Annotated in this window: 50 protein-coding genes, 2 tRNA genes and 1 pseudogene; 28 read left to right on the top strand and 25 right to left on the bottom strand. The window is 61.3% G+C overall.

The genetic code is table 11. The annotated features are described in order from the left end of the window. Nucleotides 1-473 precede the first annotated feature (473 nt). Nucleotides 474-1223: a helix-turn-helix transcriptional regulator gene (locus LC343_RS15595; protein ID WP_223478069.1), complete on the bottom strand. Its 750-nt coding sequence runs from the start codon at nucleotides 1221-1223 to the stop codon at nucleotides 474-476. 509 nt (nucleotides 1224-1732) lie between these two features. Here LC343_RS15595 and LC343_RS15590 point away from each other — a divergent pair. Next, the gene (locus LC343_RS15590) at nucleotides 1733-3517 is read left to right on the top strand and encodes a methyl-accepting chemotaxis protein (protein WP_428982567.1); all 1785 of its coding nucleotides are present in this window, start codon (nucleotides 1733-1735) and stop codon (nucleotides 3515-3517) included. A 450-nt stretch (nucleotides 3518-3967) separates the two neighbouring features. Next, nucleotides 3968-5743 carry a methyl-accepting chemotaxis protein gene (locus LC343_RS15585; RefSeq protein WP_274384801.1) on the top strand — a complete coding sequence of 592 codons (1776 nt, stop codon included), beginning with the start codon at nucleotides 3968-3970 and terminating at the stop codon, nucleotides 5741-5743. Between the two features lie 164 nt (nucleotides 5744-5907). Here the strand turns inward: LC343_RS15585 and LC343_RS15580 are convergent, their stop codons facing one another. Further along, the gene (locus LC343_RS15580) at nucleotides 5908-8139 is read right to left on the bottom strand and encodes a putative bifunctional diguanylate cyclase/phosphodiesterase (RefSeq protein ID WP_223478068.1); all 2232 of its coding nucleotides are present in this window, start codon (nucleotides 8137-8139) and stop codon (nucleotides 5908-5910) included. Nucleotides 8140-8424: 285 nt separating this feature from the next. On the opposite strand from LC343_RS15580, the gene ade reads away from it, so the two are divergent. The 3 genes from ade (at nucleotide 8425) to LC343_RS15565 (ending at nucleotide 12305) form a co-directional block, all read left to right on the top strand. Beyond that, a complete protein-coding gene (ade, locus tag LC343_RS15575) occupies nucleotides 8425-10239 on the top strand; it encodes an adenine deaminase (RefSeq protein WP_223478067.1) in 1815 nt (604 codons plus the stop codon). Between the two features lie 165 nt (nucleotides 10240-10404). After that, nucleotides 10405-10914, top strand: a complete 510-nt coding sequence (locus tag LC343_RS15570) for a hypothetical protein (RefSeq protein WP_223478066.1) — start codon at nucleotides 10405-10407, stop codon at nucleotides 10912-10914. 281 nt (nucleotides 10915-11195) lie between these two features. After that, entirely contained in the window at nucleotides 11196-12305 is a 1110-nt protein-coding gene (locus LC343_RS15565) for a cytochrome-c peroxidase (protein ID WP_223478114.1), read from the top strand. A 13-nt stretch (nucleotides 12306-12318) separates the two neighbouring features. On the opposite strand, the gene LC343_RS15560 is transcribed toward LC343_RS15565, so the two are convergent. Together LC343_RS15560 and LC343_RS15555 are read right to left on the bottom strand one after the other, a co-directional pair. Then, nucleotides 12319-12906, bottom strand: coding sequence for a YdeI/OmpD-associated family protein (locus tag LC343_RS15560; protein WP_223478065.1), 588 nt, complete (start codon nucleotides 12904-12906; stop codon nucleotides 12319-12321). 15 nt (nucleotides 12907-12921) lie between these two features. Next, nucleotides 12922-13749 (bottom strand): class I SAM-dependent methyltransferase, encoded by an 828-nt coding sequence (locus tag LC343_RS15555; RefSeq protein ID WP_223478064.1) that lies wholly within the window; start codon nucleotides 13747-13749, stop codon nucleotides 12922-12924. A gap of 793 nt (nucleotides 13750-14542) precedes the next feature. Here LC343_RS15555 and LC343_RS15550 point away from each other — a divergent pair. Further along, nucleotides 14543-17968 (top strand): autotransporter outer membrane beta-barrel domain-containing protein, encoded by a 3426-nt coding sequence (locus tag LC343_RS15550; RefSeq protein WP_223478063.1) that lies wholly within the window; start codon nucleotides 14543-14545, stop codon nucleotides 17966-17968. Nucleotides 17969-18055: 87 nt separating this feature from the next. On the opposite strand, the gene LC343_RS15545 is transcribed toward LC343_RS15550, so the two are convergent. Beyond that, the gene (locus LC343_RS15545) at nucleotides 18056-18436 is read right to left on the bottom strand and encodes a winged helix-turn-helix transcriptional regulator (protein ID WP_223478062.1); all 381 of its coding nucleotides are present in this window, start codon (nucleotides 18434-18436) and stop codon (nucleotides 18056-18058) included. Between the two features lie 275 nt (nucleotides 18437-18711). On the opposite strand from LC343_RS15545, the gene LC343_RS15540 reads away from it, so the two are divergent. From LC343_RS15540 to LC343_RS15530, 3 genes are all read left to right on the top strand, one after another. Beyond that, on the top strand, nucleotides 18712-19299 hold the full coding sequence (locus LC343_RS15540) for an NADPH-dependent FMN reductase (RefSeq protein ID WP_223478061.1): 588 nt from the start codon (nucleotides 18712-18714) through the stop codon (nucleotides 19297-19299). A 537-nt stretch (nucleotides 19300-19836) separates the two neighbouring features. Then, nucleotides 19837-20253 carry a hypothetical protein gene (locus LC343_RS15535; RefSeq protein WP_223478060.1) on the top strand — a complete coding sequence of 139 codons (417 nt, stop codon included), beginning with the start codon at nucleotides 19837-19839 and terminating at the stop codon, nucleotides 20251-20253. A 43-nt stretch (nucleotides 20254-20296) separates the two neighbouring features. Further along, nucleotides 20297-20701, top strand: a complete 405-nt coding sequence (locus LC343_RS15530) for a hypothetical protein (RefSeq protein WP_223478059.1) — start codon at nucleotides 20297-20299, stop codon at nucleotides 20699-20701. A gap of 101 nt (nucleotides 20702-20802) precedes the next feature. Here the strand turns inward: LC343_RS15530 and LC343_RS15525 are convergent, their stop codons facing one another. After that, nucleotides 20803-21060, bottom strand: coding sequence for a hypothetical protein (locus LC343_RS15525; protein WP_223478058.1), 258 nt, complete (start codon nucleotides 21058-21060; stop codon nucleotides 20803-20805). 167 nt (nucleotides 21061-21227) lie between these two features. Here LC343_RS15525 and LC343_RS15520 point away from each other — a divergent pair, with 167 nt between their 5' ends. Further along, complete coding sequence (locus tag LC343_RS15520; protein WP_223478057.1) at nucleotides 21228-21569, top strand: hypothetical protein; 342 nt, start codon at nucleotides 21228-21230, stop codon at nucleotides 21567-21569. 142 nt (nucleotides 21570-21711) lie between these two features. Here the strand turns inward: LC343_RS15520 and LC343_RS15515 are convergent, their stop codons facing one another. Beyond that, nucleotides 21712-23166: a TrkH family potassium uptake protein gene (locus LC343_RS15515; RefSeq protein ID WP_223478056.1), complete on the bottom strand. Its 1455-nt coding sequence runs from the start codon at nucleotides 23164-23166 to the stop codon at nucleotides 21712-21714. Between the two features lie 121 nt (nucleotides 23167-23287). On the opposite strand from LC343_RS15515, the gene ilvA reads away from it, so the two are divergent. Then, nucleotides 23288-24541: a threonine ammonia-lyase IlvA gene (ilvA, locus tag LC343_RS15510; RefSeq protein WP_223478055.1), complete on the top strand. Its 1254-nt coding sequence runs from the start codon at nucleotides 23288-23290 to the stop codon at nucleotides 24539-24541. A 3-nt stretch (nucleotides 24542-24544) separates the two neighbouring features. Here ilvA and LC343_RS15505 read toward each other — a convergent pair whose 3' ends face one another. From LC343_RS15505 to LC343_RS15495, 3 genes are all read right to left on the bottom strand, one after another. Further along, the gene (locus LC343_RS15505) at nucleotides 24545-25714 is read right to left on the bottom strand and encodes an AI-2E family transporter (protein ID WP_223478054.1); all 1170 of its coding nucleotides are present in this window, start codon (nucleotides 25712-25714) and stop codon (nucleotides 24545-24547) included. A gap of 95 nt (nucleotides 25715-25809) precedes the next feature. Beyond that, nucleotides 25810-26811: an alpha/beta hydrolase gene (locus LC343_RS15500; protein WP_223478053.1), complete on the bottom strand. Its 1002-nt coding sequence runs from the start codon at nucleotides 26809-26811 to the stop codon at nucleotides 25810-25812. Between the two features lie 157 nt (nucleotides 26812-26968). Next, a complete protein-coding gene (locus LC343_RS15495; RefSeq protein ID WP_223478113.1) occupies nucleotides 26969-28942 on the bottom strand; it encodes a bifunctional 2',3'-cyclic-nucleotide 2'-phosphodiesterase/3'-nucleotidase in 1974 nt (657 codons plus the stop codon). Between the two features lie 167 nt (nucleotides 28943-29109). Here LC343_RS15495 and LC343_RS15490 point away from each other — a divergent pair, with 167 nt between their 5' ends. After that, complete coding sequence (locus LC343_RS15490; RefSeq protein ID WP_223478052.1) at nucleotides 29110-29415, top strand: HlyU family transcriptional regulator; 306 nt, start codon at nucleotides 29110-29112, stop codon at nucleotides 29413-29415. Between the two features lie 88 nt (nucleotides 29416-29503). Further along, nucleotides 29504-30778 (top strand): annotated as a pseudogene (locus LC343_RS15485) (3-phosphoshikimate 1-carboxyvinyltransferase); the annotation flags it as partial. Here the strand turns inward: LC343_RS15485 and LC343_RS15480 are convergent. Further along, a complete protein-coding gene (locus LC343_RS15480) occupies nucleotides 30779-31252 on the bottom strand; it encodes an Lrp/AsnC family transcriptional regulator (RefSeq protein ID WP_223478050.1) in 474 nt (157 codons plus the stop codon). Between the two features lie 146 nt (nucleotides 31253-31398). Between LC343_RS15480 and ald the strand changes: the two genes are divergently transcribed. Continuing rightward, nucleotides 31399-32517 carry an alanine dehydrogenase gene (ald, locus tag LC343_RS15475; RefSeq protein WP_223478049.1) on the top strand — a complete coding sequence of 373 codons (1119 nt, stop codon included), beginning with the start codon at nucleotides 31399-31401 and terminating at the stop codon, nucleotides 32515-32517. A gap of 91 nt (nucleotides 32518-32608) precedes the next feature. On the opposite strand, the gene LC343_RS15470 is transcribed toward ald, so the two are convergent. The 4 genes from LC343_RS15470 to sseA all read right to left on the bottom strand — a co-directional run bounded on the left by LC343_RS15470 (nucleotide 32609) and on the right by sseA (nucleotide 35258). After that, entirely contained in the window at nucleotides 32609-33082 is a 474-nt protein-coding gene (locus LC343_RS15470; RefSeq protein WP_223478048.1) for a DUF1203 domain-containing protein, read from the bottom strand. A 90-nt stretch (nucleotides 33083-33172) separates the two neighbouring features. Further along, nucleotides 33173-33745: an OmpA family protein gene (locus tag LC343_RS15465; protein WP_223478047.1), complete on the bottom strand. Its 573-nt coding sequence runs from the start codon at nucleotides 33743-33745 to the stop codon at nucleotides 33173-33175. Between the two features lie 74 nt (nucleotides 33746-33819). Next, a complete protein-coding gene (locus LC343_RS15460; RefSeq protein WP_223478046.1) occupies nucleotides 33820-34392 on the bottom strand; it encodes a GNAT family N-acetyltransferase in 573 nt (190 codons plus the stop codon). An 8-nt stretch (nucleotides 34393-34400) separates the two neighbouring features. Then, nucleotides 34401-35258 carry a 3-mercaptopyruvate sulfurtransferase gene (gene sseA / locus LC343_RS15455; protein WP_223478045.1) on the bottom strand — a complete coding sequence of 286 codons (858 nt, stop codon included), beginning with the start codon at nucleotides 35256-35258 and terminating at the stop codon, nucleotides 34401-34403. 238 nt (nucleotides 35259-35496) lie between these two features. Between sseA and LC343_RS15450 the strand changes: the two genes are divergently transcribed. Beyond that, complete coding sequence (locus LC343_RS15450) at nucleotides 35497-35991, top strand: histidine phosphatase family protein (RefSeq protein WP_223478044.1); 495 nt, start codon at nucleotides 35497-35499, stop codon at nucleotides 35989-35991. A 19-nt stretch (nucleotides 35992-36010) separates the two neighbouring features. Here the strand turns inward: LC343_RS15450 and LC343_RS15445 are convergent, their stop codons facing one another. After that, nucleotides 36011-36754, bottom strand: coding sequence for an alanyl-tRNA editing protein (locus LC343_RS15445; protein ID WP_223478043.1), 744 nt, complete (start codon nucleotides 36752-36754; stop codon nucleotides 36011-36013). After that, nucleotides 36754-37788, bottom strand: a complete 1035-nt coding sequence (locus LC343_RS15440; RefSeq protein WP_223478042.1) for a cysteine synthase A — start codon at nucleotides 37786-37788, stop codon at nucleotides 36754-36756. Before LC343_RS15440 ends, LC343_RS15445 begins: the two co-directional genes overlap by 1 nt. A 207-nt stretch (nucleotides 37789-37995) precedes the next feature. Here LC343_RS15440 and LC343_RS15435 point away from each other — a divergent pair, with 207 nt between their 5' ends. Together LC343_RS15435 and LC343_RS15430 are read left to right on the top strand one after the other, a co-directional pair. Further along, nucleotides 37996-38649, top strand: a complete 654-nt coding sequence (locus tag LC343_RS15435) for a ChrR family anti-sigma-E factor (protein WP_223478041.1) — start codon at nucleotides 37996-37998, stop codon at nucleotides 38647-38649. Nucleotides 38650-38723: 74 nt separating this feature from the next. After that, entirely contained in the window at nucleotides 38724-39557 is an 834-nt protein-coding gene (locus tag LC343_RS15430) for an SDR family NAD(P)-dependent oxidoreductase (RefSeq protein ID WP_223478040.1), read from the top strand. Between the two features lie 3 nt (nucleotides 39558-39560). Here LC343_RS15430 and LC343_RS15425 read toward each other — a convergent pair whose 3' ends face one another. Both LC343_RS15425 and LC343_RS15420 read right to left on the bottom strand, forming a co-directional pair. Then, entirely contained in the window at nucleotides 39561-40832 is a 1272-nt protein-coding gene (locus LC343_RS15425; RefSeq protein ID WP_428982565.1) for a class I SAM-dependent methyltransferase, read from the bottom strand. A gap of 36 nt (nucleotides 40833-40868) precedes the next feature. Then, the gene (locus LC343_RS15420; RefSeq protein WP_223478039.1) at nucleotides 40869-41717 is read right to left on the bottom strand and encodes a DUF1365 domain-containing protein; all 849 of its coding nucleotides are present in this window, start codon (nucleotides 41715-41717) and stop codon (nucleotides 40869-40871) included. 327 nt (nucleotides 41718-42044) lie between these two features. On the opposite strand from LC343_RS15420, the gene LC343_RS15415 reads away from it, so the two are divergent. Then, nucleotides 42045-42632 carry a hypothetical protein gene (locus LC343_RS15415; protein WP_223478038.1) on the top strand — a complete coding sequence of 196 codons (588 nt, stop codon included), beginning with the start codon at nucleotides 42045-42047 and terminating at the stop codon, nucleotides 42630-42632. 42 nt (nucleotides 42633-42674) lie between these two features. On the opposite strand, the gene LC343_RS15410 is transcribed toward LC343_RS15415, so the two are convergent. After that, complete coding sequence (locus LC343_RS15410) at nucleotides 42675-44042, bottom strand: NAD(P)/FAD-dependent oxidoreductase (protein WP_428982575.1); 1368 nt, start codon at nucleotides 44040-44042, stop codon at nucleotides 42675-42677. A 2-nt stretch (nucleotides 44043-44044) separates the two neighbouring features. Continuing rightward, entirely contained in the window at nucleotides 44045-45508 is a 1464-nt protein-coding gene (locus tag LC343_RS15405) for a cryptochrome/photolyase family protein (RefSeq protein ID WP_223478036.1), read from the bottom strand. 144 nt (nucleotides 45509-45652) lie between these two features. Between LC343_RS15405 and LC343_RS15400 the strand changes: the two genes are divergently transcribed. Further along, nucleotides 45653-45871, top strand: a complete 219-nt coding sequence (locus tag LC343_RS15400; protein WP_223478035.1) for a hypothetical protein — start codon at nucleotides 45653-45655, stop codon at nucleotides 45869-45871. Nucleotides 45872-45886: 15 nt separating this feature from the next. On the opposite strand, the gene LC343_RS15395 is transcribed toward LC343_RS15400, so the two are convergent. Then, nucleotides 45887-46102, bottom strand: coding sequence for a hypothetical protein (locus LC343_RS15395; RefSeq protein ID WP_223478034.1), 216 nt, complete (start codon nucleotides 46100-46102; stop codon nucleotides 45887-45889). A gap of 248 nt (nucleotides 46103-46350) precedes the next feature. On the opposite strand from LC343_RS15395, the gene LC343_RS15390 reads away from it, so the two are divergent. Then, the gene (locus LC343_RS15390) at nucleotides 46351-46638 is read left to right on the top strand and encodes a hypothetical protein (RefSeq protein WP_223478033.1); all 288 of its coding nucleotides are present in this window, start codon (nucleotides 46351-46353) and stop codon (nucleotides 46636-46638) included. 88 nt (nucleotides 46639-46726) lie between these two features. Here the strand turns inward: LC343_RS15390 and LC343_RS15385 are convergent. Then, nucleotides 46727-46801: transfer RNA gene (locus LC343_RS15385), tRNA-Asn, on the bottom strand. 165 nt (nucleotides 46802-46966) lie between these two features. On the opposite strand from LC343_RS15385, the gene LC343_RS15380 reads away from it, so the two are divergent. From LC343_RS15380 to LC343_RS15345, 8 genes are all read left to right on the top strand, one after another. After that, nucleotides 46967-47275, top strand: a complete 309-nt coding sequence (locus tag LC343_RS15380; RefSeq protein WP_223478032.1) for a hypothetical protein — start codon at nucleotides 46967-46969, stop codon at nucleotides 47273-47275. A gap of 140 nt (nucleotides 47276-47415) precedes the next feature. Beyond that, a tRNA-Cys gene (locus LC343_RS15375) sits at nucleotides 47416-47489 on the top strand. A 55-nt stretch (nucleotides 47490-47544) separates the two neighbouring features. After that, nucleotides 47545-48216 carry a protein-L-isoaspartate O-methyltransferase family protein gene (locus LC343_RS15370; protein ID WP_223478031.1) on the top strand — a complete coding sequence of 224 codons (672 nt, stop codon included), beginning with the start codon at nucleotides 47545-47547 and terminating at the stop codon, nucleotides 48214-48216. Between the two features lie 133 nt (nucleotides 48217-48349). Then, nucleotides 48350-49717, top strand: a complete 1368-nt coding sequence (locus LC343_RS15365; protein ID WP_223478030.1) for a TolC family outer membrane protein — start codon at nucleotides 48350-48352, stop codon at nucleotides 49715-49717. A gap of 134 nt (nucleotides 49718-49851) precedes the next feature. Then, nucleotides 49852-50805, top strand: a complete 954-nt coding sequence (locus tag LC343_RS15360) for a DUF2497 domain-containing protein (RefSeq protein ID WP_223478029.1) — start codon at nucleotides 49852-49854, stop codon at nucleotides 50803-50805. 84 nt (nucleotides 50806-50889) lie between these two features. Further along, a complete protein-coding gene (locus tag LC343_RS15355; protein ID WP_223478028.1) occupies nucleotides 50890-53703 on the top strand; it encodes a valine--tRNA ligase in 2814 nt (937 codons plus the stop codon). Nucleotides 53704-54016: 313 nt separating this feature from the next. Further along, nucleotides 54017-55273 (top strand): OmpP1/FadL family transporter, encoded by a 1257-nt coding sequence (locus LC343_RS15350; protein ID WP_223478027.1) that lies wholly within the window; start codon nucleotides 54017-54019, stop codon nucleotides 55271-55273. A gap of 421 nt (nucleotides 55274-55694) precedes the next feature. Then, nucleotides 55695-56444, top strand: coding sequence for a tetratricopeptide repeat protein (locus LC343_RS15345; RefSeq protein WP_425420038.1), 750 nt, complete (start codon nucleotides 55695-55697; stop codon nucleotides 56442-56444). A gap of 36 nt (nucleotides 56445-56480) precedes the next feature. Here LC343_RS15345 and LC343_RS15340 read toward each other — a convergent pair whose 3' ends face one another. Both LC343_RS15340 and xth read right to left on the bottom strand, forming a co-directional pair. Then, the gene (locus LC343_RS15340) at nucleotides 56481-56750 is read right to left on the bottom strand and encodes a hypothetical protein (protein ID WP_223478026.1); all 270 of its coding nucleotides are present in this window, start codon (nucleotides 56748-56750) and stop codon (nucleotides 56481-56483) included. Nucleotides 56751-56810: 60 nt separating this feature from the next. Next, nucleotides 56811-57593, bottom strand: a complete 783-nt coding sequence (xth, locus tag LC343_RS15335) for an exodeoxyribonuclease III (protein ID WP_223478025.1) — start codon at nucleotides 57591-57593, stop codon at nucleotides 56811-56813. Between the last annotated feature and the right edge of the window lie 78 nt (nucleotides 57594-57671).

Genomic DNA, 57671 nt, shown 5'->3' with positions numbered 1-57671 from the left:
CGGCCTTGACGCCGACCGCGCGGCCCGCTCTTGGCTTTGGAAGGGCAAATGGACCAGTGGCGGCGCAAGCGCCGCCGGGCGCTGCCCGATTTGGAGGCGATTTTCTGCTTTCGGGCGGTTTGGCCGGGATTTGGGGCGATTTAGGCGCGAAATGTGTTGCACAGAATCGTACACAGCAGAGAAGGATAAGCAAGAAGTATTATATATATCAATTATTTAGCATGTTATCGTGCTGACTTAAAATCCCTCGGCCTTTGGCCGTGCCGGTTCGAGTCCGGCAGGGGGGCACCATCAATCCGGACGAGTCGATACTTGCCTGGAGGCTTATAAGTCCGAGTTTGCGGGCGATGGCGACTGCTTGACCGCGCTGTTCGGCGTTGAGTTTCCGGAAGATGTTCCCGAGACGGAATTTGACAGCGCGTTCGGTCGCGGAGACAGGCCAGCAACTCGCAGGCAGCGGCCAGGAGACCGGATCAGTCAAGACTGCGCTGAAGCCAGCCATTCTGCAGGGCCACCACGATTGCTTGGGTCTTGTTCCTGACGCCCAGTTTGTTGATCGCGTTGGTGGTGTGATAGCTGATCGTGTGGCTGGTGATGCCCAGTTTCCTGCCGATTTCCTCCGCGGTAAGGCCTTCGGCGACAAGGTTGAAAATCTCGATCTCCCGCGCGGTCAGCGGACAGTCGGCGGTTCTGTGTTCCATCACTTCGTTGAGTTGAACGAGCGCGTGTTTGGCGACGAAGCTCATCTGCGCCATTTCCTCGATCGGGACCGGCTCGCGCATGCCGGTGAAGGAAACTGCGCCCTTTATATTCGATTGCAGGCGTATCGGGAAATAGACGATCCTGTCGTAGCCATAATCGACCATCTGGCGCATCTCATCGCGGATTTCGGGCGTCTCGTCGTCGAGATGGTCGGAAAAACGAAGATCGATCGGCAGTTCACGTTCACGCAAAAGCCTCGTGATCCGGGCGCGGTCCAGTGTTCCCGCATCGATCATCCCGGCCAGAAGCTCCGCGTCCCAGTTCGTGATGACAACGCGTTGCGCGAATTTGTTGACTTCATTGGTGGGCTGTCTGGTAACCGCAAAATGAGGCAGCCCGAACGCAGTGCCGGTGGCTTTCAACGGCTTGAAAACATCGAAGCCGGACTTGGCTTCACCTAGACTCTTTATCGTATGCGACAGATCGAACGGTCCGGAAACAGTCGAGTTAACCTGCGACATGTGCGCTCCGGGTCTTTCAAAATATACAAGCTTTTATATGCGGTTTCGACTATGCGCATTCCCTATGTTTTTGAAGTAAATGGGGGCTCATTATTACCCTGTAGGCCTGGATGCGAAGGTGCCAAAGACGTGTAATTCCCCCGGATTTTTTCCCGAATCCGTATTTTTTGTAAATATATGATTTTGTGTTGGAATATTGAGTTCTCGTCAGTCTTTTCTTGGCTGCGTGGCGCGTCATCGCGGCTCATGTTTCGCGGTAAGCTGCCTTTTCCGTCCAGACAACTCGATCCGGAAATAACGCCGCATGTTGTACGACATTCGCTAGTAATAATACTAGGCGCAATCTTATCGGTTTTTCATCATGATGTTTCACCCTGAATGGACCGGGGCCGACGCACCACGTTCGCGCCGTGGCATGATGCCGTACCGGGCCCAAGCGGCATGCTTTTGATTTCGCACCGGATCAAGCGTCGGTGGGGCGCGCGGGGCAATCTTCGGGAAAAACTCTCATGTTCATGAAAAGGAAGCGGTCGGGAAGCGACGCCGCAGCCATTATCGCCGCTCTGGACAACTCTCTGGCCATCATCGAATTCGACGTGACCGGGACAATCCTCGACGTGAACGACAACTTCTGTGCCGCCATGGGATATGACCGTACGGAGATCGTCGGCAATCACCACCGCATGTTCGTTGATCCCGCTTACGCCAAATCCGACGATTACAGGGAATTCTGGGCGCGGCTCGGACGCGGTGAATTCGAATCCCGGGAATATCTTCGCTATGCCAAGGGTGGTCGTGAAATCTGGATCCAGGCGACTTACAATCCGGTGAAGGACGGGGTGGGCCGGGTGCGCAAGGTTGTGAAACTTGCCACCGACATCACCGAAGCCAAGACGAAGGCGATCGAGGATGACGGTAAGCTCAACGCCGTATCGCGGTCGCAGGCGGTCATTGAGTTCGATCTAAAGGGAAACATCCTGACGGCCAACGAGAACTTCTGCCGCGCCATGGGCTTCGACCTTTCCGAGATCAGGGGAAAGCACCATTCCATGTTCGTCGATCCGGCCTATGCGCGGAGCGCCGAGTACGAAGCGTTTTGGGACTGCCTCAGACGAGGCGAATTCATCGCCGATGAGTTCAAGCGTATTGGCAAGGGCGGACGGGAGGTGTGGATACTGGCGTCCTACAACCCGATCCTCGACCATGCCGGACGACCTATGAAATTCGTGAAGATCGCGACAGAACTCACCGACCGCATGACCGATGTCGCGACGCTGGGCGAAGCGCTGTCGGCGTTGGCACATGGCGATCTCGAACAGCGTATCGAGCGCGCCTTCATTTCATCGCTGGATCGCCTGCGGGTCGATTTCAACGACTCGATGGACAAGTTGCAGCAATCGATGCAGCGCGTCGGCGAAAATGCTTCGGCGATCCGCTCGGCCTCTGATGAAATCCGATCGGCGTCCAACGACCTGTCGCGGCGCACCGAGCAGCAGGCCGCCTCTGTCGAGGAAACCGCTGCGGCTGTTGAGGAAGTCACGGCATCGGTGAAAGAGTCCGCCGGCCGCGCGGACGAGGCCGGTGTGCTGGTGAACCGGACGAAGGTGTCCGCCGAGAAATCGGGCGAGGTTGTACGCGAAGCCATCGCTGCAATGGAGGCGATCGAAGCGTCGTCTCGCCAGATCGGAAACATCATCGGCATGATCGACGAGATCGCTTTCCAGACCAACCTGCTGGCGTTGAACGCCGGCGTCGAGGCCGCGCGGGCGGGTGAGGCGGGCAAGGGATTCGCCGTCGTGGCGCAGGAAGTTCGCGAATTGGCGCAGCGTTCGGCGAATGCTGCCAAGGAAATCAAGATGCTGATCGAAACCTCGGCGCAACAGGTGAAGTCGGGCTCCGACCTCGTAAACGAGACCGGCAAGACGCTCGAGACCATTGTCAGGGAAGTGCACGAGGTCAATATCAACGTTGCCGCGATCATCGAGTCGGTGAAGGAACAATGCACCACGCTGCAGGAGATCAACCAGGCGGTCGTCGATATCGACAAGGGCACACAGCAGAACGCTGCCATGGTCGAGGAATCCACGGCGGCTACTCATGGCCTTGCCGGTGAGGCTGCGTCGCTGGCCGAATTGCTGGCGCAGTTCAAGCTGGGCGGAGCCAAGACGGCGGCACCGAAGAGACCGGCGTCCGCGGCCATCGCGAAGCCCGCCGAATTTCAGGCGCGCATTGCGAGGAGCTTCGCGACCGACGGTAACGCCGCCGTCAAGCAGGATGACTGGGAAGAGTTCTGATCGGCGGCATGTGGCACGAAGTCTCACCGGGCCGGCGCAAGCCGGCCTTTTTTGTTTCAGCGGGCGCGAGGCGCCCCGGATCTGTTTTGGCGAATGCGATCTTTCCGGCATGATGCCGTCCGAAAGGACTGATATCTCAAGGAAGTAGAGGCTGGTCCCCGAGCCCGCCGACGCCGGCTCGAACCGCTCTGGATTTTAAGCCTGCCGTGAGCGCCACTCTCCAATAGTCCCTGTCGCGACCGGCAATGCTCTTCACGGTCCATTAATGATCGACTGCAATAAATTGTAGTGCCCTGACGGAAGCTGGTGAGTCCGTTTCGCATGATGCGCGCGTCACGGGTGGCCGGTACCTCGGCATGTCCTTCCACATGAAATCTTGGTTGAGTTCGACCCGCATGTCTTTCGTGCGTGAGCGATACTCGAAGCTGACGACGGGAGCGAAGCCAGCATATGAAACTCTTTGATACCGGTAAGGAAAAGCATCGCTTGGAAGCGCTCGAAATGGTGGGCGCCAACATAATGATCGCCGATGCATCCTTGAACATCACCTATATGAACGCCGCGCTTCGAGCGCTTCTCAGTGAAGCCGAGGATGATCTGCGCAAGGAGCTTCCGGGCTTTTCTGCCGACAAGCTTGTGGGCCGCAACATCGACAGCTTTCACAAGAACCCGGATCATCAACGCAAGATGCTGGCGGAACTGAAAAAACCGCACAAGGCCAACATCCGTATCGGGAGCCGAACGTTCGATCTTGCGGTCACGCCGTTGGAATCGGCCGGCAAGCTCAACGGCTTTGTCGTTGAATGGGCCGATGCCGCGGAACGGCTGGCCAATCTCGATTATCGGGCGCTGTTGGATGCCGTCGGGAAAGTGCAGGCGACGATCGAGTTCCAGCCGGATGGCACGATCATCACGGCGAATGACAACTTCCTCAACGCACTCGGCTACCGGCATGACGAGATCGTCGGCAAACATCACAGAATGTTCGTCGATGCCGCGTATGCGGGAAGCGGTGAATACGTTCAGTTCTGGCGTGAACTCAACGAGGGAAAAGCTCAGGTCGCCGAGTTCTGCCGGATAGGGAAGGGCGGAAAAGAGGTTCACATCAACGCGTCCTACAATCCGATCTTCGACGAGAATGGCCGGGTCAGCAAAGTGGTCAAGTTCGCGACCGACGTCACCGGGCGCGTCGTGGCTGTCAACGAGATCGGCGCCGGCCTTCAGCGGCTCGCCGAGGGAGACCTCGAACAGCGCATCAGGGAGCCTTTCATCCCATCGCTCGACTCGTTGCGGCTCGACTTCAACCACTCGATCGAGAGGCTCGAGGAAGCGATGCGCAATGTCGGCGAGAACGCGGCGACGATCAAAGGCGCATCCGACGAGATCCGTTCCGCCGCCGACGACCTCTCCCGGCGCACCGAGCAGCAGGCTGCCTCGGTCGAGGAAACAGCTGCCGCCGTCGAGGAGGTGACCGCCTCCGTGAAGGAATCCGCCGGACGGGCCGACGAGGCGGGCTCGCTGGTCACGCGCACCAAGGCTTCCGCCGAGAAATCGGGCACGGTGGTCAAGCAGGCCATCGTAGCGATGGAAGCGATCGAGCAGTCCTCGCAGAAGATCGGCAACATCATCGGCATGATCGACGAGATTGCCTTCCAGACCAACCTGCTGGCACTCAATGCGGGCGTCGAGGCGGCGCGCGCAGGCGATGCCGGCAAGGGCTTCGCGGTCGTCGCGCAGGAAGTGCGCGAGCTGGCGCAGCGTTCCGCCAACGCGGCAAAGGAGATCAAGGGCCTGATCGACGCGTCCGCGCAGCAGGTGAAAACCGGCTCCGACCTGGTCGGCGAAACCGGCAAGGCGCTGGAGACCATCGTGGTCGAGGTCCAGGACGTCAACGCCAATGTGATGGCGATCGTCGAGGCGGTGAAGGAACAGTCCATCACGCTGCAGGAGATCAACCAGGCGATCGGCGAAGTCGACAAGGGCACGCAACAGAATGCGGCCATGGTCGAGGAATCCACGGCCGCCAGCCACAGCCTCGCCAGCGAAGCGACGTCGCTGGCGGACCTGCTGCGCCAGTTCAAGCTGAGCGGCGCGAATACCGCGGCATCGAAAAGGCCCGCGTCCGTGTCCGGTGCGAAGCCTGCCGAATTGCAGAGGCGCGTCGCCAAGAGCTTCGCGACCCAGGGTAACGCCGCCGTCAAGCAGGATGACTGGGAAGAGTTCTGATCGCCGATCTTTCGTCCGGCAATCCTGACCGGAGACCAAACAATGAAGGCCGCGGGATAACCGCGGCCTTTTCTTTTTGGAGTTTCGCCAAGCATTGTCGGCATTGCCCGCAAGGGGCGGATTTCGCGGTCTCACCGCTTTCGTGACACAACGTTGGAAGGCGCTCAGGAGCGGCTTGCGACACTCTTCCCGGAGAGCGGGGGCGTGGGCGCATTGTACCTGTCGATAAATCCGGCCACGTCCGCTTTATCCATGGGGGCGGCGAAGTAGAAGCCCTGGAATTCCCGACAGCCGAGCCCGGTCAACCAGGCAAGTTCCGCCGCGGTTTCGACGCCTTCGACCGTTGTTTTCAGGTCAAGTGTGCGCGCCATGCCGACGACCGCGGAGATGATGGCGTTGCGTTCCCTGAAGGCGAGGTCGCCGGACACGAAGGACCTGTCGATCTTGATTTTCTGCACCGAGAAACGCGTGAGGTAGGAAAGCGAACAATAGCCGGTGCCGAAATCGTCGAGCGCGACGGCGACACCCATCCGGTTCATCTCCCCGATGAAGCGATCGGCCATCATTTCGCGGCGCATGAACACCGTCTCGGTCATTTCCAGTTCCAGGCGGCTCGCGGGAAGCCCGGATTTCTCCAGGGCCGCCCTGACCGACGCAGCGAAGTCGCTCTCGCCAAGTTGAACAGGGGAGATATTGACCGCGACACGGATATCTTCAGGCCAGGTCATGGCGTCATGACAGGCGCGATCCAGCGTCCATTCCCCGATCGCCCCGATAAGGCCCGCCGTTTCCGCGAGGCCGATGAAACGGTCCGGGGCGAGCGTGCCCATCTCGGGATGGTCCCAGCGCAGCAAGGCTTCAAACCCGACGACGCGGTTTGCGGCGGCATCGATAACGGGCTGGTATTCGAGGCGCAATTGTTCTTCGCTGATGGCCTTTCGGAGGTCTTCGCGCAACACGCGCTGCTGGTCGGCGTCTTTGTACATGTCGCGGTTGTAAAAGCAGGCCCTGCCGCGCCCCGTCGTCTTGCAGAAGTAGAGCGCGAGGTCAGAGTTGCGGATCAGATCGCCGACGTCCTGGACCTTGTCGTCGGACATGGCGATTCCGATCGTGCCGCCGACCCTGATCTCGTTGCCGTCAATATGTATCGGTTCGCAAACCGCGGCGATGATCTCGTTCACCTGCGTGTTGACGGCGTCACTGTCTCCGGCGTCATGGAGAATGATGCCGAATTCATCGCCGCCGATTCTGCCAATCGTCAGCTCTTTATCCGAAAGGTCCAGCAGGCGTTCGGCCAGAACCTTCAGCAGTGCGTCCCCGACCGCATGGCCGAGCGTGTCGTTGACTTCCTTGAAGTAGTCGAGGTCAAGCGTGCCTATCGCGAGCGACCGGCCGGTGACCTGCGCGTCGGCGAGTGCGCTTTCGGCCACTTCGCGAAAGCGGGAACGGTTGTACAGTCCGGTCAGCGCATCGGTCTGTGCCAGGCGGACAATGCGATCCTCGGCCAGCTTGCGCTCCGTTATGTCGGAGCCGACGCCTCGCCATCCATTGAGCCGTCCACGCTTGTCGAGGATGGGGCTGGCGGTCAAGGACCACCAAGCCTCGACGTCGCCGAACGTGATCCGGCAGACGAAGTCATGAAATGCCGATTGCCCCTCGATCCGCTTCAGCAAGGCATCCCGATCCTCAGGACAAAGGAGGTCCGTGAACTTCAGTTCCAGCAGCCTGGATTTCGACATGCGTGTGACCGCGCTCATGCGCGGCGAACAACTGACGATTTTCAGGCTCTCGTCCAGTTCGTATAGCCAGTCTGATCCGTTTTCCTGGAATTCGCGAAGCAGCAGCTCGATGACTTCTCCGCGTTCCCGGGTCGCTTCCTCGGCGACGGTTCTTTCGATGAAGAATTGCGCCAGTCGGTGAACGGTGTAGAGGATGATTATCGAGTACAGTCCCAGCAAGAAGGCAACGGGCCACAAATGCGCGATATCCGTGCGGAATACTCCGATATACGCACCCGTTGCCATCGGGACGACATACGTGAAGGAAGCCAGCGGGAGACTGGAGAGGGAGAACGCGCCGGCTCCGATCATCCCCGTTATGACCGTCGCGATCAGGAGTTCCTGCTCATGTCCCGCCGTTGGAAACCAGATCGCAGGCATGAGCCCCCAGATGGTTCCCAGAAACAGCGAATTGGCGATCGCGGAAACGATCGTGCCCTTCCGGGTCGAATCGGCCTGCCAGTGTCTGCGGATCTTCGGCACCTTCCAGAGAACGCGCAGGGCATATGCGGTCACCAGTCCGCCCCAGACAAGCAGAGCCGGATCATGTGTATTCCGCCAAAGCGCTGCCACGACAATGATCACATTGATAATATTGACGAGCATGTTGCCGATCATGAATCGCAGCGCCGATTGGATCTGGCTCGCGCGGATTCGGCCGTCTATTCGGGGGTGACCTGTCGGTTCAAGTTGGCTGTCGAACCAACTGTGCAGGTAAATCGTCCAGCTCGGCGCGTACATGGCTTTCATTCGGCTTGACCGAACTCAGATTCCTTCATCGATGAAGAGCTATCTCACGGCGGTGAAAATTCCCTGAATCGTGCCGGCGTTTCTATTCGTTGCGCGGGGCTGGCAATTGGGCCATTTCATGGGCAATGTCGTCATGCTCGCCCGGAGACAGCCATGCCCTCGACCAAACCGATCTTCGCCCCGCCCAAGCCGTGGACCGAATGCGCCCGCGACCTCGTCAATGTCGCGATGGGGCGCAAGATGGCCGACCTTGTCGTGCGCAACGGCAAATGGGTTAATGTCCATTCCGGCGAGGTGATCCCGGCCACCGATCTTGCCATTGTCGACGGACGATTCGCCTATTGCGGGCCCGATGCCTCGCACTGCATCGGCGAGGGCACCAAGGTGGTCGACGCGCGCGGCCGCTATCTCGTTCCGGGTCTTTGCGACGCGCATATGCATATCGAAAGCGGCATGGTGACGGTGACGGAGTTCACGCGCGCCGTCGTGCCGCACGGTACGACCTCCATGTTCGTCGATCCGCACGAGATCGCGAATGTCCTGGGCCTGCCGGGTGTCAGGATGATGCATGACGAGGCCGAAGCGATGCCGGTCAATGTCTTCGTCCAGATGCCGTCCTGCGTGCCCTCCGCGCCGGGTCTGGAGCATGCCGGCGCGTCGCTGGGACCGCACGAGATCGGCGAGGCGATGGCGTGGCCGAATATCATCGGCCTTGGCGAGGTGATGAACTTCCCGGGCGTCGCCGCGAACGAGCAGACCATGGTCGGGGCCATCGAGGCGACGGTGAAGGCGGGCAAGACCGTCGGCGGGCACTATGCGTCGCCCGACCTCGGCCTGCCATTCCACGGCTATGTCGCGGGCGGGCCGGAAGACGACCATGAAGGCACGCGCGCTGAAGATGCCATCGCACGGGTGCGGCAGGGCATGAAGGCGATGCTGCGCCTCGGCTCCGCTTGGTACGACGTCGCCGAGCAGATCAAGGCGGTCACCGAACAGGGGATCGACCCGCGCAATTTCATCCTGTGCACCGACGACAGCCATTCCGGCACGCTGGTGCGGGACGGGCATATGGACCGCGTCGTGCGCCATGCCATCGCGCAAGGGCTCGCGCCGGTCACTGCCATCCAGATGGCGACCGTTAATACTGCCCAGCATTTCAAGCTTGAGCGCGAACTTGGATCGATCGCGCCTGGCCGGCGCGCTGATTTCCTGATCGTCTCCAACCTCGCCGAGCTGTCGATAGACGAGGTCTACGGGCGTGGCGCGCAGCTCGCCAAGGACGGCAAGCTGACCGTCGAGATTCCGCCCTATGATTATCCGGCGGAGGCAAAGGGCACGGTGAAGCTCGGCAAGACGCTCGCGGCGGATGACTTCCTGATCCGTGCGCCGAAGCCGTCCGGCGAGGTTGATGTGCGCGTGATCGGCGTGATCGAGAACCAGGCGCCGACACGGGCGCTGGAGGCAAGGCTTTCCGTCGAGGACGGTATCGTCCAGATGGACCGCCCGAACGATGTCTGCCAGATCGCGCTTGTCGAGCGTCATCGCGCCACCGGCACGGTCGCCAATGCCTTCGTTTCGGGTTTTGGCTACACGCAGGATTGCGCCATGGCCTCGACCGTGGCGCATGACTCGCATCACATGATCGTCGTCGGCACCAATCGCGAGGACATGGCGATCGCCGCCAATCGCCTCGGCGAAGTCGGCGGCGGAGTGGTGATGATCTCGAAGGGCGAGGAACTGGCGCTTGTCGAAATGCCGATCGCGGGCCTGATGTCCAACGAGCGCGCCGAGATCGTCGCCGCCAAGACCGACATCCTCGGCGCCGCGATGCGCGAAATGGGCTGCACCCTCAACAACGCCTATATGCAGCACTCGCTGCTGGCGCTGGTGGTGATACCGGAACTGCGCATTTCCGATGTCGGGCTGGTGGATGTGCGGACCTTCGAGCAGGTGGACGTGTTCGTGTAGCGACGGATTGGATTGTTGCTCGAACTTGTTTGCGTACTAAAGCCGTCGCGTTTCATGCGCGCTTACGCTTGTCCGGGCGAAACGCGGAGGGCGATTGGTGCGGAGATTCGCGCCATGCGTTTTGCAGTCGAGCAGGGGCCGTGTCGGGCTCAGTAAATTCTAGGCTTGGACATTATCGACAATCGCCTGAAGAATGCGGCTATGACCCCGAAACCTTCCGTTGGTGACGCCGAAGGTTGGACCAGGCGTTTTCTGAAGTATCAGGCTCTTCAAGTCGCGGCGCAGCGCCGAGGCGATATTCCTGCTGCCAATCGGCATGTTGAGAAAGTGACCGAAGCGCTGGATGTTCTGGCGAAGACCGGCTTGGACGGAAGAATGGCCCTCGAAAGGCTGATGAATGATACCGATCCGTCCACGCGGGGCAGAGCTGCGCGCCGTGTGATGGAATGGGATCCGGATCGAGCGATTCCGGTGCTCGCTCGTCTCCTTTACGAGCAGTCAGATCCACAGAGTGTTTCAGTCGAGGCTGTTCTCATTGTCAGAGAGGCCAGATACGCGCTTCAGAAGTATTTCGGACTGGACTTATTCGATCCCACGGAATTGCCCGATCGCCTTGCCGCGATGGGGATCACGCTTCCGGAAAAGACATCCCGCGGATTGCGCCGCGAGAATTAGCCCGGGGTTGGTCCGGGATGCCCGTAACTTCGAACAGGTGGACGTGTTCGTGTAGCGGCGTATTCGGTCGTTTGACGAAGCTGTTGTTTCGCCTGTGACGTTCGCGTTTCTTGAGTAGCCGTGACTTCTCCGACCCTCGGTTCATTTTTACCGCCGATGCCTCGAAACTTGATCGAGATCAATTGCGTCTCCGAGCGCGCACTCTTAATATGACAAAAATAGTCAAGATAGGAGGCGCGGCCATGCGGCGTGCGGCAGCAGCGATCGGTATTACAGCGGCGATGGCGACGGTTTTCGCCGTCGCGGTATCGGGCCAGTCGCGGGCGACGCCTCCGGTCACGCTGGAGGCGTTAGGCGAGGCGCTGTTCTTCGACACCAATCTCTCGGCCAACCGCACCCAGGCCTGCGCGTCGTGCCACGATCCGAATTTCGGCTTCGCCGATCCGCGCGGTATGGCATCGCCCGGCGATGACGGCGTGTCGCTCGGCGACCGCAACGCGCCGACGGCCGCCTATGCGTCCTTCTCGCCGGAATTTCACAAGAACGCCGATGGCGAATGGATCGGTGGGCAGTTCCTCGACGGGCGCGCCGCGACGCTGGAGGAACAGGCCGGCGGGCCGCCGCTCAATCCGATGGAGATGGGCATGCCCGACGAGGCCTCGGTGGTCGAAAGGCTGCGCGAGAACCCCGATTATGACGCCGCATTTTCCGCGCTGTTCGGCGAGGGCACGCTGGCGGATACCGACAAGGCCTATAACGCGATGACCCGCGCCATCGCGGCCTTCGAACGGACCGATACCTTCGCGCCCTTCGATTCAAGATATGACCGCTTCCTGCGCGGCGAGGAAAAGCTGACCGACAAGGAAGAGCTGGGCCGGTTGCTGTTCTTCTCGCAGCAATTCACCAACTGCAACCAGTGCCACCAGCTGGCGAAAAGCGCCATCGATCCGCGCGAGACCTTTTCCGACTACAAGTTCCACAATATCGGCACGCCCGAGAACACCGCCTTGCGTGCGATGAACGGTTCGGAGCCGGGCACGATCGATGAAGGCCTGCTCGCCAATCCGGGGGTCGACGACCCGGCCATGCGCGGCCGGTTCCGCACGCCGACATTGCGCAATGTCGCCGTCACCGGGCCCTACATGCACAATGGCGTGTTCGAGGATCTGCGCTCGGTCGTCGTGTTCTACAACAAGTACAACACCAAGAACCCGGAGCGGCTGATCAACCCGGAAACGGGCGAACCCTTCGCCGCGCCGGAGGTACCGGAAAACCTGTCGGAGAAGGAACTGACGCACGGCCCGGCGCTCGACGACCAGCGTATCGATGCGCTGGTGGCCTTCCTCAAGACGCTGACCGACAAGCGCTACGAGCACCTTCTGGAGGAATGATCCGCAGAGGCCGTCAGCGGTCGTGCATGCCCTTGCCGGCGAGGATCTTCGCCGCGGCCTTGTCGATGCGCGAGACGCGGGTCTTCGATTGCTTCGGCTGCGAGAAATGCAGCACCCAGCCGCGCTGGCGGCCGGGCGTCAGCGCTTCGAAAGCCGCGCGGAACTCCGGGTCGCCGTCGAGCCGGTCGACCAGTTCTTCGGGATAGTCGAGATCGTCCTTCGGCAGATCGACCTTCAGCCCTGCCTTCTCGTTGGCGATCGCCTCGGCGACATAGGCGCGGATGACAGCTTCCTGTTCGGCGATTTCATCGACGCCATGAAACTTCATAACGCGGGCTGAGCGCGAATTCTCGCCCTGCTGGACGAGGATGCCTTCGGGGTCCTTCGTGAGCGCGCCCTTGAAGAAGCCGAGGCCGCAATAGTCCTTGAATCCCCAGACGATGGCGACATTGCCGCCATGGGCGGTGTAGACCGGCGAGTACCACTTGAATTCCTCGCTCAGCGGCATCTCGCGCAGGATCGCCCTTAGCGCCAGCAATTCCTCGCGCCACGCGCCGTCCTTCGCGTAAAAGGCCTCCACCTTCGCGCTGTCGTTGCTCACAGTCTCCTCCGTCCGTCAGTTCGCCACGCGGGCTGAAACGATCGCGGCCGGGATGGCGACGCGCCAGGGCGACGTCTCTCCACAGGCCTCGATGACCTGTTTGCCGACGAACTCCCGGATCGCCGTCTTGTTCGTCTCCGGCTGCGGCCGCAACAGGGCCGAGCCGCGAACCGTTCCCTCGATGAAATAGTCGTAGGGCGCGCAGGGGTCGTCCACCATCCAGTGGCTGTCGACCGTTTCCAGCTTCACATCGCCAAACCCCGCCTCGCGGAGCGCCGGGCCGGCGACGTCGGGATCGGCATAGTCATGAGCGCCGGGTGCGGGTGGCAGGGACACAGACGGGTCGCCATGCGCCGCGACGGCGGCGAAGACGAAGCCGAAGGCCTGCGATGCGGGCGGTGCCTGCCACACAGAAAACGCGATGCGGCCGCCGGGGCGCAGCACGCGGCGCGCCTCGGCGAAACAATGCGGCGGATGCGGCAGGTGCGGCACGCCGAAGCCGATGGTGATCACGTCGAAGGAGTCGTCGTCGAAGGGCAGGGCAGTGGCGTCGGCCTTCCGGAACGTGCCTTCGGGCACGGATTTGCGCGCCAGCGCCAGCATGGCGGGGGAGAAGTCTATGCCGGTGACGGCGGCGCCCGCATCGGCGAGGCCGCGCGCCACGATGCCGTGTCCGCAGCACAGATCTAGCGCTTGGTCGCCGGGGCTGGCGCGGACCGCGGCCACCATGGCGGGCACGCATTGAAGCGCCGCGTCGGCGAAGGCGCTCGCATAGGCCGAGGCGGTGGCGTCGTCAGACCAGCCCTGCTGCTCGAGTGCGCTGAATGCGCCGAAATCGTCCATGAGCCGCCTCCGACTATCTTCCCTTGCGGAATGATAGATCGGAAGCCGGTGCGCGACAATCGCGGTGCGGACGTTCGAGAAGGTGGACGTTTTCGTGTGAGGTGGTGGCTGTTGGTCCGCCGCAGCTCCAAGGCACTTATGGGGCCTGACTTGCCGAGGGAAACAGCTCGCGGGTCGCGGTGGGAAGTCTCAAGTCGCTGAAGTCGGATGTCCTGGCGGTCGTTCCAGCCCGTGGCGCAGAGTACCCGGGGCGGCTCTGACTTTGCGCGGGACATTTGCGGCGGAGACGTGCTGGTTCGGCAATCGGTCCTGCGGATACGCGGTCTTCTAGCTAACCAATCCGAAGTGACAATTCCGTGACATTTATATTTCCGTTTTGTGAAGACTTACTTTGCTGTTTCTTAACTGCAACAGATTGATTTGGCTTTGTCCAGCGACGCAAAAATCCGTTGATAGACGCCGCGCCGCCTCCTACGAAACTGCCGGGTACTTGAGTGCGAAATATCGCTTTATATCAATTACCTAAGGGAACCTCCTCAACTATCCGAGTGAGGCATCATCAGTGAAAGGGGCAGTCGCTGAGAACCATGAGAGTCACTGACAAGCATTAGCGGTGCGGGTTTTTCCCGTCCCATCCAGCGCCCTGACGCACCGTTCGGGCGGACGGGAGCGGCTTGTCTGAAAGTAAAAATACGGCATCGGCATGAATTCATATGAATTTCTTGCCGTCGAATGCGCGAAACGGGTTCGTTTTGCGCAAACAGATCTGTTTTCTTTTGAGAAGGGCAAATACATGTCAATAAGACTGAAAAAGAACGGACTTTCACTTTCCGTTTCGAGTCTCGCGCTGCTGACTGTCATGTCAGCGTCGGAGGCGATGGCCGATTGCGTCGGCACGCCGGCGGATAACGCCACGATCGCTTGCACGAGCGACGACGCTGACGGGCTGGACGCCACCGGCTTCACCAACCAGACGATCACCACGGCAGGCGGCACATCCGGCGACCGGCTGTCGATCAACGGCATGGTTGTCGATAATGGCAACACGCTGCTGATCGACCGCTACACGGAGCTCGACGCGGACGGAACCGGCGCTTCGGCGAACGGTCTCAACATTGGCGACGGTAACACCGTCGACGCCAATACCGACTCCAATAGCAGCAACTTTTACGTCAAGATCAATTCGGACACGGCAACGGGCTTCGTTCTCGGAAACAACAACCAGGTCGACATCGATAACTATTCGTCGATCTCCGGCTCGGACTACGGGATCGATGCCGGCAACGGCAACACCTTCGCCTTCGGGTCCTATGTCGATCTCGCCGGCGGCGACGCAGGCGCGCGCTTTGGCGACAGCAACGACATCACGTTTTCAAATGTCGCCATCGACGCCGATACGGGCGTGATCATCGGCGACGGCAACACCGCGTTCCTCGCCACGTATCAAGGCACCGCGATCGACTCGCTCTTCCTCGATGCGGGCGACAACAACGATATCGAGATACAGGCGTACAATACGCTGGTGGTGAATGATGGCGACATCGTCCATGCCGGCAACGGCAACACCATCCGGCTCGGTCGCAGTTACCAGGCCCTGAACGGCAGCCTTGTCGTCGCCGGCGATGACACGACCATCGAAGCGAGCGGCCCGAGCGGGTCTTTCGGCGACGTCATTTTCAAGCTGGGCGATAGAGCCACGATAAATGGCGGTTTCATCATAAGCGACGAAGTCGTTGGCGGTGTTTTGGCGAAAGACGATCTCAAGTTCAACGCGACCGCCCGTTTCACCGCGTCTGGCAAGGGCATCGAGGCGGGCGACCGCGCCACGATCGCGATGACTTCCGATACGGACATCGAAGCGGACGATTCGGCTGTTTTCGTCGGGGACGATCTCGAACTGGTTCTCGCCGGCAGACTCCGGTCGAACAACGAACCGACCATCGAGGCCAACGACCGCGCGAAAATCTCCAACTACGGATCGATCTACGGCGGCGACGTTGCCGTCAGCGCGCATGACTATCTCGAATATCACAATTACGGCCTGACGGCCTCGACCATCCAAGCCAACAGCTTCGCCGACATCACGGTCCACGAAGGTTCTCTCGTCTACTCGACGCACGGCTATGCCGGAATCGAGGTCGAGGACGACTCCGTGATCACGGTGAATGGCGTCATCGACGATGGGTACGACCCGGACAATGTCGCCATCAACCCGGTCACCGGCGAAGAAATGACGCTCAACGGGTCGGACGCGAAAGGCGTCGAGGGTGACGACCGGAACACCGTGCGTGTCTCCGGGACGATCAGAACCGGCGACGCTGCGATCGATCTGGACGACGAAAACACGGTCGAGATCCTCGAGACCGGCATGATCTTCTCGAGCAGCACCGCGGTCGATACCGGCGACGACATGATGGTCACCAATTACGGCACGATCGAAGCCGACAACCACGGCATCAAGGCGAAGAAGAACAGCACGGTCTACAACTACGGCGACATTCGCACTGCGGTCGGCGATGGGTTGAAACTCGATAGCACCGGAACGACGGCCTACAACTACGGAACCATCAATTCCGGCGACGAAGGCATCGAGGGCAAGTCCGACTTCGTGCTGGAAAACTACGGCACCGTCATCGCGATCGATGACGCCGTGCAGGCCGACGACAACATGTATGTCCTCAACTACGGCACGCTGGAATCGACCGGCGTGAACACGGAGGAGGATCCGGACATCGCTGGCGACGGCATCGATATCGACTACGGCATTGTCGACAACTACGGCATCATCCGCGCGGCCGGTATCGACCAGGGCGGCATCGACTTCGACGAGCACAAGAATGCCGAGGAATCCACCACGATCTACAACCGCCAGGGCGCGCTCATCCAGGGTGGCTATGGCATCTTTCTCGACCCCGAGGATCGCCGCGACGACGTCAGCCCGAAGACGATCCACAACTGGGGCACGATTGTCGGCACCAGCGGTTCGGCGATCGAACTCGGCGCTGGCGATGACACGCTGATCGTCTATCAGGGCTCGCGCATCTCCGGCACGATCGATCTCGGCGAGACGGCTGTCTATGACTCCGACCTCGGCGCATGGACGGTGATCGAGAGCGAGACGGACAACGACACGTTCAGCTATCAGGCCAGCGGTCCCGCGATCTACGTGTTCGAGAACGCGCTTCCCGAGACGATCATCTCAGCATCGACGCCTTATGTCGTGTCCGGCTATTCCGTGATCTTCATGGACGCGGGGGAAACTATTGTCGCGGACCAGGCCATGGTCAACGTGATCGGCGATATCGGCTCGACCCTGTCGAGCCGCATGGAAGAACGCTTCGGCAATCGCGCGCAGGGCGACGCCGAGGCCAGCATGCCGCCCATGTGGCTGGCAGCGCTGGGCGGATACTCGCATGCCGACCGCTCCAGCGGGACGGCCGCTCACAACCATGCCTATGGCGGCGTTATCGGCGGTGTCGACGGCTTTGAAGTCGGCGGGTTCCAGGGGGGCGTCACCTTCGGCGCGACCCATGGCGCGCTCGATTTCGGGTCCTCGATGCGTGTCAATGCCACCACCGTATTCGGTGGATTGTACGGTGCGAACCAGCTCGGCGAAATCGGGCGGCTCGAACTGTCGATGCTCGGCGGTGTCGGTTTCAACAACAGCACACGCGACTTCGCGACCAACCTGGCGGAAAACGGCGCGACGCGGCTGACAGCCGACTACACGACCGGCTTTGTCAGCCCGGAGGCGGCGATCACCGTCGATCTGGCGGAGATGGACGATACGATCGTCACGGCGCGTCCGTCGGTGCGCTATATCGGGCTGTTCTCGAGCGCCATCGAGGAAGCCGGGCAGGGCGCGGTCTGGTCGACCGGTGCACGGTCCACGCATATCGTCGAAGGGCGCCTGGCGCTGAGCGGCGAGAGGACTTTCGCCGCGGATGACGGAGCGATCATGAAGATCGGCGCATCGGGCGGCGTCGTCGCGCAGTCTGCGAGCGGCGACGACACAGACCTGTCCTTCTCGATGTTCAACCAGAGCGGATCAACGACGCTTGCCAATGCGGGCGAAACGCGCGTCGGTGGCTTCGGGGGCGTCAAGATGAGCCGCGAGCTTGCCGGCGGCGGCCGGATGTTCGGCGAAGTCGAGGGAACGATGTTTGACGGAAGCGACTACAGCGTCTCCGGCAAGGTCGGCCTGGAAATGGGCTTCTAACGGTCCCGACAAAAAACGGGTCCCGGCGCCGAGCCGGGACCCACCTTTTCCTACGGGCTGTTGCAGCATTTGCCCTTGAATATCTTCTCAGACAGTCTCCGCCTTCATCTCGTAACGCGCCTGCGCCTCGGCCACCTTGTCCTCGTTTTCCACCGCCCAGACGCCCAGCGCATGGATCGGTTCGAGCAGCGATTCGCCGAGTTCGGTCAGCTGGTAGTCGACGCGCGGCGGGATCGAGGGCGTCACGGTGCGGTTGACGATTCCGTTGCGTTCAAGATCCCGCAACACACTGGTCAACACTTTCTGGCTTATCGTGCCGATTTCGCGCTTCAGTTCGGAGAAGCGCTTGGGGCGTTCCGACAGGCGGATAAGTACCAAAACCACCCATTTCGAGCCAATTGAGGCCAATAACTCGCCCACCGGCCGGCAGACAGAGCCGATTTCATTTATGTGACTTGGTTTCTTCATGGTGACCCGGTTGCGAAAAGGTGCCGTCTTGTGCGGCGCGGTATGGGGTTTACATAAGGCCTCGGTATCAAAAAGCCACTGCGGTATCAAATCAATACCCGGTATCTTTTTCCTACCGTTACGTCATCTACGGATGCAGCACCGCGACGGAACCGGGCCCGCAAGTGCCCGTTGCCGAAATGGGAGCGCTTCGTCCGGCGGTGGCCGAACAGAGATTCACCGATGGCGCCACGTCAGGATGCGACGCCAGTAAAGCAATATTCAGGAGACAGAAAATGTCACTCAAGCTCAACGTGATCGTCACCTCCATCCGCCCCGGCCGCATCGGGCCCAAGATCGGCAAGTGGATGGCTGATTTCGCCAAGGAAAATTCCGATTTCGAGGTCGAGCTGGTCGATCTCGCCGATTTCGAACTGCCGCTGTTCGACGAGCCGAAGCATCCGATGATGCAGGACTACGCCCATGAGCACACCAAGCGCTGGAGCGAAGTGAACGCCAAGGCCGATGCCTTCGTCTTCGTCTCGCCGGAATACGACTATTTCCCGGCCGCCTCGACCGTCAACGCGATCCAGACGCTGCACAAGGAATGGAACAAGAAGCCGGCCGGCCTCGTCGGTTACGGCGGCGTTTCGGGTGGCACGCGCGCCATGCAGTCCACCAAGATCCTGATGAACACCGTGCAGCTGATGCCGCTGCCGCAGGAAGTGCCGATCCCGTTCGTCTTCAACTTCATCGGCGAAGACGGCACCTTCGCCCCGGCGCCGGAAGTGGTGCAGGGCGCGACCGGCATGCTCGCCGAGCTGAAGGTCTGGGCCGAAACGCTGAAGCCGGCCCGCGCCGAACAGGTGAAGAAGGCGGCCTGATTTCAGGGCTGGTTGATTTGGTCAGAGCGCTCCGCTCCCGAAAGGGGGCGGGGCGTTTTTGTGTTTTGGTTGGATAGATTTTTGCCAGGGTATCTCGTGCCGATCTTTAGTACCTAGCTGATTTGCTCAAACAATTACTTTTCGGCGAATCCATTTCGGCAATCCTACTTAGTGAACTTATCCGCCGATCGCCATTCGCACGTACGCTGAGTCCGATGAGCCATCGGAGCGGCAAAAGTGCAGGACCATCATCAAACCAAGCCTCTGAAATCCATAAGGCAGAAGCTAGTTGGGCTAGGGCTTGAAGCTGCGGCAATTCGGTTGGCGCTAGCGCTGAAATACAATCCTTACTGGTAGAAACAGCCGCGCGTACCTAGAGGCCATCCGGATGGCGGCCAATGGACAGATGGCGGTGCCACGCAGGTGGCGAGCTTAGGGCCAGTTATCCTGCCTGTACTTAAGGAAGGCGGGAAAATCGCGTTGCGAGTCGCCTCCCAAAGAGCGCGGCCTTATCTCATGCGGTTGCCGAAATATTGGATGTCTGAGGAGCTCTTTCCGTCCAAGGAGGAGTTTGATTTTGAAACAGGAAGAATTGGTTTCCCAAGTAATCGTCGACCTGATCTCGATTTAGTTTGGTACGAGAATTTTGCGGAAGCAAAGCGGTTTCTAGGTCCCGCAGGTGACGGAATGGAGTGGCGTCATACCGTCGAGCAAAGGACTGCGAAATATGGTCTCTTCCCGATTGAATTCGTAAACTCCACCGATAACTTGATCGCTTTGCCGGTCGAAGTCCATCGATGCGTTACCACGCGGATGCAAAGCAGATTTCTTAGGGTTGGTCCGAGGCTCAGATATGTTGTCGAGCCTGAATCTTTTTCATTTCAATACAATTTTGGGGTTGATCTAATAAAGATATGTTTGAGGGAATTTGGATATGATCCAGCGGCCTACTGAAAAAGATACTCGAAAAAACATAGATCGACTGATCGATGCGCAAATGCGCTGGGACACCGCAACGCGTCACGACGACGAGACCGCAATCGAGCGGTACGCGGAAACAGGCGTCGCGCTGATTGGAGAGTTGACGCAATCGGCCGCGGGCAAGACCGCCCTCGAAGGATTGTTGTTCGACGCTTCGCCGGGACTGCGGTTGGCCGCGGCGACCGCGGTCATCCAATGGGACCCTGATCGCGCCGTTCCGGTGCTTGCGCGTCTCATGTACGAAGATTTCATGTCGAATGCGGCGCCCTGGGCGGATGCCGGCTTCAGAATGCACGCGCGCATCGGGCTCCTGCAACACTTCGGATTGAGCGATTTCCCGGCCTTGCCGGGCCGTCTCGCCGACATGGGCATCGAAATACCGGACTGGCTGGCGCGTGAGCTGAGGCGCGAGACGGAATAGCGGGCATTTCGCGACCGTTTAGGGCAACGTCGCAGATTGCCGCTGATATATCCGGGTTGTTTCGGTCCGGATCGCGATGGAGGTCTGCGGCACAACGTTCGCTACCGCAACCGCATCGGCCGCCACACCACGATGTCCGGTCGCCGGTCCCGGTCATATTCGCTGGCCTTTACCGAACAGTCCTTCACCCCACATTCGCCGCAGCGAAAGGGCAGGGCCTCGATCTCCCGCACGGGATTGACGAACTGCACCACGTCGCTCGCCATGAAGCGCGCGACATGGCCGCAGCCCCGGCAAGTGACGGCCAGGATCATCCCGTGACGGGCGGCTTGTCTGATCGTGCGAATGGGGCCTGCCATGGCCTTGTTTATCGAACATAACGTGAACAATCGCAATGGGCCGTAGCGCCCGAAACCGGCATCGAACCGAAACCTGGCGGCTCCCGATTTTGCTGGAACCCTCCGTCGCCTTGCGCATTTACGTTGGGTAAGCTTGTATTTACGCAAGGTAATCATGGGGGTGCTTAGTGGAACTGATTGAGATCGCAGCGCTGTCCGCCGCGAAAATGAAACCGTTCGGGTTGAGCCCGGACGCGTATCTGGAATTTCCGCCCAAGATCGTCACGGCAGAAGAATTGCCGCAGGCCTATATCGAGACGCCCGTGCGCCATGTCGAGGTTCTGGCGGAGTGCGCCGGATGCTCGCGACCCGTCATCTGCATCGCGATGGTGATCGACAACACGATCCGGCTGCATGACGAGGGCGAACACCTGCCGCCGTACAAAGTGGATTGCGTCAGGTCGGCGCCGCTCAAGATGTCCGTCTTTCGCAAGCTCGTTTTCCGTGGGGTGGAAACGCGCGCGAATTAGCGCAATTCAGGTCTAAGTTGAAACAGCTGCATCGCAAAGCACGATCGAGCCAAAGGCGAGAGGCAGCGCATATCGGTTCCGTTGCAGGCTGAAATGCATTGAAGGGGACAGCCCGGTCCCATGCGGCGGCGATGGCGCGCAGTTACTCGCGCCAGAATGCCGGCGCGGCGAGCACCAGAACGGTGAAGATTTCCAGGCGGCCGAGCAGCATTGCAAAGGACAGGATCCATTTCGCCGGCTCGGAGAGCGGAGCGAAATTGCCCGCGGGGCCGATCACCTCGCCGAGGCCCGGACCGACATTGGCGAGCGCGGTCAGGATGCCCGACAGCGCGGTCAGGAAATCCGTGCCGGTCAGCGTCAGCGCGACGGTCAACAGGCTCCACATCAGGATGAAGGCGGTGAAATAGAGCAGCACGACTTCCAGCGTGTCCTCGCCGACGACGTCCTTGCCGGAATGGACGCTCTGGACGGCGTGCGGATAGATGAAGCGGTCGAGGGCGCGGCGCATGATCCCGTAGAGGGCGATCCAGCGATAGGTCTTCACGCCGCCCGCCGTCGAGCCGGAACAGCCGCCCAGAAAGGTCGCCATGAAGACCAGCGCGATGGCGAAAGGCCCCCATTGCAGGTAGTCGGCATTGGCATAGCCGGTCGTCGTCACCAGCGAGACGATGTTGAAGATCGCATGCTCGATGCCGAGGCCCAGTTCCTCGGTGTGGGTGACGTCGAGATAGATGGCGAGCACGATGCCGAGGCCGAGCGTGTAGCACAGCATGACGATGACCTGATTGTCGCGGAACATGTCGATGCGTCCGCGCAGCATCAGCACCACCAGCGCGGTGAACGGCGTCGCGCCGATCAGCATGAAGACGATCGCCACCCATTGGGTGGACAGGTTCTCGAAATAACCGAACGAGGCGTCGTGGGTGGAGTAGCCGCCGGTGGAGACTGTGGTCATGGCGTGGTTGATCGCGTCGAAACCGGTCATGCCGGTCATCGCGTAAAGCGTCGCGCAAATGAACGTCGAGGCCATGTAGATGCCGATGATCGAGACCGCGAAGGTCGTCATGCGCGAGAATGGCCGGTCGTAGCGGTCGGAGCTTTCCAGCTTGAAGACGGAGCTTCCGCCGATCTTCAGATAGGGCAGGATGAACAGGCCCAGGCCGATCACGCCGAGCCCGCCGACCCATTGCAGCATCGAGCGCCACAGCAAAAGTCCGGGCGGCAGGCCGTCGAGCCCGGTAATGACGGTGGAGCCGGTCGTCGTGATGCCCGACATCGATTCGAAGAAGGCGTCGGCCAGCGAGAGTTGCAGCGACGATTCCACGAAGGGCACCGCGCCGGCCACCGCGAAGGTCAGCCACAGAAGGTTGACCAGCAGGAAGGCGAAGCGGGTCGAATAGGTCGGACGGATGCCGCGCGTCGCCGCCGCGACGATGGTCGCCAGCGCCGCGATCACCGCGCAGGAGATCGCGAAGACGATCCAGTCGGGATTGCCGTAATAGAGATCGACCAGCGCCGGAATCAGCATCAGCGCGGCGAGCCAGGTCGCGAATACGGCGCTGACATGCATTGCCGCGCGCAGATTTCTGCCTTTCATGGCGTCTCCCGCCGTCTTGCCCGTCACGGACGCACTGGCCAAACCGGCAGCGGGCCTATAGACCGGCTGTCGATCGAGCGCCACCTGAATATCGCAGGACGTGCAAGTTGGAATAGCCCCCATGAGCGAGTTTACTGCCGCCGTCGCCGAGGCCGCACGGGCCATGCGCGACCTCTTTCCCGAAACGCCGCTGCAGGAAAATGTCTTCCTGTCGCAGAAATATGGCTGCCGGGTGTTCCTCAAGCGCGAGGACCTGTCGCCGGTTCGGTCCTACAAGATCCGCGGCGCATTCAACTTCATCCGCAAGCGTCTCGCCGAAGGGGCGGAGGGGCCGTTCGTCTGCGCGTCGGCCGGCAATCACGCGCAGGGGCTGGCCTTCGTCTGCCGCCACTTCGGCAAGCAGGGCGTGATCTTCATGCCGGTCACCACGCCGCAGCAGAAGATCGCCAAGACGCGGGCCTTCGGCGGCGACAATATCGAGATCAGGCTCATCGGCGACTATTTCGACGACTGCAACCGCGCGGCGCTGGACTATGCGCAGGCCGAGGGCGCGGTGATGGTGCCGCCTTTCGACGATGACGACATCATCGAGGGACAGGCCTCGGTCGCTCTCGAGGCGCTGGAGCAGGCGCCGGAAGGCGTTGTCTTCGACCGCGTGATGGCCGCGGTCGGCGGCGGCGGACTGTCGAGCGGGCTGACGCGCTATTTCGACGATATGGGCGAAAAGGCGGAATTCACGCTGGTCGAGCCGGCCGGCGCACCGAGCCTGCGCAAGAGCCTGGAAAAGGGCGAGCGCGTGAAGCTGCAGGGCTTCGACAATTTCGTCGATGGCGCGGCGGTGGGGCAGGTCGGCGCGCGACCCTTCGAGGTCCTCAAGCGTTACCGTGCGAACCAGGTGACGCTGGTTCCCGAGGACCGGCTTTGTACGACCATCATCGAGATGCTGAATGTCGAGGGCGTCGTGCTGGAACCGGCCGGCGCGCTGACCGTCGATGCGCTCAAGGATATTCCGGAACGCGAGCGGGCCGGCAAGACGATCCTGTGCATCGCGTCGGGCGGCAATTTCGATTTCGAGCGGCTCGCCGAGGTCAAGGAGCGGGCGCTGCGCGCCGAGGGGCTGAAGAAATATTTCGTCGTGCGCATGCCGCAGCGACCCGGCGCGCTGAAGGATTTTCTTGACCTGCTTGGCCCGGACGACGACATCACCCGGTTCGAGTATCTGAAGAAATCCGCGCGCAATTTCGGCTCGGTGCTGATCGGCATCGAGACGCGCAATCCCGCCAATTTCGCGGGGCTGATGGCGCGCATGACCGATTCCGGCATGACCTGGCAGGATATTGGCGAGAGCGACCTGATGGGCGGATTGCTGGTCTGACGGTCAGGCCGCGTCGTCGGCTGTTTCCGCCGCATCCGCGGCTTCGGCTTCATCGAGTGACGGAATGAGCTGCGCCCGTCGTCGCCCGCCGGAATTGACCGACATGTGGCGTTGAGGCGGTATCTTGCCGGAGCGCGACAGCAGGATGGCGACCGGGCGCGTGCCCTCGAATTCGGAGAAGATGATGACGAGGATGGCCGTGACCGGGACCGCGAGCAGCGCGCCGGAGATGCCCCAGACCGAACCCCAGGCCGTGACGGAAATCAGGATGACGAAGGGGCTGAGATTGAGCGAGCGGCCCATCAGGGTCGGCTCCAGGAAACTGCCGACGAAGATCTGGCAGACGGTCAGGCCGAGGAAACAGGTCGCGATCATCGACCAGTCGCCTTCGAACTGAACGATGGCGATCGCCGTCGGGGCCAGCACGCCGGCCATGGAGCCGATATAGGGGATATAGTTCAGGAGCGCGATCAGCACGCCCCAGAAGGCCGCGAAGTCCAGCCCGATCAGGATCATCACGAGATAGGAGATCAGGCCGAGTACGAGGTTCACGAATGTCTTGGCGGCGAGATAGTCGCCGATGCGGTCGTTTATCGTGTCGACGATCTGGCCGATCAGGGCGCTGTCGTCGGGATCGGAGGCCAGGCGCGAGAGTTTGCGCGCAAAGATGCGGCGCTCGGCCAGCGCGAAGCCGGTATAGACCGTGATGACGAAGACCGATCCGAGTAGCACGGAGATGGAGGTCACCGTCGAGCCGATCAGCGATTGCAGGCGGATTTCGCCGAAGACGTCGCGACGGATCGTGGCCCATGTCGGCTCGGTCTCGAAGCCGAACTGCACCGCAAGCCCCTGGATGATGCGCAGCAGTGACGCCTGGTATTGCGGCACCAGCGCGATGACCTGGTTGATGTTCTGGATGATCAGAAGGACGAAGCCGGTAATGATGAAGCCGATCGCCACGAGCGAGATGATGAACCGGACAGGGCCGGGCATCAATTTGCCGATGACCGGGAGAAATTCCATCCGGCGTGCGAGCGCGACGACGATATAGGTCAGTATCACGCTGGCGATGACGGGAACGAAAACGTTCTGGCCAATATACAGGATCCAGCCGATCATGATCGCCAGCGCCATGCCGTAGACGAGGTTCCGGAAGCGATCGTGGGCCTGCATAGTGCTCCGCTTTTCGATTAGCCGATTGCCATTGTGGTGATTGCGGCGAACTTTTCAACCGCATTGCACGCGATCATGTTGCGGTGCACCGCGCTTCAAAGCGACCGCGCGAACTCCACGATCGCCGTGGCGACGGTCTCATTGTTGGATGGCGAGAGAATATCGCCGGCGACCACATGATTGTAGGGGTCGTCGGTCGCTTCCAGTTCCAGGACCGTCACGGGGCCGCCCCAGCGATCGGCGATTTCGGCGGTTACCGTCTCGTCGACCACGCCGTCATCCGGATGGTAGACGAAGAGCGCCGGGATCGTGAATTGCTCGAAGGGCAGGGCGCCGGCGCGGTTGACCATCGCTGCCATCGGCATCAGCGCGCTCGTTGGATAGCGCGTCGTCCAGTTTCGGCCATGCTCTTCGTTTTGGGCGTCGAAGCCGCGCTCCGCGCCGATAACGATGCGGGCGATCGTGTCGCCGAAGGGCCATGTGAGCAGTCCGGAGCCGGCGGCGCGGATCTTGAAATTGGGCGAGACCAGCACGAATCCGGCGATGCGGTTTTTGAATTCCGGCAGGTTCGCCGCCAGGACGGCGAGCGACGCGCCTGTCGATGTGGCGACGATGACGACCTTTTCGCCGATCCTCTCGCCGATGGCGACGGCCTCGGCCATATCCTGGATCCAGTCATTGACGGAGGGCTCGGCCATCGCGTCGCCGTCGCGACCGTGGCCGGCGAGGCGGGCGTAATAGAGGTTCGCGCCGAGTTCCGCTGCGGCCATGTCCGGGACAGGCCGCAACTCGCCCTTCGCGGCGGAGAAGCCATGCAGATAGACGATCGATACGGGCGTCTTGGCACGCGATTCAGGATAGGCCCAGATGATTTCCTTTGTCGCATTTTCCCGCAGGTCGGGGACATTGCCTTCCTGTTCGGCAAGCCATGTATCTACGTCGCTTCCGATCGTCGCCGGATCGAAACGAACGGAAAGGTCGACCGGCGTGCGTGGCCCGAAAACCCATGCCATCGCTAACGCGACGAGGATGAGAAGGAGGATGATGAGCACGGTTCTGATCCGCGAGCGGCCCTTCCGGGGTTTGTCTTCGGCCATGTGTTTCCGCCCATGATACGGGCGCGTTCGAACTTGCCCGTCGATTTTTGACGTATTCGTAAAGGTCAACCGAGGCGTTGGCAATTGGCGAAAAGAACGGGCCGCCGGTTGAAACCGGCGGCCCGAAGACCGTTCGAACCGTGATGGGGGGCGGACGTCAGAGCGTGATGCGGAATTTCGCGAAGCCGCCTTCGCCATCGCCGGCGGGCTCGATTTTCACGCCCTTCACGTCTCCGGCATATTGCGCGCCTTTCGGCCCGGTTTCGAAAATCACCGTGGCGCCTTCGACCGGGGCAAAGGTCCAGTTGGCGTCCGCCGATGGATTGATGGTGCCCTGATCGACGATGTAGCGGACGATGACGTCGCGGTTGGTGTCCGGTGCGGACAGGATGACCACGTCATTGTTGATGCCCGGGAAATTGCCGCCACCACCGGCGCGGTAGTTGTTGGTCGCAACGACGAATTTCTGCGCCGGATCGATCGGCTTGCCGTCGAACATCAGGTCGACGATACGGCTGGATTCGGCATTGGCGATCTCGCCCTTGGAGGTGTATTTCGCCGGTTTCGACAGGTCGATCTTGTAGGTGACGCCGTCGATCACGTCGAAATTGTAGGACGGGAAGTCCGGGTTCATCAGCGGCTGGTCGGCCTTGCCCGGCTCGACCTGATTGAAGATGCCGGCCGACATTTCCAGCCATTCCTTCACAGTGGCGCCGTCGATGGCGACTGCACGCACGGTGTTCGGATAGAGGTAGAGGTCGGCGACATTCTTGATGGCAACGGAACCGGCCGGGACGTCTGTGTAGTATTCCGGTCCGCCGCGTCCGCCGGCCTTGAAGGGCGCAGCTGCTGAGAGCACCGGCAGATCGCCATATTCGCCGTCCTTGAGCAGGTCCGAAACGTACCAGATCTGCGCCTGACTGACGATCTGGACCGACGGGTCATCGGCAACGAGCGCGAAATAGGAATAGAGCGGCGCGGAGGTCTCGCCGACCGGTGTGCGTACGTAGGCGAGCGTGCTTTCATGCTCGTCGATGACCGCTTCCTCGACCGCCGGCAGGTTTTGGACCAGCGCGGTGACGGACCGATCCTCGTTGCGTTTGGAGATCGGCCGCGTCTCGACGGTGGAGTCGATCACCTTCCAAGAGTTGCCGTCGCGCTCGATCATCAGGTCGATCAGGCCCATATGGGAGCCCCAGAAGCCGCCTTGCACGGCGGGCTTGCCCATCAGCGTGCCCTTGACGTTGTCAACGCCCTTTATGCCGTCGAAATCGCCCGGGAAGACGCGGTGCTGGTGACCGGTGAACACGGCGTCGATACCATCGACACCCGCAAGAAAGAGCGAGGCGTTTTCCATCATCTCGGTCTGAACGCCGTCGATGCCGGAGTGGGAGAGGGCGATCACGATATCGGCGCCGTCCTCCTTCATTTGCGGAACCCATGCTTTCGCCGTCTCGACGATATCGCGGGTCATGACATTGCCGACGAGATGGCGCGAATCCCACGTCATGATCTGCGGCGGGACGAAACCTATGAAGCCGACGCGCACAGTCTGCTCCTCGCCGGCGCCGTCGGTCACGGTCTTGTCGAGGATGACATAGGGTTTCAGGTAGAGCTTGTCGTCGCGCGGATTGGCGGCGAGTTCGGTTCCGTTGACCAGATTGGCGCAGACGATCGGGTAGTTGGCGCCGGAATTGACCTTGTCCATGAAGGACAGGCCGTAATTGAATTCGTGGTTGCCGAGCGTGCCGCAATCATAGCCGAGAACGTTCATCGCCTCGATGACCGGGTGGACCACGTCGCCATCCATGCCGCGTTCGTAGGCGATCCAGTCGCCCATCGGGTTGCCCTGCAGATAGTCGCCATTGTCGATGAGCATCGTGTTGGTCGCTTCCTTGCGGAAACCGTCGATGATCGAGGCAGTGCGGGCGAGGCCCATCGTGTCGTTGGGGCGATCGGCATAGTAGTCGTAGGGCAGGACCGCGACGTGGATATCCGTCGTTTCCATGATGCGCAGATGCGCCTGGTTGGCCTGGGCACGCGCCGCAAACGGATGGAGGGCGATCAGCGCGCCGGTTGCCGCCGTTCCGGCGAGCAGCGACCTTCGCGTAATCGGATGCAGTGCAGACATGGGATTAATATGGGACATCATCGTTCTCCACCTGTAGGAACAAACCGCGGGCACCCAACCCGTATTTGATTGCAGTCTCATTGCAGATCGGTGTCAAGCGCGTGACATGGGCGACAATTGACAGGTCGGACGGGGCGACCCATGGTTAAGTCATCAGGAGGTACGAAATGGCGGGATTTCTGAAACGGTTGTTCGGCGCGCCGGCCAATGAGAACTCGCCGCCATCCGGCGATCCGGACGAGGTCTACAAGGACGTCGAACTCTTCGCGCAGCCGGTCAAGGAAGGCGGCCAGTGGCGTGTTGCAGGCGCTCTGCGCAAGCAGGTCGGCGAGCAGAAGGTCGAACGGAAGTTCGTGCGGGCCGACCTGTTGCCCGACGAGGATTCAGCGAAGACCGCCGCGCTCGGCAAGGCGAAGCTGATCGTCGACCAGAACGGCGACAGCCTTTGGAGTGGCGAAGACCGAATGGTCTAGGCCCACAGGGCACTCCGCCGACTTGACGGGGTGCGGGCGGAGCCGTAGTCAGATTTTCACATTGAAAACCATCCGGATACAGTAAGCCATGCCGGTAAACCGATATCTCGCGGCCCCGGCGCTGACGATCGTTCCTCCCGAGCGCGCGCTCGCAGGGGCGGTGACGCCGCCCGGTTCGAAATCGATCACGAACCGCGCCTTGTTGCTTGCTGCCCTCGCCAAGGGGCAGAGCCGGATCACCGGTGCGCTGAAAAGCGACGACACGATTTTGATGGCGAAGGCACTGCGCGCCATGGGCGTTTCGGTCGAGGAGCCGGACGCGACGAGTTTCGTGATCGACAGCAAGGCCAGCCTGAGCGCGCCGGACGCGCCGCTGTTCCTCGGCAATGCCGGGACGGCCACGCGGTTCCTGACGGCCGCGGCCGCCGCCGTCGAGGGAACCGTTGTCGTCGATGGCGACAAGCATATGCGCAAGCGTCCGATCGGTCCGCTTGTCGTGGCGCTGCGGTCCATGGGCATCGATGCGGAATCCATCGGGGGATACCCGCCGGTAACGGTGCGTGGCCATGGCGGTTTTGCCGGTGGACGCGTTGAAATCGATGGCGGGCTTTCGAGCCAGTACGTGTCGGCGGTGCTGATGGTCGCCCCGTTGGCGGAAGGTCCGGTCGAGATCGCGCTGACCGGACCGCAGATCGGGGCGCGGGGTTATGTCGACCTGACGCTCGCGACGATGCGGGCATTCGGCGCTTCGGTCACGCAGCGCGGCGCCGCCGAGTGGCTGGTCGAACCAGGCGCCTACCGGCCGATCGACTACCGCATCGAGCCGGACGCCTCTGCAGCCACCTATTTGTGGGCGATCGAAGTTCTCACCGATGGCGAGATCGATCTCGGTGTCGCCGCCGGAGATTTCACCCAGCCCGACGCCCATGCGCGCGAGATCATCGCCCGGTTTCCGAAAATGCCTGCCGTGATCGAAGGATCGCAGATGCAGGACGCCGTGCCGACGCTGGCCGTGTTGGCCGCTTTCAACGATGGTCCCGTCCGGTTCACTGGTATCGCAAATCTCCGGGTCAAGGAATGCGACCGGATCGCGGCGCTTCGCCAGGGGCTCAACCGGATCCGCCCGGGGTTGGCGTCGGAAGAGGAAGACGATCTGATCGTCTACGGCAATCCGAAGCTCGCCGGGATGACCGTTGATGCGCGGATCGACAGCCATGCCGATCACCGGATCGCCATGAGCTTCGCGCTGGCAGGGCTGAAAACGAGCGGCATAACCATTCTCGATCCCGGCTGTGTGGCCAAGACCTTTCCGGCTTATTGGGATACGCTGGAAGCGCTCGGTGTGGAGATGCGGGAAGTTGATCTAAACAATGGCCGGGTCGATGCCGACATTCGGCCGGTCGATGATCTCCCTCAGGGCGAATGACGAGTTGATCTTGACCACATGCGGCAGGGCGGACAGCCAGTCGCGGTGGATGCGCTCGTAGTCGGCGAGATCCTTTGCCGCGACGCGCAGGACATAGTCGTATTCGCCACTCATCAGGTAGCAGACGAGGACGTTCGGGCAGCGCTTGATTGCCTCCTCGAACTCGCGCAGCGTCTTCTGGAACTGACCGGACAGCGATATATGCACGATCACGGTCAGGCTGTAGCCGAGCGCGCGGTTGGAAACGCGGGCATGATAGCCGCGGATCGTTCCGGATTTTTCCAGATTGTCGAGCCGGCGCGAGCATGCGGAAGGCGACAGGCCGACCCTCTCGGCAAGCGCGGCGTTGGACATGCGTCCATCGGCCTGCAGGGCCGACAAGATCGCGAGATCAATCGAATCGTGTTCCATGTGTGCAATGTTTCATCGTTTTTTGGGTCTTGTGCGCAAGAATACACGAAAATCAGGCCTGGGACACCTGCAGATTGCAAGGACATTCGAGACCTTTTCGGTAATTCTTTTCCCTGAGGAATTCTCGAACCATCAGGGAGATTGCAATGCGCGTGGGATGCCCGAAAGAAATCAAAAACCATGAGTACCGCGTCGGCCTCACTCCGGGGTCGGCGCGCGAATACGTCGCCAACGGCCACGACGTTATCGTCGAAAGCGGTGCGGGCCTTGGTATCGACGCGGATGATGCGTCCTATGTTGCCGCCGGAGCCAAGGTCGTAAAGACCGCCAAGGAAGTCTTCGACCAGTCCGACATGATCGTGAAGGTCAAGGAACCGCAGCCCTCGGAATGGGCGATGCTCCGCGAAGACCAGATTCTCTATACATATCTCCATCTCGCACCCGATCCCGAGCAGACCAAGGGCCTCCTCGCGAGCGGCTGCACCGCGATCGCCTACGAGACCGTCACAGACAAGCGCGGCGGTCTGCCGCTGCTTGCGCCGATGTCGGAAGTGGCGGGCCGGTTGGCGATCCAGGCGTCGGCCACCGCGCTCCAGAAGGCGCATGGCGGTCACGGTATCCTGCTCGGCGGCGTGCCGGGCGTGCTGCCGGCCAAGGTTGTCGTGATCGGCGGTGGAGTCGTCGGGCTGAACTCTGCCAAGATGGCAGTCGGCCTCGGCGCGGATGTCACGATCATCGACCGTTCCATCCCGCGGCTGCGCGAACTCGACAACATTTTCAACGGCCGCGTCCACACCCGATACTCGACGGTCGAAGCGATGGAGGAAGAAGTCTTTTCCGCCGACGCGGTGATCGGTGCGGTGCTGATCCCCGGCGCGGCAGCACCGAAACTGGTCAGCCGCGAAATGCTCGGCGGCATGAAGCAGGGTGCTGTGCTCTGCGATGTCGCGATCGACCAGGGCGGCTGCTTCGAGACCTCCAGGGCGACCACGCATTCCGATCCGACCTACGAGATCGACGGGGTCATCCACTATTGCGTCGCCAACATGCCGGGCGCGGTGCCGGTGACCTCGGCGAAGGCGCTCAACAATGCGACGCTCCAATACGGTCTCATGTTGGCGAACAAGGGGCTGAAGGCGCTGATCGACGAACCGCATCTGCGCAATGGCCTGAACGTGCATCGCGGCCGTATCACAAACAAGGCGGTCGCCGACGCTCTGGGCTACGAGATGGCGCCCCCGCAGGAAGCGCTAAAGGTCGCCTGACAAACCGGAAGCGCTATACGGCCGGTCGTTACTTTAACGACCGGCCGTATTCTTTTCAGGCAACCCATTGCCTGGCAGCACTCCCGCAATCTCAGCCGCGCTCTATGCGCGCCTGATAGCAATTGTTCGTCGCCGAGCGGACATGGACATAGGCTATCGCGGGATCCTGAAAAAGATCGTGCGCATAGGCCTCGATGTCCGGCTGCGGCACGACCTTTCCCGAACCGTATACGATCCGGTCGTCGCTGCCATAGCCGCGGAGCAGATAGCGCGGCGACTGGTGCAGGATCTCGGGGACTTGCTGTCCGGGTTCCATGGCCTCGCATTCGCGGGCATGGAGGAAGATCGGCCCCGTTTCCGCGAAAGGCTGATGGCTCGCGAAGGGGCGCCAGGCGAGAATGAGATAGTCCTCGCCGGCTTCGATATTTTTCATGCAATGCCGGCAGGGCATGCCGTCACCATCGGAAATGGCTCTGTCCGGTAGTTGACCGTAGGCGTCCGGCCCGCCGCGCTGAATGGCGCGCGTGGCATCGGTGTCGATTGCAAAAAAGGTGAGGCGGTCCATCCTGGGCTCCATCGTTCGTGTCGATGGGCGGATGGAATATCGGGCGGCGGTTGTCCGCCACCCGATTCATGCGGGATCGTTGCGGCGCGATCAGCGGGCCACGAAGTCGGTGACGCGGCGCAGGGTGACGCGGCGATTGCGCCATTCCGCGTTGGGCGTGGGCACGAGCAGATAGTCTTCGCCGTAGCCGGCGGGCTCCAGCGCCCGGCGCGCGATGCCGAAACGGCGGTTGAGCAGTCTGGCGACTTCATAAGCGCGCGCCTGGGACAATGCATAGTTGCTTGAACGCGAGCCGACCGCATCCGTGTGGCCCTCGATCATGAAGACCTCATTCGGGTTGCGGCGCATGATGCGGCGCATCGCGATGGCGATCTGTTCGACCTTCCAGCGTTCCCCGGTGGGGATATGCGACGAACCGAAGGCGAAGTTGATCGACTGGATGTCGATCGACGGCGCCATGTTGCGCAGACGCGGATTGCGCTTGATCTGGTCGATGGTAACCCGCGCCGAGCGTTCAATCTTGTGGCGCGGCTGGCGATCCAGCATGCGCTCGATCGTGGCGGCTGCGGGCGACGAGGCTTCCGCCGCGAAGGCGGGGACGGTTGGGACGAGAGCTGCCGCGCCGGCGGCGGCGAGCGATTTGATGAAGTTACGGCGGTTCATGGCACACTCCCTGGTGCAGGTTGATGTGCCTCCGGTGTAGCGATCGGTGCCTGAACCGCTTCTGAACGGGCCGTTCAGCCTTGCACGATGCCCTGTTCGGCCAGGCGGTGAAGATCCGTCTTGGACAGCGGCCGCAGCGTGCTGTCCTCGCGCCTTACTGGCTGAAAGCCAAGCTTCTGGTAGAGGGGCAGGGCTGCCGGATGATCCAATGTGCAGGTGTTGACGGTGATCCGCTCCGGCTCGCTGGCCCAGCAGGCCTCGATGGCGCGAGACAGGAGCCAGCGTCCAAGGCCGCGACCCGCTGCATGCGGCATCATGCCGAAATAGGCGAGGTCGATCGAAGCCGGGTCGGCGCGGTTGATCTCGTAGAAGCCGGCGGGCGCGCCATCGAGATAAAGGACATAGATTTCCGTCGTGTCGGCGTGGATGACCGAGGCCAGCGTCTCGTCGTCCATGCGCAGCCTGTATTCCCATTTCCAGGGGTATCCGACCTGGAACTGAAGGAAACGGTAGAAGGCGAGTTGCGGCTTTTCGGCGTGCAGAATGGCCGCATTGACGCCGAGCGGAAGCGGATAACGCTTCACCGGCGGCACGGTCATTTCCAGAAAAGTGATCGTGGTATCAAGCGTTTGGGGTTCGGCGCTCATAATCCGATTCAACCCTTTGCCGGTCCGGTCTCGACCGGGGTGTCGTCTTGTGATCCCCATTCCGACCATGAGCCGTCATAAAGCTTGTGATCGTCGCTGCCGAGCGATTCCAGCGCGAGCGAGATCACGGCCGCCGTGACGCCCGATCCGCAGGTGGTGACAACCGGTCGCGACGGATCGATGCCGCTATCGGTGAAGGTCTGGCGGAGCCCGTCAATATCTTTCAGGTAGCCGTTTTCCGAGAGCGACAGCGCCGGGACGCTGCGCGCGCCGGGCATATGGCCGGAGCGCATGCCCGCACGCGGCTCTGGCTCCTCACCGGTGAAGCGGCCCGCGGGACGTGCATCCGCGATCTGCGACGACCGTTCCGAGACGATTTGCCGGAGGTCTTCGAGCGACGCGATTTTCGACGCGTCGAATTTCGGCAGGAATGCGTTCGACGCGATCTTGGTCGGTGTCGAAGTGACGATGTGGCCGTCCTTTTTCCAGTTGTCGAATCCGCCGTCGAGCAGGAAGACCTTCTCCGCGCCCATGATCCGGAACAGCCACCAGACGCGCGGCGCGGTGAACATGCCGAGCCCATCATAGACGACAATGGTGTCGTCGCGCGAAATGCCCATGGCGCTGGCGTGGCGTTCGAAAACGGATGGCGAGGGGATGGTGTGCGGCAAATCGCTGTCCGGATCGACCACCGCGTCCTGGTCGAAGAAGACCGCGCCAGGAATGTGGGCCGCGTCATATTCGGCGCGCGCGTCGCGGTTTTGCGCGGGCAGGTACCAGGAACCGTCGACGATCGACAGGCCGGGATCCTTGAGGTGCTTGACGAGCCACTGGGGCGAAACGACGAAGGGACTTTTCTCGCTCACGGTCGGTTCTCTCACTTTCGAGGGCGTTTTGCGGGCTCAGCTATACAGGACGACGGCGAGTCGTCGCTAGGGTCAATGACCGCACGACGTGTCGAGACAAGCGGGAACGGCGGCAGGACCATCATTGGCGGTCATTGCATCGTCCGCCGTGCTGGAGCCTGCGCTTGCGAATAGGGGGCCGGATGGAAATTGCGTGGGGAGGCGGCTACCATAGGAGGCGAGGATCGGGGGGCCCGGAATGAACAGTCGAATGCTCGCTATCGGCATCATGGCGGCATTGCTGTCCACGATGCCTGCCAGGGCCCAGGAAAAGGTCTTTGTCATCCGGCATGCGGACAAGGAAACCGGGAAACCCGATCCGGCACTGACCGATGCGGGGCGGGAACGGGCGTCGAATTGGGCCGGACTTCTGATCAACGCGGGAATCGACGTCGTGATCAACACTGACGCCAGGCGTTCCCGGGAAACCGGAGAGATCATTGCGCGGTCGCTTGATGCCGACCGCGACGAAGTCCCGGTTGCCGATCTGGCCGCCCTGATGGATCTGATGACTTTCGACTATTCCGAACAGACAGTTCTCGTCGTGGCGCACACGGAGACTATCCCCGGCATCCTCGGGAACATGGGCGTATCCGAGACGATTGAGTTAGCCGAAGACGACTACGCCAACCTGTTCCTTGTGGCGAAACCCGGCGGAAACGATGTCACCTTCGTGCATCTTCGCATGCCATGAAGACCGGTCTTATGCCTGTTCACTGAGCCGGAGCAGGCCCGAAACGGATGCGGAAACGTCGATTTTCGCGGCCCTTCTTCTCGATCTTGCCGATGTGGATTTCACCGACTTCCCCGGTTTCGGTGACATGGGTGCCGCCGCAGGGCTGGCTATCGACGGAGGCGTCCTTGCCGATGCAGACGAGGCGGATCGAGCCTGATCCCGTCGGCGGACGGACATTCTTGGATTTCACCAGTCCGGGATTGGCCGCAAGATCCGCGTCGCTGATTGTTTCGGTATAGATCGGGTGGTTTCCCTCGACCAATTGCATGAGTCCCGCGCTGATCGACGCCTTGTCGCCATCGAGTTCCGGGATATCGAAATCGACGCGACTTTCCTCCTCGCCGACGGAAGCGCCGGTGATCGGGTAGGGGCAAACGACCGTGAGCAGGTGGCAGGCTGTGTGCATGCGCATCAGCTTGTAACGGCGATCCCAGTCTATATGCAGGGTCAATGCCTCGCCGATTTCGGGAACCGGCTGGTCCGGGGCGGGCACGTGGATGATCTCGTCCTTCGTCTCGCCGCAGACGGTCGCGGCAATTTCAATACGCGAGCCGTCGGCGCGTTCCAGAAACCCGGTGTCTCCCGGTTGGCCGCCGGAGGTGGCGTAGAAACAGGTCTGGTCGAGAATGATCCCGCCGCGGTCGTTGATGGCGACGACCTTGCCTTCGGCGACCGAGAGATAGGCGTCGTCGCGAAAGAGCGCCTTGACGGTATGGGGCATCAGTCCACGTCCTCGAAAGGTATCTCGATCTCCGACTTCTGCTCCATCCATGCGGGCACAGGCAAGTCCTTGCCGCGCAGGAATTCCGGGTTGAAGAGCTTGGACTGATAGCGGCTGCCATAGTCGCACAGAATGGTCACGATGGTGTGGCCGGGGCCCATCTCCTTCGCCATGCGGATCGCGCCGGCGACATTGATGCCGGTGGAGCCGCCCATCACGAGGCCTTCTTCCTCGGCGAGCGCGAAAACGACGTTCAGCGCCTCCTCGTCGGGGATCTGGTAGCAAAGATCGGGGGTGAAGCCTTCGAGGTTCGCGGTGACGCGGCCCTGGCCGATGCCTTCGGTGATCGAGGATCCCTCCGACTTGAACTCGCCGGTCGTGTAATAGGAATAAAGCGCGGCGCCCATCGGGTCGGCGAGGCCGATCTTGATCTCCGGGCGTTTTTCGCGAAGGCCTTCGGCGACACCGGCGAGCGTACCGCCGGACCCCACGGCGCAAATGAAGCCGTCGACCATGCCGCCGGTATCGCGCCAGATCTCGGGCGCGGTGGTTGCCACGTGAGCCTGCCGGTTGACGACATTGTCGAACTGGTTCGCCCAGATGGCGCCGTTCGGTTCGCTTTGCGCCATCTGTTCGGCCAGTCTGCCGGAGACGCGGACATAGTTGTTTGGATTGCGATACGGCGCGGCCGGCACTTCCACGAGTTCGGCGCCGAAGAGGCGCAGCGCGTCCTTCTTTTCCTGCGACTGGGTTTCCGGGATAACGATGACCGACCGGTAGCCAAGCGCGCGGGCAACCATCGAAAGACCGATGCCGGTGTTGCCGGCAGTGCCTTCCACGATGACGCCGCCGGGCTTCAGGAGACCTTTTTCCTCGGCGTCGCGAATGATGAACAGCGCCGCCCGATCCTTGACCGACTGGCCGGGATTGAGAAACTCGGCCTTGCCTAGAATTGTGCATCCGGTTTCGTTCGATGCACGCTGAAGCTTGATGAGCGGCGTATTGCCGATGGCGTCGAGCACCGAGTTGTACATGGCTGGTCCCTTTTTTCGTTTTCGGGACAGTATGTTCTCGAAATCGGAGCTTCAAGACACAAGTCGTGCCGAGCGGGACGTACTGCCGAAATGCGTTTCCAGAAAAAACCTTCCGCGTGGCATAATCGGGGGTGATCCGGATTGCGGCATGTTGCGTAACAATGGCATTCAGACACACAGGTGACTTCCGAACCGCAGAAAACCGGGATGATCGAAAACAAGATTGAAAGCATGGATGTCTTGCTGGCGCGCTTCGTCGCCGGAACGCTACCGAAACCGGTTGCGGTCCTGGTGGCTGCGCATCTTGAACTTTCCCCTGACAGCCGGATGCTGGTGCGTGCGCTCGAAGCGAGCGCAGGGGACCTTCTGGAAGCCGAAGAGCCGCTGCCGCTGACGGCACACAAGGCGATGCTCGATGCCGTCCTGGCGTCGTCCAGCGTCGGGGCGGGGCCGGATGAGGTTGAAAAACAGCCTTGCGCGGTGATGCCGCGCGTTCTCCGGGATTTCGTCGGATACACGGCCGACACGATACCCTGGAAGACGAAGATGCCCGGATATCGCGAATATGATATCGGCGACGTCGATGGATGCCATGTCTCGATGATGTGGATCAAGCCGGGCCGCAAGATGCCGGCGCACACCCATGACGGAATGGAGCTGACGCTGGTACTCGACGGCGCATTCAGCGACACGAAGGGACGGTTCGGTCGTGGTGACATCTCCATTGCCGACGACGGCGTCGATCACAGGCCGATGGCCGAAAACGACCGCGCGTGCATCGCTTTCGCCGTCACCGACGCGCCCTTGCGGATGACCGGGCCGTTGCACCAGCGCATCGCGGATATTCTCGGCGCGACCTGAATTTGCCCGTCGCTGAAACCGATCTGGGTTTCCAAGCGTAGTACTCGCAGAAGCACTTCTCGAGAGAAGGAACCATGTCACTTTTTCGCACGACCGCCGGTGACGGCGTTGCCTGGATTACCGGCGCCAGCACCGGGATCGGACGCGAACTCGCGCTTCGGTTGGCGGCCCTCGGCCATGTCGTGGTTGCGACGGCGCGCAATGCTGACGATCTGGATGACCTGGCACGCGAGAGCGAGGGAATGCGAGGCACTATCCGTGCCTTTCCCGGCGACGTGACAGACCGGGCCGCGATGGCGTCGATGGTCAAGACGATCAGCGAATCAGCCGGGCCGATCCGGCTGGCGGTGTTCAATGCGGGTGTCTATATCCCGACGCCGGGCGAGGCGCTTTCGCTCGACGACTTCGACACGATGATCGGCGTCAATCTGCTTGGTGTCCTCAATGGCCTTGTGCCGGTTGTGGAGACAATGAAGGCGGCCGGGTGCGGTCAGGTGGTTCTGGTCGGTTCCGTGAGCGGTTATTCCGGCTTGCCGTCCGCATCGGCCTATGGCGCGACCAAGGCGGCGTTGAACAACATGGCGGAATCGCTCTCCTTCGACTTCGAGAAGATGAATATCCGCATCCAGGTGGCCAATCCGGGTTTCGTCGATACGCCCGCGACGCGCGAAAACGATTTCGAGATGCCGGCCCTGATGCCCGTGGACAAAGCGGCTCAGGCCTTGGTCGAAGGCATCGCCGAGGGCGGTTTCGAGATAACCTTTCCGCGGCGCTTCACCTATGTGCTGAAGCTGCTGCGGATGCTGCCGCACCCGCTCTATTTCGCCATCATGCGGCGAGCGACCGGTTGGGGGACGCGCGAACTGGATTTCCGCGACACGACGCCATCAACCTACTCCCAGGGGTGAAGGTCAGGCGCGCTCGTAGACGAGTTGACGCACGTCGATGAATTCTTCCTGGAATCCTGCCTCGCAGTAATGGAGGTAGAACTCCCACATGCGCTTGAAGCGGTCGTCAAAGCCCATCGGGCGGATGTCGTCCCATGCCTCGCGGAACCGTTCGCGCCAGATGGCCAGCGTTCGCGCGTAGTCCTTTGCGAACATGCGGTCCCCGACCTTGGAAAGGTCGTGCCGTTCAGCGAGTTCATCGAGGATGGGCGGTGTCGGCAGCATGCCGCCGGGGAAAATGTAGCGTTGAATGAAGTCGGGATTGGCCCTGTACTCCGGATAGGCACGTTCGTTGATCGTGATGATCTGCAGTCCGGCGCGGCCTCCGGGTCTGAGAACGTCGCGCAGTTTTGAGAAATAGACGGGCCAGTATTGCTCCCCGACCGCCTCGAACATCTCGATCGAGACCACCTGGTCATAGACCGACTGTTCGTCGCGGTAATCCTGAAACTTCAGCGTGACGCGATCGTCCAGCCCGGCACGGCTGATACGCTCGCGGGCGAATTCGAGCTGTTCGCGGCTGATCGTCAGGCCCGTGACACGACAGCCGATCTCGCGGGCGGCGAATTCCGCAAAACCGCCCCAGCCGCATCCGATCTCGAGCACGTGGTCGCCAGGACCGATGCCGGCGGCACTTGCGAGCGCGCGATATTTCGCGGCTTGAGCGGATTCGAGGTCGTTGGCGCCGTCGGCGAACAATGCCGAAGAATAGGTCATGCTCGGGTCGAGCCAGCGTTTGTAGAATGAATTCCCGAGATCGTAATGAGCCGAGATGTTGCGCTTCGCGCGGAGCCGTGTGTTGCGGTTCAGCCAGTGGCGGAACGCGTTGAAAGCCCGGAACAGGTGGTTGGCCTTGACGATCTGGTATCCGAGCGTCTCGTTCACAACGAACAGTTCGAGGAAGGCTGTGACGTCTGGGCTGTCCCAGTCGCCGTCCATATAGCTTTCGCCGACGCCGATGGTTGCCTCGGAAATCGCGCGCCGCGGCAAGTTCCAGTTGTGCAACACCAATACGGCGTCCGGGCCGGGATTGTTGCCGCCGACCTTGATCACACGCTTGTCAGGCAGGTGGATCGTCAGCGATCCATACGGCAATTGTGTCGCCGCGCGAAGGGTGAGCTTCGCCTTCAGCGGGATGCCCTGGAGGGTGCGCCGGAGGTTTTGCGGCGTCAGGTGAATCGCTTCCCGATTCGAGATGTCCGACATCCCACCGGACGAGCCAGTGCCACCCGTCATATCGTAGTTCGCGTCCATACCGGCAAGTTAGCGGTATTATTCGGCGGGTTCCAGACCGTTTCGTGCATCGCGGTAACTCACTGGTTCGGGCGGGGTGGGGCGTTTGTGGAATTTCGCGCCCTTGAGCCAAAGCTTGAGGGCCTCCCAGTGAATTCCGGCAACGACTTTCGCCGTCATGAAAGGGTGCCGGAACGACAACGACAGGATCGAGGCGGAGGTCAACGGCCTCGCGTCGCCGGAGAAGCTCGCGGACAGGAGCGGTTCGCCGGATTCGGTCTCCAGGATTCGCATGCGCACCGTGTCGGCCGGCGGGAGCATGCGAAAGTGATAGCGTGCGCCGAGATCGATAAAGGGCGAGACATAGAAAATCTTGGTGCGCTCCTGACGCAGTCCGGCCGCTGAGAGCTGGCCGTCTTCGACCGGGCAGACATAGCTGTGTCGCTCGCCGAAGGTGTTGCGGACCTCGTAGATCATGGCCGACAGGCCGCCATCGGCACCATGGCAGTAATAAACCGCCAGCGGATTGAAGACGAAGCCGAGGATGCGTGGATAGGCGAGGAGCTGAATGCGCGCCGGTCGTGGCAGGCCGGCGTTTTTAACGAGCTCGTCCGCCCGTGCCCGCAGATCACCCTTGTTGGTCGATGAAGGGAGATGGTCCCTCTCGTGAAAGGAGACGAGATTCGCGCGGTTGACCGAGAAGAAGGGCGACAGGCGGTCGGCCTCGTCCAGCCGGTCGAGATCGACCAGCAGCGTGAAGACGCGATAGACGAAGCGATGCCCGAACGGCTTCAGCCGCGCATGCATCACCTTTCCATCGTATAGCCGCGCGGCCTCATCGACGGGGCCGAACGGGGCCTGGCCCGGCTGCTGTCTCGTTTTGGGCATCATGATCTGCCTTTCGAATCGGATACGCCGCTCGCGGCCGCATGGATCACGCAATCGCTGATTCCGACGCAAGGGAAGGTCGTAAGGCCTTGCTTCTCAAGAAATTTTTCTGCGCTACGAAAATTACCAGTCGCACGCGAAAAAATACGCGAAAAACAATCATTTGAGATGCGCCTTTTCTCGAACAATTTTAATATATCCAATTTTATTAGAATCCAACGAAGGTTGATGACGAACGCTTAATAGGGGTGAGCGAGCCTTTTTACATTGCGGATACTTCGCAAAATGAGTGCCAGTTCCCTGTTCGTCCAACTTCGGAGTAAGAGAATGCATAATACTATCCTGCGCAAGTTCATTTCGCTTCCCGCCGCGGCCGTGCTGTGCCTCGCGGCCGTGCCGGCTTCCGCAATCGATCTCGGCGTATCGCTCGGCGGCACGAGCGTCGGCGCTTCTGTCGGCGGAAACGACAGCGGGGGTGTGGGCGCGAGCGTCAGCGTCGGTGGCGGAAGCGGCGGCGGCGCGGGCGTCTCGGTCGGTACCAGTGGCAGCGATACAACCGCCAGCGTCTCTCTTGGCGGAACCAGCACCGACGCGAATGTCTCGCTTGGCGGTGGCAGCGGAACGACCGCAAGCGTATCGCTTGGCGGAAGCGGTGGCGGCGGCGCGGGTGTCGATCTGTCGCTCGGCGGCGGTGGCGGTGTCGATCTTGGCCTCGGTCTCGGCGGTGGTGGCAGCGCCGGTGGGGGTGGCGGCGGCGGTGCGGGTGTCGTTCAAACGGTCCGCGCTTTCAACTCCATGTCCGGTGGCGGCCAGGCCCGCGTCATCAGAACGTGTCGTCAGGCTCTTGGTGCCGGTGGGCGCGGCTATGATCGGGAACTCGTCTCCTTCTGCAAGTTCCTGAGCAAATACTGGTAGGATGTTCCTCCTCGGGGCGACCGGCGGTCGCCCTGAACAGTCTCATTCCGCCGCTTGCAGGATCGGCGGAAACTCTTCTCCGCCGATCGGCTCGGCGACGGGCGCTCGCCACGGAACATAGCCCCCCAAATCCGTGGCGACGTCCAGTCCCGATCGCAGGCCGTCCTCGTGAAAGCCGTATCCTGTCCAGGCTCCTGCATACCAGATACCGTGACGCCCCTGGATGCGGCCAAGACGAGACTGCGCGTCGAAGGCTGCGGCATCGTATTGGGGATGGTCGAAGGTCCATTCGCCGAAAACCGATCCTTTTGCCGGTTCGCGCATGGGGTTGAGGGTGACGAACAAAGGATGATGCGGATCGAGGTTTTGCAGCCGGTTCATCCAATATGTGACACAGATGCCCCCTTCCTCCGATCCCGCGGTTTCCCGCAGGTAGTTCCAGGCCGCCCAAGCGGCTTTTCGTTTCGGCATGAAGCTCTCGTCGCTGTGCAGGACGACCCGATTCGGCATATAGGGAATCGCTTCCAGAACGGATCGTTCGTCGCTGTCCGCGTCGTCTCCGCGCATCGCAAGGCTCTGGTCTGTATGCGCCGCGAGTACGACATCGTCATAGAGTTCGGTGCGGCCTTTCGCGTCGGTCACGGCCACACCGCCCGGCACTCTGGTCACGGCACGAACCGGTGTGTCGGTCAGGAGTCGACCGTCGAATTCTGCAAGGATCCGGTCGAGATAATTGCGCGATCCGCCAGAAACCGTCTGCCAGACCGGCGGCACGACCTCCAACAGGCGGTGATTTTCGAAGAAGTTGACGAAAGAGCGGGCGGGGAAGTCGAGCATCCGCACGCGCGGCGTCGACCAGATCGCCGCGGCCATCGGAATCAGGTAATCGTCGCGGAACCGCGCTGAAAACCCTTTCCGGATGAGGTAGTCGCCGATCGTGACCCGGTCCAGGAGGCCGGACTGGCGATCCGCGAGGCATTGGCGGTTGAAGCGCAGTATTTCCTTGAGCATCCACCAGAAGGATGGTGACAGCAGATTGCGCTTCTGCGCGAACAGCGTGAGCAGGTTCTGTCCGCACCATTCGCGCCAGCCGCCGTCGAGCGAGAGCGCGAAGCTCATGTTGGACTGCTCGCTTTTCACGTCGAGATGGCGGAAGAGGGCGGTCAGGTTCGGATAGTTGCGTTCGTTGAACACGATGAAGCCGACATCGACCGACATCGGCTTGCCGTCGTGATCGATGTCCACGGTGCAGGTATGGCCGCCCGGACGGCGCTCCGCCTCGTACAGCGTGACGTCATGGCGCTTCGACAGCGCCCACGCGGCGGAAACGCCCGATACGCCGCTGCCGATAACGGCTATTCTTTTGGCGACATGCGCCCTTGGGTTTATGGCAGGCGGGACGACATTCACGGTCACGCGGCTTTTCCTTTCATTTCCTTGTAGGCGGCCATGGCGCGGTCGCGCGCACCTTGGTGTTCAACCATGGGACGGGGATAAGTGTCTCCGAGTTTCACCCCGGCTCGATCAAGGGCGGATTTCGACGCTTCCCACGGCTTGTGTATGTGGCTGTCGGGCATATCGGCGAGTTCCGGCACGAATCGACGCACATAGCTGCCGTCGGCATCGAACTTTTCGCCCTGAAGGATCGGGTTGAAGATGCGGAAATAGGGCGCCGCGTCCGCCCCGGAACCGGCGATCCATTGCCAATTGGCCGTGTTGGAAGCGGGGTCGGCATCGACCAGCGTATCGCGGAACCATGCTTCCCCGTGCCGCCAGTGAATGAGCAGATGCTTGACGAGGAACGAACCGACGATCATGCGCACGCGATTGTGCATCCAGCCGGTCTGCCAAAGCTGGCGCATGCCCGCATCGACGATGGGGTAGCCAGTCATGCCTTGCTGCCAACGTGTCAGATCTTCGCTCGAATCGCGCCAGGGGAAGGCGTCGAAGTCGCCATTGAAATTTTCCGTCCCGAGATCGGGAAACGCGACCAGCAGGTGCCAGCAGAACTCCCGCCAGACGAGTTCCTTTCGAAAGGTGGTGAAATCGCGCGAAGGCACCTCGTCGCAATGAGGCTCCATCGCGTGCCAGATCTGGAAGGGTGAAATCTCACCGAAAGCCAGGTGGGGCGACAACCGCGATGTCAGGCTCTTGGCCGGAAAGTCGCGTCCCTCGCCATAGTCGGCGAGCGCCTCTGACAGGAATTGGTCGAGACGGTCATGCGCGCCGTCTTCGCCCGGTGTCCATTCTTCGCCGAACGCCTTTGCCCAGTTCGGCTTGCCTGGCAGGAGGTCCCAGTCGGAGAGATTGTCGGAGGCAATCGACTGGTCGCAGGCCTTGATCTTTTTCGGCGCGGGGGCCGGTGCCCGGGGGGCGATCGACTGGGAGAGGGCCTTCCAGAACGGCGTATAGACGCGGTAGGCACCACCCGAACCCGTCTTCAGGCGCGTGGGTTCGTGTAGAAGCTGACCGTCGAAGCTCTCGACGGTCAGGTCGCGCGCGCGCAGTTCTTCCTTTATCGCGCTGTCGCGTTCGATCTGCGCCGGAGCGTAGCGGCGGTTCCACAGGACGGAGCATGCGCCGGTTTCTTCAATCAAGTCCAGCAGGATGTCCGACGCCGCGCCACGGCGCATGACGAGTGGCACGTCGAGCGTCTTCAGCTTGTCGGCAAGGGAAGCGAGAGAGTGGTGCAGCCACCATCGCTGCGCGCCGCCGAGCGGAAGCGTGTCGTCCGCTTCTTCCAGGATATAAACCGGAATGACCGGTTGTCCCGAGTTGGCGGCCGCCGTCAGGGCAAGGTTGTCGTGCAACCTGAGGTCATTGCGAAACCATACGATGACGGGCGCGGTCGGGAGGTCTGGACTGGACGTGTTCATAAACAAATAGAAATATCAATTGGTCAGTGTGTCGTTACGCACTGCGCGCGCAATCGGATCATCTACGAATGAGCGTGTGCGGTTTTTAACAGGGCACACTCGATGCCAGGCGCATTTGCTGCCGATTTGGGAGGAGATTTCGCGATGACCGGAAAACAGCGTTCGGCGATGGATCGCGACCTTGCCTGCGAAGAATTTCTCGAGGCCGGCTATGACGGACTTGTCGCCTCGGCGCGCGCGCAAGGCTGGTCGGATGACGAGATCGCCAATGCGATGCTGAGCCTCGCACAGCAGCGCGTGCAGGCGGCGCGCGCCGATGCGTGGATCGGCGGAGAGCCGCGTCAGGGCGGCCCGCGTAACTAGCAGGAAATCAGGCTATCAGTGCCGGGTTGTTCCAGCGGGCGGGATCAGCTCGATAAATGCGTCGGCCCGCGAGTCGGCGACGAGATTCTGGGTCAGGCTCAGCAGAGCGTTTGCGATTTCATCGGCGCTCCAGCCGTCTCTACGCGCATTGGCGAGAAGGTTGCGGAAGAAGGGCTCCAGGCTCGCTTCGCAGGCGAGATCGCGATCGAGTGAGGAAAGCCCGCTGTCCATTTCCATATTCCTTGCAACCCTTGACTGGCGCCGTCTTGATCGTCCGCGTCGCCGCGGGCGTCCGGCTCGTTTCGAACCCGCTCAGGATGGTTCGGCATGGTTAAGAAAAGTTGAAGGAACCGGGCTGTCGCACGATCGGACGAAACGAGGTGTTTTCCTTTGCGCGAGTGACGACGAAGGCTTGCAATCTTGCGTTGTCTGGCCGTTAATGGGGAACCGTTTTCAAAGTGACATCGTATGGGGCGACGATGAGCACGCAAATACCGAAGATCGAACAGTCGAGGATGTCGGGCTATCTGAAGCGCGACGGCGTGCGCCTTGACGTGAAGATCTACCGGATCGCCGGTCCCGACCATCGCTGGAACATGGAGGTGATCGCGGAGAACGGCCGACCCATCATATGGGACTGCCAGTTCGCGACAGACCGCGATGCCTATTACGAATTCCAGCGGGCGGTGAAGGAAGACGGCATTTCGGCCCTGCAGACGGACAAGGTGCTGTTCCGCCAAAAGGGACGCATCGGGCAGGGGTCTTAGCTGCCGCCGCGAATTTACGCCCTTACACCGGCTTTGGAAAAGAAAAGAGCCCGCAATCATCACGATTACGGGCTCTTGACTGAATAGGTGGCTCCCCGGGCCGGATTCGAACCAGCGACCAACCGGTTAACAGCCGGTTGCTCTACCACTGAGCTACCGGGGAACAGCGCTCAAGCTGATCGGAGCGTATATCAAAGGTCGTTCCGATTTGCCAAGGCAGGAAACAAACTTTTTTGACCGCCGGTTCTCCCCGGCCGGCGGGGGCATGGCTCACGGCTGGAAAAGCCCGGTGCACGGGTATATCTGCGGGTGACAGCACGGCGAGATCATGGCGCAGAAAGATGACAGCAGCGGCGGAAGCGGCCGTCCGACACGCAACACCATCAAGGTGCTGAACCGCCGGTTCCCGGTGCCGGCAACGCGAGCCGGGCGGATCGCGCTCGGTTCGGCACTGGTGGTGGGGGGCGCTTTGGGTTTCCTTCCGGTCGTCGGATTCTGGATGTTGCCGCTCGGGCTGCTCATCCTTGCCCAGGATATTCCGCGTGTGCGCCGGTGGCGGCGCAAGCTGATTCTGCGCTGGTCGCGCCGAAAGGACCGTTCGCGACAGAAGCCCGTTCGAGGCGGCCGGTCGGATTAGCGGCAGCGCAGACGGCCATTTTTTATCCTTCCCGGGACGGGGGAGGAGCGGTCATTCGGATTGATGCCGCGAACTGTTCAGAATGACGCTTGACCCCCATTCCGAAAATCCCTATCGCATCAACGGCACAGCCATGGCATGGCCTCGTGGCGGAGTGGTTACGCAGAGGACTGCAAATCCTTGCACCCCGGTTCGATTCCGGGCGAGGCCTCCATTGACCGTTGGCAGTGCCGCCTTCGCGGCGCGGGAAAAAGGAAGCGGATCGAACCATGGGGCTCAACTTCGAAGAACTGCGCCAGGCAATGGTCGACAGCCAGGTTCGTCCGACGGACGTGACCGACCTGCGGCTGCTGGAAGCTCTCCTTTCCGTTCCGCGCGAAGCGTTCGTTCCGGACCAGCGCAAGGCTTTCGCCTATATCGATGACGATATCGAGGTGACCAACGGCGCATCCGAGACGCGCCGTTTCCTGATGGAGCCGTCGCCGTTCGCAAAGCTGGTGCAACTCGCCGATGTGCGCCCGGGCGACCTCGTTCTCGATATCGGCTGCGGCACGGGCTACTCGTCCGCCGTTTTCTCTCTTATCGGCAATGCGGTTATCGCGCTGGAAAGCGACAGCGATCTGAGCGACCGCGCAAGCGAAATCCTGCTCGAAAACGGCTTCGACAATGTTGCCGTGGTCACCGGGCCGCTTGAAGCGGGCTATGCGGGTGAAGGTCCGTATGACGTGATCTTCGTCGGCGGCGCTGTGGACACCGTTCCCGAGTCGCTGTTCGATCAGTTGAAGGACGGCGGGCGTCTCGTTGCGGTTGAAGGCCACGGACTGGGCGGTTTTGCCACACTCTATGTCAAGGACGGGCAGTTCGTTTCCGGACGCCAGGCGTTTAATCTCGCCGTCAAGGCTTTGCCGGGTTTCGAGCGTGTTCCCGAATTCTCCTTCTAGGCACTGGGGATGGTTGCCGCTTGGCAACACATGTTAATAAGTTCCCGGTTCGGTATTGCCGATATACAACGCGGTAAATAGAACTAAACCGGGCCAGCGACTGGTTTGGCCATAGTCAATCAGGATCGTTCGGATGCGTCATTCCCTACTTGCAGCGGCTATCACCGTTTCCGTCGCCATCGCACCGCAGGCAGTCAGCGCGGAAACGATTTTCGGGGCACTCGCCAAAGCCTATGAAAACAACTCGCAGTTGAACTCCGCGCGTGCCGGCGTGCGAGTGCAGAACGAGAATGTCGCGCTCGCCAAGTCGGGCTACAGGCCAAGAATTCAGGGCACGGGCGGCATCACCAATTCCTGGCGGGATGCACCCGGCGGCAGCCGGGGCGTGACCAACGCCAGCTTCGGCATCGAGATCAATCAGTCGCTTTTTGACGGTTTCCAGACCGCGAACAATGTGCGTGCGGCACGGGCCGGTGTGTTGGCTGAGCGGGAGAACCTGCGCAACACCGAGCAGAACGTTCTCTTCGACACGGCGCAAGCCTATATGGACGTGGTGCAGAACCGCCAGATCGCCGCGCTTCGTCAGCGCAACCTCGCGTTTCTCGACGAACAGGTTCGCGCAGCGTCGGCGCGCTTCGATGTCGGCGAGGGGACCCGGACCGACGTGGAACAGGCTCGTGCGAGCCGTGGCGCCGCGCAGGCACAGCTTGAGGCCGCGCGCGCGGCGGCTGCTTCCAGTGCCGCGATCTACCGGCAGTTGACAGGATCTGATCCCAGCGATCTTTCCGCGGCTTCCGCGCTGAGCAAGGGCATGCCGCGTTCGCTCGAATCCGCACAATCGATCGCGTTCAAGGAGCACCCGGCCATTCTGGTCAGGCATCATCTGGTCGATGCCGGCCTCTATAGTGTGAAGTCCGCCGAAGGAAAGTTCCTTCCGCAGGTGGGTCTGTCGGCCTCGGTAGAGCGCAGCTACTCCAGCTTTAATCAGTCGGCTGGTGGCGCCTATACCGGCAATTCGGCTTCGATCGGCGCACAGGTTACCGTGCCGATCTATCAGGGCGGCTCGGCAAGCGCCTCCGTTCGCCAGAGCAAGGAACAACTCGGCCAGGCCCGTATCAACACCGATGTCGCGCGCGACCAGGTGCGCGCCGCAGTGACTTCGGCATGGACCCAGTTGCAGGCGTCGCGCGCCGCCGTCGCGGCCAATAACGAGACGCTGCGGGCCTCCCGGCTCGCGCTCGATGGCGTGGTGCAGGAACGCGATGTTGGCCAGCGCACCACTCTCGACGTGCTCAACGCTCAGGCTGATGCGCTGACCGCGCAAATCTCGCTGGTCCAGGCGCAACGCGATGTTGTGGTCTCCAGCTACGCCCTCAAATCGGCCATCGGCCGGCTGACCGCCGAAAATCTCGGACTGCGCGTCGCGCTCCACAATCCGAAGGAGCATTTCGACGCGGTCAAGGACAAGTGGTACGGGCTGCGTACGCCGGACGGCCGTTAACCTAACACCCAATTCATTCCTGTGGGCTGGCCGGGCTGCCTCGGCTGGCCGAATTTTCTTCGGCCGGATCATCCGCTAACCTTGGGAAGTGATTCGCCGGATGGACCCGCGAATCCAGGGCGATGGTAAGACTGATGTCACAGAGCAGCGCGTTACGCGAACAACCCTCGATGGACGAGATCCTGGCGTCGATCAGGAAGATTATCGACGCCGGCGAGACGCAGTCCAGACCGCCCGAGGAACCGAAGGTCGAGGCGGTTGCGCCGAAGCCGGCGGACCCGATTGTCACCGTGCCGCCCGCGCCGGCCAACGACGCGGAAGCCGTTCGTCCGCGCGCACCGCAGGCGATGTCGCCGCAGCAGCCCCGGACACCGCTTTCGCAGGTGAGGGAAGAGCCCAGGACGGATGCGCCGAAGCTGAATACCCCGAAGCTGGATGTGCCAAAGCCGGCGGCCGAGGTCCCGGTTAAGAGCCCGGATCAAGTCAGAAGCCCGGAAGACGACATCGCCGCAGCGGTGACCGCCTATCTTGCGCAGGAAATCGAAGCATCGAAGCCCGCGCGTTCTGACGAAGCGGTTACGCCCGAAGCTGTGGATGATGTGACCGCATTCCCGGAGACCGTTCAAGATGACGATACTGTCAGGACGCCGGCGGAAAGTGCCGCGACGCCGGACATTTCCGAGGCTGAAGCGGAACTGACCGTTGAATTCTCCGAGATCGACCGCGATCTCCTGGCCGAGCGGCGGGCCAAGTACGATTCCCGGTTCACCGAGGCCGACGACGGCGCATTCCGGGAAGTCGGTAATCTCCTGCGGGGAACGGTCGAAGCCGAAACGCCACATCCCTCGGCCGTTGGCCGCACGTCAGCGCTGGTGTCAGACGCGGTTTCTCAAACCGTATCGCAATCGCTTTCCAGCCTGTCCGGCATAACGCAGCGGCGCGACATTCCGGATCTGGACGCCATGGCCGAGGACATGCTGCGGCCGATGCTGCAGGAATGGCTCGACAATAACCTTCCGTCGCTGGTCGAAAGGCTCGTGCGCGCCGAGATCGAACGCATCGCTCGCGGCGAGCCCCGCACCGCCTGACGCCTTCCCGCTTTGTTGACAGGCGCGCGGGCTTCGGATTTACACGGGCGCTGAACCACCGACTTCGCTCGCGGACATTTCCACATGCTTGACAAGACCTTTGACGCTGCCAGCGTCGAACCGAGAATTGCCAAAATCTGGGAGGATGCCGACGCCTTCGTCGCCGGCGCCGGTGCCAAAGAAGGCGCCGACCCCTTCTGCATCGTGATTCCGCCGCCGAACGTTACCGGTTCGCTGCATATGGGCCATGCGCTCAACAACACGCTGCAGGACATCATGATCCGCTACCAGCGGATGAATGGCCGCAACGTGCTTTGGCAGCCGGGCATGGACCATGCCGGCATCGCGACGCAGATGGTCGTGGAGCGGCAACTGGCCGAGAGCGGCGAGAACATGAGCCGCAGGCAGATGGGCCGCGAAAAGTTCATCGAGCGCGTCTGGCAGTGGAAGAACGAATCCGGCGGCATGATCTTCAACCAGCTGAAACGTCTCGGCGCGTCCTGCGACTGGTCGCGCGAACGTTTCACCATGGATGATGGGCTTTCCGAGGCCGTTCTGGAGGTGTTTGTCAGGCTCTACAAGGAAGGGCTGATCTACAAGGACAAGCGGCTGGTCAACTGGGACCCGAAGCTGCACACGGCGATTTCCGATCTCGAGGTGGAGCAGAAGGAAATCGACGGCAACCTCTGGCATTTCCGCTATCCGCTGGCAGACGGCGCGACCTACGAGCACCCGTACAATCTTGACGAGGAAGGCAATCGCACGGCGTGGAAGCCGTCCGACGGCGAGCCAGCCGGCTACGAAACGCGCGACTACCTTGTCGTGGCGACCACGCGTCCGGAGACCATGCTGGGCGATACCGGCGTTGCCGTGCACCCGGACGACCCGCGCTACAGGGATCTCGTCGGCAAGCATGTCGTGCTGCCGCTCGTCGGCCGGCGCATCCCGATCGTCGCAGACGAATATCCCGATCCGGAGGCCGGTACGGGCGCGGTGAAGATGACGCCCGCGCATGACTTCAACGATTTCGAGGTCGGCAAACGGCAGGATCTTCCTGCGATCAACATTCTGACGATCGACGGCGCCGTGACGCTGACAGGCAATGCGGATTTCCTCGACGGTTTGACGCCGACCGACACGCAGCGTGGTGTCTGGGACCAGCTCGACGGCATGGACCGGTTTGCGGCGCGCGATCTGGTGGTCAGGCTCATGGAAGAAGGCGGGCTGCTCGCCGCCGTGGAGCCGCACACGCACCAGGTGCCGCATGGCGACCGGGGCGGCGTGCCGATCGAGCCTTACCTGACCGACCAGTGGTATGTCGACGCGGCGACACTGGCGAAACCGGCGATTGCCTCGGTGCGTGAAGGCCGCACGCAGTTCGTGCCGAAGAGCTGGGAAAACACCTATTTCAACTGGATGGAGAACATCCAGCCCTGGTGCGTCTCGCGCCAGCTCTGGTGGGGGCACCAGATCCCGGCTTGGTACGGTCCCGATGGGACGGTATTCGTCGAAAAGAGCGAGGCCGAAGCCGCCGCCGCCGCGAAGGCGCATTATGGCGAGGATGTCGAACTCGTCCGCGACGAGGACGTGCTCGACACGTGGTTCTCCTCGGCCCTGTGGCCCTTTTCGACGCTTGGCTGGCCGGAACAGACAGAAGCGCTGAAGACCTGGTATCCGACCAATGTGCTGGTGACCGGCTTCGACATCATCTTCTTCTGGGTCGCCCGGATGATGATGATGGGCCTTCATTTCATGAAGGATGACGAGGGCACGCCCGTCGAGCCGTTCGACACCGTCTATGTCCATGCGCTGGTCCGCGACAAGTTCGGCGCCAAGATGTCGAAGTCGAAGGGCAACGTCATCGATCCGCTGGAACTGATCGAGGAATACGGTGCGGACGCGTTGCGTTTCACGCTGGCGATCATGGCGGCGCAGGGCAGGGACGTGAAGCTCGATCCGGCGCGTATCGCCGGCTACCGCAATTTCGGCACCAAGCTTTGGAACGCGACGCGCTTCGCGGAGATGAACGGTGTGGTACATGCCCCGGATTTCCGCCCGGAAGACGCGAAGCTGCAGATCAACCGCTGGATCCTGACGGAACTGTCGCGGGCATCGCGGGACGTCTCGGCGGGAATCGACCAGTACCGGTTCAACGAGGCGGCCGGCGCGGCCTACCGTTTCGTCTGGAACACGTTCTGCGACTGGTACCTGGAACTGCTCAAGCCGATCTTCAACGGCGACGACGAGGACGCCAAGAAGGAAGCGCAGGCCTGCGCGGGCTATGTGCTCGACGAGGTCTATAAGCTGCTCCACCCGTTCATGCCGTTCATGACGGAGGAATTGTGGGCGCTGACTGCCGAGGACCGGCAGGCGCTGATCTGCCACGCCGAATGGCCGCATTCCGAATTCGAGGACGATGATGCGGCCGGCGAGATCAACTGGCTGATCGACCTCGTCACCGGTATCCGGTCCGTTCGCTCCGAAATGAACGTGCCGGCTTCGGCGACCGCACCGCTGGTTATGGTCGATGCTGCAGAGGAGACCCGCGCAAGGCTGCTGCGCCACGAACCGGCGATCAAGCGCCTGGCGCGTGTCGAGGACATCGTTGTGGAAAGCGCGGTGCCGCGTGGCTCCGCGCAGATCGTCGTCGGCGAAGCGACGGCCTGCCTGCCGCTGGGCGGCCTGATCGATGTCGATGCGGAACGCGCGCGTCTCACCAAGGCGATCGGCAAGATCGAAGGCGATATCAAGAAGCTCGAAGGCAAGCTGGCGAACGAAAAATTCGTCGCCAACGCCAAGCCAGAGGTCGTCGCTGGAGAGCGCGAGAAACTGGCCGAGGCCGTGCCGGAGCGTGATTCGCTCAAGGCCGCGCTGGCGCGAATCGAGCAGATCGGCTGATCCGCGACGGCATTTTCCCGCCGCGATCGCAACCTCGGCGGGAAAAAACAATGCGATGTGACGGTTTTGCAACAATAGCCGATTTGCAGAGTCTTCTGACCTTTTTGGGCTCCATGATCGCAAAAACCGGGCATTTTCGTCGAATTTCGAGCCCGGCATCCCGTTGACGTAAACGTAAGGTCCGGACTTTGCGAATATCGCAGATTTTCGCATTCGAGGCGGAGCCCGAATGTGGCGTCACGTTGGCCAGAATGTGCTTGAAAAATGCGCAAGAGCTCCTGCAATTATGTAACTACATGGTTTGGAGGAACATATGACCAGGGGCATAAGAACAATCACAATCGGTCTTGGTTTCGCGACTGCGCTGACAAGTGTCGCGATGGCGGGAGGATTCAGCCGCGGCACGGCCGACACCGACATCCTTTATGAAGAAGGTGGCGCTGTTACGCGGCTCGGGGCGGTCTACGTGATGCCGCAACGCGGCTACGAGATGATTGGTGGAGCGCCTGCAACAGATGGTGACTATAGCGACGCCTACGTCGTTCCTTCTTTGGCATTTAAGCTTGATGTGAATGATGATCTTCGCTGTGCCGCGACGATGACTGACGCTTATGGTGGCGGTGCTACCTACGGCGATCAGGCTATCGCGGCGGGCCGGCTCGATGGAACCGGGACGGTCACCAAGAACTTCACATCCAATGAAATTGGGGCGACTTGTGGGTTCAAGTTCGATCTAGGGAAAGGTCGGGCATGGATTATCGGTGGGGTTTTCGGCGAGAATTTCACCTACTCCGAGACTGTCAGTCTCGCAGACATGACCTATCTTAACGGTATTGGTAGCCCACTAGAGCCCTTTGGCGGGAGCAGTGCAGGCGAGAACTCCGGTACGCTTTCGTTCAACGGTCAATATGAGCTTGGTTATCGTGTAGGCGTTGCCTACGAGATTCCGGAAATCGCGCTTCGCGCACAACTTATGTATCGATCAGGTGTCAAGCATGATCCGGGCGGAAGCTTTCGTTTCTTTGACACAGCTACTGGCGACACTCTGTTAGGCGGGGCTGCGGACTTCTCCACTCTTGGTCATGGCAGATTGCCGCAATCCGTCGAATTGAAGGCCCAGTCCGGTATCGCGCCCGGATGGTTGGCTTTTGGTTCGGTGAAATGGACAGATTGGAGTGTGGTCCAAACACTGGATTATACGATTTCCTTTCCGCCTCCGACCGGGGATAGGGATACGAATTTGGAGTACTTCTGGAAGGATGGCTGGACTGTCTCTGGTGGCGTAGGGCACGCCTTCAACGACATGGTGTCGGGTTCGCTCAGCCTGACGTGGGATCAGGGTGTATCTACGACTGAGGATGTCTTCACGGATACCTGGACGCTGGGCGGTGGCTTGGCGATTGCCGCAAACAGCAATACGAAGCTCAGCGTTGGCGGCGCAGTCAGCTATCTGACCTCAGGGTCGGTTGCGCAACAACTTGGCGCGGATGGGCCTGGCGACACGTTTGCCTATTCAGTCGGGAACGACTGGTCCTATGCGCTTGGTGGCAATCTGCTGATCAAGTTCTGATCATCCACCGAATTCACCACTTCGAACCCCGTCGCATTGCGGCGGGGTTTTCGTTTGTGGCTTGATTGCCGTGTCCGGCGCGTGAATGCGCGGATGCGCAGATCTTGTGACGAATTGGCAACACTATTGCGCTAAGAAACCGATTAGAAAGCCTGCCGGGCATTGTGCCCATTTGCCGCCATAAACCGGGCGCATCGCAACGGTGTTTCGCGACGGGTCAAGCGATCTGGCGGGACAAGGGACAGGAATATATGGACACCGAAGTCGTTTCGAAGGCCGGTCTGTCACGTCGCCGCAAGGCCGACATCGCGCAGAAGAGCCACGCAGACACACCGGTCTCCGGGAAGTAACGAGTATCATGACCACGATGCGGTCTGAGAAAAGCAACACTCATCGCGCCTTTGGCGCTTCGTTCGTGGCAATGTGCGGCCTGGCCCTTGGTCTCGCCACCGCGCAGACCGTGCCGAGTTACGCGCAATCCTCCGACGGCGACCAGAAGGGGCCGTGGGCGATGTTCAAGTTCGGCTTCTCCGCCTACAAGAGCGGTCGCAAGGACGAGGCTCTCAAGGCCTATCGCGATGCCGCCGAGCACGGCCATGCCGGCGCCCGCTGGAAGCTGGCGACAATGTATGCCTCCGGCGACGGCGTGAAGGAAGACGACTACGAGGCGTTTCGGCTCTATGAAGGGCTCGTCAACGAAGGCGCGGCGCCAGGTACGCGCGACGAGACATTCATCGCGCATTCGCTGATGTCGCTCGCGAGTTATCTGCGTCGTGGCATCCCCAACTCGCCGATTAGTGCCGATCCCTTGCGGGCGCGTCAGCTTTACCTGCAGGCGGCGAGCCAGTTCGGCGATGCGGATGCTCAGTTCGAACTGGGCCGCATGTATTTAAGCGGTGAGGGCGGGACGACCGATTCGGTCCAGGCGGCGCGCTGGTTCAATCTGGCCGCCAACAAGGGCCATGTCGGCGCGGAGGCGATGCTTGGAAAGATCCTATTCGATTCCGGCAAGACCGTGCGCGGCCTCTCTTTCATGACGAGGGCGCTCGGCAAGGCGCGTGATCCGGAAGTGCACTGGATTCGTGCGCTGCAGGAAGAAGCCTTCGCGATCTCCTCCGAAGCAGACCGCCGTACGGCGATCGCGCTGGCGGCCCAATCTTCGGGCAATTGATCCGCTTCAGGCAGGCTGCCCGCGTACCAAATACGATCAGCTGTTGATGGCAGCCGGCCACGCCGATTGGCGCGGCAGCCGGGCAACCGGGCATTCCTCGCCAAGCATTTTCCAGGAGGTGTTGTTCAGCACGCGCTCACAGCGGGCGAGCTTGTTGCCCGATGCTGTTTTCAGGCAGACAGTCTGACCTTCCGGAATATTCTGCCCGTTCCCGCGGCATGTGCAGTCAGGCGCAGACAGCGCCGGCTGCGCGGCGATGGACGCCGCGGCGAGAGTGAGGGAAAGAAGCGCAGAACGAAGCATCATGGCCTGTTCCTCCTGAGCGGAGGGTACCACGCATCGAGTGATCGGCAAAGACGCTGCTTTTCAGGCGGCGTAGTCGATCACCACGGGCACATGGTCCGACGGTTTTTCCCAGGCGCGCACATGCTTTTCGATGTCTGCCGCGCGGAGCCGGTTGGCGGCTTCCGGCGACAGGAGCAAATGGTCGATGCGAATGCCGTTGTTCTTCTGCCAGGCGCCGCCCTGGTAGTCCCAGAAGGTGTAGACACCCGGGTCGTCGGTGACGCTGCGCACGGCTTCCGTCAGTCCCAGCCCGACGAGCCGGCGGAAAGCCGAGCGGCTTTCCGGGCGGAACAGCGCGTCGCCCTCCCACACTTTCGGATCGCGGCAGTCCTCCGGTTGCGGGATCACGTTGTAGTCGCCGGCCAGGATAAAGGGCTCCTCAAGTGCCAGGCGCGCCTCGGCCCATTGATGCAATCGCTCCATCCAGGAAAGCTTGTAGGGAAACTTCTCGCTGTCGACCGGATTACCGTTGGGCAGATAGAGCGAGACGACGCGCACCACGCCATTCTCCGTCGAGAAAACGCCTTCGATGAAGCGGGCCTGTTCGTCCGAATCGTCGCCGGGCAGGCCGCGATTGACCTCGTCGAAGGGCAATTTCGACAGGATGGCGACGCCGTTGAACCCTTTCTGGCCATGGGTCTCGACATGGTAGCCGAGCGCCTCGAAGGGCTCGCTCGGGAAGTTCTCGTCCACCGACTTGATCTCCTGCAGGCAGGCAATGTCTGGTTGAGACTGTTCCAGCCAGCTTATGACCGTGTCGATCCGCGCCTTGACGCCGTTGATGTTCCAGGTCGCGATTTTCACGGTGACGCTCCGGTTTCCGCACAATTCCGTCCGTCCGTAGGTATCCCCGCATGGCGGACGCGTAAAGCCGTTTCCCGA

Origin of the sequence: Oricola indica, assembly GCF_019966595.1 — a bacterium.
GTDB lineage: Bacteria > Pseudomonadota > Alphaproteobacteria > Rhizobiales > Rhizobiaceae > Oricola > Oricola indica.
The sequence above is the reverse complement of the archived record's forward strand: the minus strand, read 5'-3'. Positions and strand labels throughout refer to the sequence as shown.

Coding starts and splice junctions, on each gene's coding strand:
- LC343_RS15505 (WP_223478054.1), bottom strand. CDS start 25,714: ATGCAGGCCCACGATCGCTTCCGGAACCTCGTCTACGGCATGGCGCTG.
- LC343_RS15470 (WP_223478048.1), bottom strand. CDS start 33,082: ATGGACCGCCTCACCTTTTTTGCAATCGACACCGATGCCACGCGCGCC.
- LC343_RS15580 (WP_223478068.1), bottom strand. CDS start 8,139: ATGATCGGCAACATGCTCGTCAATATTATCAATGTGATCATTGTCGTG.
- LC343_RS15340 (WP_223478026.1), bottom strand. CDS start 56,750: ATGATGCTTCGTTCTGCGCTTCTTTCCCTCACTCTCGCCGCGGCGTCC.
- LC343_RS15450 (WP_223478044.1), top strand. CDS start 35,497: ATGAACAGTCGAATGCTCGCTATCGGCATCATGGCGGCATTGCTGTCC.
- LC343_RS15550 (WP_223478063.1), top strand. CDS start 14,543: ATGTCAATAAGACTGAAAAAGAACGGACTTTCACTTTCCGTTTCGAGT.
- LC343_RS15480 (WP_223478050.1), bottom strand. CDS start 31,252: ATGGAACACGATTCGATTGATCTCGCGATCTTGTCGGCCCTGCAGGCC.
- LC343_RS15420 (WP_223478039.1), bottom strand. CDS start 41,717: ATGCCCAAAACGAGACAGCAGCCGGGCCAGGCCCCGTTCGGCCCCGTC.
- LC343_RS15565 (WP_223478114.1), top strand. CDS start 11,196: ATGGCGACGGTTTTCGCCGTCGCGGTATCGGGCCAGTCGCGGGCGACG.
- LC343_RS15585 (WP_274384801.1), top strand. CDS start 3,968: ATGAAACTCTTTGATACCGGTAAGGAAAAGCATCGCTTGGAAGCGCTC.
- LC343_RS15415 (WP_223478038.1), top strand. CDS start 42,045: ATGCATAATACTATCCTGCGCAAGTTCATTTCGCTTCCCGCCGCGGCC.
- LC343_RS15350 (WP_223478027.1), top strand. CDS start 54,017: ATGACCAGGGGCATAAGAACAATCACAATCGGTCTTGGTTTCGCGACT.
- ilvA (WP_223478055.1), top strand. CDS start 23,288: ATGAGCGAGTTTACTGCCGCCGTCGCCGAGGCCGCACGGGCCATGCGC.
- ade (WP_223478067.1), top strand. CDS start 8,425: ATGCCCTCGACCAAACCGATCTTCGCCCCGCCCAAGCCGTGGACCGAA.
- LC343_RS15590 (WP_428982567.1), top strand. CDS start 1,733: ATGTTCATGAAAAGGAAGCGGTCGGGAAGCGACGCCGCAGCCATTATC.
- LC343_RS15500 (WP_223478053.1), bottom strand. CDS start 26,811: ATGGCCGAAGACAAACCCCGGAAGGGCCGCTCGCGGATCAGAACCGTG.
- LC343_RS15435 (WP_223478041.1), top strand. CDS start 37,996: ATGATCGAAAACAAGATTGAAAGCATGGATGTCTTGCTGGCGCGCTTC.
- LC343_RS15555 (WP_223478064.1), bottom strand. CDS start 13,749: ATGGACGATTTCGGCGCATTCAGCGCACTCGAGCAGCAGGGCTGGTCT.
- LC343_RS15380 (WP_223478032.1), top strand. CDS start 46,967: ATGGCGCAGAAAGATGACAGCAGCGGCGGAAGCGGCCGTCCGACACGC.
- LC343_RS15370 (WP_223478031.1), top strand. CDS start 47,545: ATGGGGCTCAACTTCGAAGAACTGCGCCAGGCAATGGTCGACAGCCAG.
- LC343_RS15540 (WP_223478061.1), top strand. CDS start 18,712: ATGTCACTCAAGCTCAACGTGATCGTCACCTCCATCCGCCCCGGCCGC.
- LC343_RS15595 (WP_223478069.1), bottom strand. CDS start 1,223: ATGTCGCAGGTTAACTCGACTGTTTCCGGACCGTTCGATCTGTCGCAT.
- ald (WP_223478049.1), top strand. CDS start 31,399: ATGCGCGTGGGATGCCCGAAAGAAATCAAAAACCATGAGTACCGCGTC.
- LC343_RS15525 (WP_223478058.1), bottom strand. CDS start 21,060: ATGGCAGGCCCCATTCGCACGATCAGACAAGCCGCCCGTCACGGGATG.
- LC343_RS15440 (WP_223478042.1), bottom strand. CDS start 37,788: ATGTACAACTCGGTGCTCGACGCCATCGGCAATACGCCGCTCATCAAG.
- LC343_RS15365 (WP_223478030.1), top strand. CDS start 48,350: ATGCGTCATTCCCTACTTGCAGCGGCTATCACCGTTTCCGTCGCCATC.
- LC343_RS15425 (WP_428982565.1), bottom strand. CDS start 40,832: ATGACGGGTGGCACTGGCTCGTCCGGTGGGATGTCGGACATCTCGAAT.
- LC343_RS15405 (WP_223478036.1), bottom strand. CDS start 45,508: ATGAACACGTCCAGTCCAGACCTCCCGACCGCGCCCGTCATCGTATGG.
- LC343_RS15430 (WP_223478040.1), top strand. CDS start 38,724: ATGTCACTTTTTCGCACGACCGCCGGTGACGGCGTTGCCTGGATTACC.
- LC343_RS15535 (WP_223478060.1), top strand. CDS start 19,837: ATGTCTGAGGAGCTCTTTCCGTCCAAGGAGGAGTTTGATTTTGAAACA.
- LC343_RS15400 (WP_223478035.1), top strand. CDS start 45,653: ATGACCGGAAAACAGCGTTCGGCGATGGATCGCGACCTTGCCTGCGAA.
- LC343_RS15355 (WP_223478028.1), top strand. CDS start 50,890: ATGCTTGACAAGACCTTTGACGCTGCCAGCGTCGAACCGAGAATTGCC.
- LC343_RS15445 (WP_223478043.1), bottom strand. CDS start 36,754: ATGCCCCATACCGTCAAGGCGCTCTTTCGCGACGACGCCTATCTCTCG.
- LC343_RS15395 (WP_223478034.1), bottom strand. CDS start 46,102: ATGGACAGCGGGCTTTCCTCACTCGATCGCGATCTCGCCTGCGAAGCG.
- LC343_RS15465 (WP_223478047.1), bottom strand. CDS start 33,745: ATGAACCGCCGTAACTTCATCAAATCGCTCGCCGCCGCCGGCGCGGCA.
- LC343_RS15545 (WP_223478062.1), bottom strand. CDS start 18,436: ATGAAGAAACCAAGTCACATAAATGAAATCGGCTCTGTCTGCCGGCCG.
- LC343_RS15360 (WP_223478029.1), top strand. CDS start 49,852: ATGTCACAGAGCAGCGCGTTACGCGAACAACCCTCGATGGACGAGATC.
- LC343_RS15460 (WP_223478046.1), bottom strand. CDS start 34,392: ATGAGCGCCGAACCCCAAACGCTTGATACCACGATCACTTTTCTGGAA.
- LC343_RS15515 (WP_223478056.1), bottom strand. CDS start 23,166: ATGAAAGGCAGAAATCTGCGCGCGGCAATGCATGTCAGCGCCGTATTC.
- LC343_RS15390 (WP_223478033.1), top strand. CDS start 46,351: ATGAGCACGCAAATACCGAAGATCGAACAGTCGAGGATGTCGGGCTAT.
- LC343_RS15490 (WP_223478052.1), top strand. CDS start 29,110: ATGGCGGGATTTCTGAAACGGTTGTTCGGCGCGCCGGCCAATGAGAAC.
- LC343_RS15530 (WP_223478059.1), top strand. CDS start 20,297: ATGCGCTGGGACACCGCAACGCGTCACGACGACGAGACCGCAATCGAG.
- LC343_RS15495 (WP_223478113.1), bottom strand. CDS start 28,942: ATGTCTGCACTGCATCCGATTACGCGAAGGTCGCTGCTCGCCGGAACG.
- LC343_RS15345 (WP_425420038.1), top strand. CDS start 55,695: ATGTGCGGCCTGGCCCTTGGTCTCGCCACCGCGCAGACCGTGCCGAGT.